Here is a 42,768-nt window from a genome sequence, read left to right as displayed (position 1 = left end):
CGGTTCTCAGGTCCGCCCGCCGACCCGCCCGCGGGTCCGCCCACCCGCGCCGGCCGGCGCGGCGCGACCGCGCGCCCGACGGCCAAGCCGACGATCGCGGCGAGAGCGGCCAGCAGCAGCCGCAGGACGGCACCCAGCTGCGCCAGCAGGCTTCCCACCCAGGCGCCGATGCGGGTCGCCAGCGCGTCGGCGGCCATCGTCGCGCCGGCGAAGGCGCCGCTGGTCCAGCCGACCCCGCCCACCACCGCGTAGGCGATCAGCAGGATCGACGCGAACGGCGAGAACAGCCCGCCGCCGTAGTCGATGTTGCCCCGCTCACCGTAGGCGTAGAAGGCGTACAGCACCCCACCGAAGCCGGCGATCGCCGCCGAGAGCGCGAAGGCGTAGATCTTCGCGCCGACGACGCTGATCCCGAGGGCGGCCGCCGCACGCTCGTTCGTCCGGACGGCTATCAGCCGCCGGCCCGCCCGCCCACGCCGCAGGTTCGCGACGAGGAGCGCCAGCACGGTGAAGGCCAGCAGCGACAGGGTGGCGAAACCACGCGGGTCGGTGACCTTGTCCAGGTGGACGCCGAGGAGGGTGACGTCGCCGACCTCGGTGCCCTCCAGTCTGGAGAGGTCACCGAACAGGTCACCGAGCGGGCTCGGTGGCGCCGGCGAGTGGTACCCGCGCTGGAACAGCAGGGCGTCCACCGCGGCGCCGAGGCCGAGGGTGACGACGGCGAGCTGCAGGCCCCGAGTCCGCAGCGCCGGCAGCGCGAACAGCACCCCGACGAGCGCCGTCCCGGCGACCCCGACGACGAGCGCCGCCTCCAGCGGCCACCCCTGCACCGCCACGAGTCTCCCGGCGATCAGGGCCGCCGTCCCGGAGAAGGCGAGCTGGGCGAGGGAGAGCTGGCCGGTGAAGCCGACCAGCACCACCACCGAAAGGATGATCATGGCCCAGATGGCGTTCGCGTTCAGCGCGTTCACCCAGGGCACCGGCAGCAGCCACCAGATGCAGCCGAGCGCGCCGGCCACCGCGACACCCAGCGCCCGCCAGTACACCCGGCCGCTGCCCAGCGACGGATGACGCTCGGCGACATGCCCGCGGTCGGGAATCCCGCGCCCGCGCACCGCCAGATAGAACACGATCACCGCCAGCGGAACGGCCCGGTCCACACCCCGCCAGACGGGATGGTCCGCCACCAGGTGAACCTGCAGCTCCAGCTCCACCGCGGCGAGCGCCACCGCGCCGACGAGCACCGCCGGCAGCGATCTGAACCGGGCGACCAGCGCGACGGCCAGGCCCGGCACGATCAGCAGCATCAGCCCACCGGCCGACAGCGGGTTCTGCAGCGGCGCCAGCAGCACACCGCCGAGCCCGGCCAGCGCGGACCCGGCGAGCCAGGCCCAGCTCGCCACGGCGTCCGGCGACCAGCCCAGGGTCGCCGCGGCCCGCGCGTTCTCCGTCACCGCGGTCGCCGCGAGCCCGAGCGTGGTGAACCGGAACACCGCCCACAGCCCCGCCACCACCACGACCACCACCGCGAGGCGGGTGAAGACGTCCACACCCACCGCGGTGTCGAACAACGTCACCTTGGACGTCGGCAGGACTGTCGGCGAGTTCCGCACGTCGCTGCCGTACATCAGCGTCAGCGACGACTGGATGACGATGAGCAGTCCGAGCGTGGCCATCAGGCGCAGCACGGCCGTCGCCTGACGCATCGGGCGGAGCACCAGCTGCTGGAAGGCGACCCCGATGGCCATCGTGGAGCCGACGGCGAGCAGCGCCGCCAGCGCCCGCGGCAGCCCCCAGACGCTGCTTGCGCCGTGGAACGCGTAGGCGGACCAGGCCAGCAGCGCACCCTGCGCCATGTTCAGGACACCGGCGCCCCGCTGCACCACCACGACGCCGGTGGCGACCAGCGCGTAAAGGGCACCGGTGCCCAGGCTCAACAGGACGTAGCCCATGACGTCGTTCACGGCCACCACCTCGCATCACACCGGTGGCCGGTGTCTGCCTGCGCTCAAGGAGGGCCACGAGCGCCTCCGGACATGGCCCACGAATCGCGACGTGGACCCACCTGATCGACGCGAACAACCCTGATCACGGATCACGGTGACAGCTGGGAACGTATGGTCACAAAGACCTGCTCGGCAAGCAAACCACCCACAATTTGCGATCTCCGGCCCCGCCCGGCCCGATTCGCGGGCCTGTGGTCAGGACCTTCGGCTCGACGCCGACACCGCGATCGGACCCACGCCACATCCGCCGGAGGCCCCGCGCACACCTGTCGGTGGCACCACGGCCGGGTACCTGATCACCTCCGCACCCGGAGGATCACCTGGGTGACCCGAAGACCTGCGTCCAGTAGACGCCGTACTCGCCGCCCTCGACCCGGCCGACGCCGAGCTGACGAACCTGCGGCCGCAGGATGTTCGCCCGGTGCCCCGGGCTGTCCATCCAGCCGGCGACGACCTCGCGTGCCGTCCGCTGACCGGCGGCGATGTTCTCGGCGACCACCGAGTAGTCGTAACCGGCGGCCCGGACGCGGTCGGCCACGCTGATCCCCTCCGGGGTGTCGTGGGCGAAGAAGCCGCGGGCGGCCATGTCCGCGCTGTGCCGGGCGGCCGCCGCGGCCAGCCGGGGCTCGGCGGTCAGCGCGGCCAGCCCCGCCCGGGCGCGTTCGGCGTTGGTGAGCGCCAGCACCTCGGCGAGGACGTCCCCCGGTGCCGCGGGCGGCGGAACCGGCGCCGACCGCCCGAAAGCGGGAACCGGCACCGACCGCCCGGAAGCGGGCACCGGGGGTGAGTCGTCCACGTCGACGCCGAAGTCGCGGGCGAGGCCGGCCAGCCCGTCCGCGTACCCGGCGCCAAGCGCCCGCAGCTTCCAGCCCGGCCCGCGCCGGTAGATCTCGGCGATCTGCAGGACCGTCTGGGTGCCGAGCGGCGGCGGGCGCAGGGTGGCGACGGTGCGGCCGGCGGCGCTGACAGTCGCCTGCGGCGTGGGCAGCCGGCCGAAGGGCGTGACACCGTCCGCCGGGCTGGCCACGAGCACGACCCGCTCTGCACCGGGACGCAGCCGGCCCAGATCGAGCTCGATGGCCGGCGAGCCCGGCGTGGCGCGCAGCATGACGCCTGGTGCCGACCGCTGGTTGTAGAAGACCATGTCCCGATCGCCGGACACCCGCCCGTCCGGCCCGAGCACGAGCGCCGAGAGATCGAAGGGGCCCGGCAGCTCCATGGAGATCACGGTGCCGGACAGCTCGGTGTTGGCTCCGGACACGAGCTCCGCCATCTGGCCTCCCGCTCCTCGGTGCCGCCGCACCGCCCGCACCGCCGCACCGCACCGCCCATCCGGGCCAGGGCCCGCACCGGTTACAACGAGTGGCCGGGCCCGAGGTTCCCCAGGCGCAACCCGGCCAGGTCAGACCACCGTCAGACCACCCGACCGCGCAGGACGACCAGCTCGGGAGCGCGCAGCACGCGGACGTCGGCGGTGGGGTCGGCCGGGTACACCACGAGATCGGCCGAGGCGCCCTCGTCCAGGCCCGGTCGGCCCAGCCAGCGGCGGGCGTCCCAGCAGGCCGCACCGAGCGCCGCGCGGGGCGGGAGCCCGGCGGCGACGAGCTCCGCGACCTCGTCGGCGACCAGGCCGTGGGGCAGCGAGCCGCCCGCGTCCGTGCCGACGTAGATCGGGATGCCCGCCTCGAACGCCCCGGCGACCGTGTCGTACCGGCGGGCGTGCAGGTCACGCATGTGCCGGGCGTAGGCGGGGAACTTCGCCGCGGCACCGGCGGCGATCTGGGGGAAGGTCGCGATGTTCACCAGGGTCGGCACGATCGCGATGCCGCGCTGGGCGAACAGCCCGATGGTCTCGTCGGTCAGCCCGGTCGCGTGTTCGACGCAGTCGATGCCGGCGAGGGCGAGATCGACCAGCGAGCTCTCGGCGAAACAGTGCGCGGTGACCCGGGCTCCGGCCGCGTGGGCGGTGTCGATGGCCGCACGGGCCGATTCCGCCGGCCAGCAGGGCGCCAGGTCACCCTGGGCCCGGTCGATCCAGTCGCCGACCAGCTTGACCCAGCCGTCCCCGCGGCGGACCTGCTCGGCGACCTCGGCCGCGAGATCGTCCGGCTCCACCTCGGCGGCGTAGCCGCGCAGGTAACGCTTCGGGCGGGCGATGTGCCGGCCGGCGCGGATCAGCCTCGGCAGCTCCGGTCGCTCGTCGATCCACCGGGTATCCGACGGTGATCCCGCGTCGCGCAGCAGCAGGGCGCCGCTGGCCCGGTCGGCGAGGATCTGCTCCTCGGCGGTCCGGGCGTCGGTGGCACCGGTGGAGACGAGCCCGACATGGCAGTGGGCGTCGACCAGGCCGGGAACGGCCCAGCCCGAAAGGGTCCGGACGTCCCGCGCGGCGGCGCCGACCGGCGCGGTGAAGGTCACCCGCCCGTCGACGACCCAGACGTCGTCCCGCACGTCCTCAGGCCCGACGAGAACCCGCCCGGTGATCCGCAGTGTCGGAGTGGTGGTCACGCCACCATCCTCCGCCAGGCCGTGGGACGTCTGGCCGCCGTGCCGACGCCGACGCCGACGCGGGCGACAGCGGCGGCCCGGGCACCCACCGATCAGATGTCGAGCGACGACTCGATGGTGCGCAGCCGGTGCCGGGCCATCGCGAGGTTGGCGCGTGGCTTGTCGAGGACCAGGTAGAGGAACAGCCCCCGCCCGGTGTGGCTCTGCAGCAGGCGGATCAGGTGGTACTGCCGCCCGAGGGTGATCAGGATGTCCTCGACGGTGTCGGCGAGCCCAAGGCTCTCCATCGTCCGTATCTTCGCCCGGATCAGATCGGTGTTGCCGGCGGCGGCCACCTCCAGGTCGAAGGTGTGGCTGCTGCCGAGCGTGCCGAGAGTCATCCCGCTGGTGAAGTCCACCAGCGCGACCCCGATGGCGCCCTCGGTGGCCATCGCCTCCTTGAGAGCTACGTCGACGCTGTTCACAGTTCCTCCCGCACGAGTCTCCCGAGCGTTCGGAGCGTCACGCTCCGAGAGCTCCCACGAGCTTTCCGTGTGCGCCGGCGCGGCCACCGCCACCGTCGACCGCCCGGCCCTGGTGTTCTCGGCCCGTCTGCGCATCCCGGCCCACAGGCCGATGCGCTCGGCCCGATCGCCGAGCACGGTCACGGCCACACACCTACCTTCGGGTGCACGAACCCGTCACTCACCGACAAAAGCTCCGATCCCGGCAACGCTAGCCAGCTCGGGATCAGCCGCGCGCGACAATGATCACAACGAAGCGAAAAATCTCACTGTATGGCGCAGATCCGCGACGGTCCGACCGTCGCCCGGTCAGCCCGGCAGCAGATCGGTTCCAGGCGGGAGGGTTCCGGCCGCGGCCGTGCTCTTCAGGTAGGCGCGCAGACTGCGCCGCAGCTCACGGGCCGCCTGCGGCGGCTCGACATCGCGCCGGTGCGCGAGCCCGATCGTCCGGTGCAGGCCCGGCGGGGCGAACGAGGTGCTGCGCAGCCGCTGCCGCCGGGCGACCATGCTCGGGATGACGGCCGCGCCCAGACCGGCCTCGACGAAGCCGACGACCGCGTCCATCTCCCCGCCCTCGATGGAGAACGTCGGCTCGAACCCGCCCAGCCGGCAGGCCCCGACGGTGAACTCCCGCAGGTCGTAGCCGCGGCGGAACATCACCAGTGGCCGCCCGCGCAGGTCGCCCACCCGCAGCTGGCCGTCCCGTGCGGGTGGCGGCGAGTTCTCCGAGGTGACCAGGACGAGGTCCTCACGCAGCAGCGGAGTCGTCGACAGCGCCGGGTCCGAGCTGTGCAGCGGCAGGATGATCAGGGCGAGGTCCAGATGCCCTTGTGCGAGGTTGCGGACGAGGTCGCGGGAGCCGCCCTCCTCGACGATCAGCCGGATACCGGGGTACTCCCGGTGGAAGGCGTACAGCACCTCGGGCAGGAAACCGGTGCACAGACTGGGAGTCGCGCCCAGCCGGACGGTGCCGGTACGCAGGTCCAGCAGCTCCTGCACCTGGCGGCGGGCCGTCTCGGTGTCGGCGAGGATCCGACGTGCCAGCGGCAGCAGGGTCTCACCCGCCACCGTCAGTGTGATGTTCCCCCTCATTCGGTTGAAGAGTGGACTTCCCAGCTCCTGTTCCAGGGCACGGATCTGTTGCGAGAGGGAGGGCTGCGCCACGTGCTCGCGCTCTGCCGCATGAGTGAAATGCCTGGTCTCGGCGACGGCGACGAAATACGCAAGCTGATGAAGCTGCACACCTAAGAGTAGCCGAGGATAGGCAGAAGCTATCGAGCTCAGGTCCATCATGTCTTGGACCACTCGGGAACTTATCCCTAGGGTTCGCAGCGTGGCTGTAACGAACGACGCGCGGCCTACGTCCCCCGTAGGCATCTTCTGGCGGTCGACCATCGGCAAGAAGGCCGTGATGGCCGTCACCGGGGCAGTGATGCTGCTCTATCTACTCGTCCACATGCTCGGGAACCTGAAGATCTTCTACGGTCGTGAGAGCTTCGACGAGTACGCGCACTGGCTGCGCTCGATCGGCGTCCCCGCGCTCCACGGAGCCTGGTTCCTGTGGCTCATGCGGGCCGTCCTGACGGTGGCAGTCGTGCTGCACGCGACGTCGGCCTACCAGCTCAGCCGGCGCGACCTCAAGGCCCGGCCGCAGAAGTACTCGCACCGGCAGCGCCTCGAGGCCAGCTACGCCGTGAACACGATGCGGTATGGCGGCATCATCATCGCCCTGTTCATCATTTACCACCTCCTCGACTTCACGGCTCTGACGCTGAACCGCAACGGAGTCGAAGGCGCCGCATACGACAACGTGGTGTCCAGCTTCTCTGTGTGGTGGGTCACACTTTTCTACATCATCGCCATGCTAGCGCTCGGACTTCACATCCATCACGGATTCTGGAGCGCTGCTCGTACCCTCGGCGTGCACAGCGCGGCCCGGGAGAAGAACCTGAAGATCGGCGCGACCGTCCTGGCGGTTCTCATCGCGGCGGGCTTCATGGTCGTTCCCATCGCCGTGCTGGCCGGATTGGTGGACTGAGATGCCTGAGACGACGTCTCTCGGCTCCGGTGGCAGCGCCTACTGGACGGTTGGCGACGACATCGCCGACACCGCGGCACCCGACGGCCCGATCGAGACCCGCTGGGACCGCCGCAAGTTCTCCGCCAAGCTGGTCAACCCCGCCAACCGCCGCAAGCACACCGTGATCGTGGTGGGCACCGGCCTCGCCGGCGGCGCGGCCGGCGCGACGCTGGCCGAGCAGGGTTACAACGTCATCCAGTTCTGCTTCCAGGACTCGCCCCGGCGCGCGCACTCGATCGCCGCGCAGGGCGGCATCAACGCGGCGAAGAACTACCGCAACGACGGCGACTCCGTCTACCGGCTGTTCTACGACACGGTCAAGGGTGGCGACTTCCGCGCCCGCGAGTCGAACGTCTACCGCCTCGCCCAGATCTCGACGCAGATCATCGACCAGTGCGTCGCCCAGGGCGTGCCGTTCGCCCGCGAGTACTCCGGCCTGCTCGACACCCGCTCCTTCGGTGGTGTGCAGGTCCAGCGCACCTTCTACGCGCGGGGCCAGACAGGCCAGCAGCTGCTGATCGGTGCCTACCAGGCGCTGTCGCGCCAGATCGACGCCGGCGCCGTGGAGATGCATCCGCGCACCGAGATGCTCGACCTGATCGTGATCGACGGCAGGGCCCGCGGCATCGTCGCCCGCGACCTGGTCACCGGCAAGATCACTCCGTACCTGGCGGACGCGGTCGTGCTCGCCACCGGCGGCTACGGCAACGTCTTCTTCCTCTCCACGAACGCCAAGGGCTCCAACACGACGGCGACGTGGCGGGCGCACCGGCGCGGCGCGCTGTTCGCCAACCCGTGCTACACGCAGATCCACCCGACCTGCATCCCCCGTTCCGGGGAGTACCAGGGCAAGCTCACGCTGATGAGCGAGTCGCTGCGTAACGACGGCCGCATCTGGGTGCCCAAGCAGAAGGGCGACACCCGCTCGCCCGACCAGATCCCCGAGGCCGAGCGCGACTACTACCTGGAGCGGATCTACCCGGCCTTCGGCAACCTGGTCCCGCGTGACATCGCGTCGCGTGCGGCGAAGTACCAGTGCGACGACGGCCGCGGTGTCGGCCCGGGTGGCCTCGGCGTGTATCTCGACTTCGCCGACGCCATCAAGCGCATGGGCGAGGACAAGGTCCGCGAGAAGTACGGCAACCTGTTCGAGATGTACGAGCGGATCACCGGCGAGGACCCGTACAAGGTCCCGATGCGGATCTACCCGGCCGTCCACTACACGATGGGCGGGCTGTGGGTCGACTACGACCTGCAGAGCTCCATCCCCGGCCTGTTCGTCGTCGGCGAGGCCAACTTCTCCGACCACGGCGCGAACCGCCTCGGCGCCAGCGCCCTCATGCAGGGCCTGGCCGACGGCTACTTCGTGCTGCCGCCCATGCTCGGCAACTACATCGCCAGCACCAAGCTCGGCTCGGTCAGCCTGGACGACCCCGCGGTGACGTCCGTCATCGGCGAGGTCACCGGCCGGCTCGGCCGCCTGCTGGAGATCAACGGCGACCGCACCCCCGACTCGTTCCACCGCGAGCTCGGCGAGCTCATCTGGGACGAGTGCGGCATGGGCCGCACCGAGGCGGGCCTGCGCAAGGCACTCGCCCGCATCCCGGAGCTGCGCGAGGAGTTCTGGCGGCGGGTGAAGGTGCCGGGCGACTCCGGCGAGCTGAACCAGTCCCTGGAGAAGGCGAACCGGATCGCGGACTTCCTCGAGTTCGGCGAGCTGCTGTGCATCGACGCCCTGCACCGCGCCGAGTCCTGCGGTGGGCACTTCCGTGAGGAGAGCCAGACCCCGGACGGCGAGGCACTGCGCGACGACGAGCACTTCGCGTACGCGGCGGCGTGGGAGTACACGGGCGGGGCCCCGGTGCTGCACCGGGAACCGCTCCAGTTCGACTACGTCCACCTGGCCCAGCGCAACTACTCGTGATCCTCACTGCCGGCCGTCGCCCGGCCGCCCCCGTCGGGGCGGTGCGGTGGCGGCCGGCTCCGGGGGCACCCACTCCGGGGGCCACTCCGGGGGCACCAGCCGCCTGTGCATCCGCCCCTGCCCCTGTTTCCTGCCATCCGCTTTCCACAGCGCCGCAGGCGGCGCGATCACGGACGTCCGCACGCCGCGCGACGAGCCACACAGCACTCGAAGGAGCCCCGACCGTGAACCTCACCCTTCGGATCTGGCGGCAGCGCGGCCCGGAGGACCGCGGTGCCATGGTCACCTACGAGCTGGCAGACGTCAGCCCGGACATGTCGTTCCTTGAGATGCTCGACGTGCTCAACGAGCGGCTCATCCTCGAGGGCGAAGACCCGGTGGCCTTCGACCACGACTGCCGCGAGGGCATCTGCGGCATGTGCGGCATGGTCATCAACGGCCAGGCGCACGGCCCGCGGGACCGGACGACCACCTGTCAGCTCCACATGCGCGAGTTCGCCGACGGCGACGTCATCGACGTCGAGCCGTGGCGCGCGGCCGCCTTCCCGGTGATGCGCGACCTGGTCGTCGACCGTTCCGGTTTCGACCGGATCATCGGATCGGGCGGTTACATCTCGGTCGTCACCGGCAGCGCCCCCGAGGCGCACTCGACGCCGGTGCCGAAGCCGATCGCCGACGCCGCGTTCGACAACGCGACCTGCATCGGCTGCGGTGCCTGCGTGGCGGCCTGCCCGAACGGCTCGGCGATGCTGTTCACCTCGGCCAAGGTCACCCACCTCAACCTCCTGCCGCAGGGCGCGCCGGAGCGCGAGAGCCGGGTGCGCGACATGGTCGCGCAGATGGACGAAGAGGGCTTCGGCGGGTGCACGAACACCGGCGAGTGCACCGTCGCCTGCCCGAAGGGCATTCCGCTGACCAGCATCGGCAACCTCAACCGCGAGTACCTGCGGGCCCTGACCAAGCGGTAGCCAGCCGCACCCGCGGTCGCACCCGCACAACCCCGCCCACGGGCGGCGGCCGGCACGCTCCATGCCCGTCGCCACCTGTGGGCGGGCCCTTTTGGGCCAGCTCACCCGGCCCGGACGGCTGAACCGCCCGCGCGGGGGAACATCTGGGGCGTGGACCCTCGTCCCGCGTCTGGTTTGTCTGTTGATCCGCGCCCGGATCAGGTGGCGGTCGTCGGTGCCGGCATAGTCGGCCTCTGCACGGCCTGGTACCTGCAGGAACGCGGTGTGGGCGTCACGGTCCTCGAACGTGACCGGGTGACACCCGGTCCGGTGCAGGGCGGCGCCGGTGCGTCCTGGGGCAGTGCCGGATGGCTCACTCCGGGCCTGGCCACCCCGCTGCCCGAACCGGCGGTGCTGAGATACGGACTGCGGACGTTCCTGCGCCCGGACTCCCCCGTGTTCCTGCCGCCCGCCGCCGACCCCGTCCTCGCCCGCTTCCTCACCGGGTTCGTCCGGCACAGCACCCAGGCCCGCTGGCGCCGGGCGATGCGCGCCCTCTCGCCGCTCACCCGGCGCAGCCTGGAAGCCTTCGACGAGCTCGCCGCCGGCGGGGTCGCGGCACCGACCAGGGCAGCAGCCCCGTTCCTGGCCTGTTTTCAGGACCGGGTCGGCGCCGAGGCGTTCCTCACCGAGCTCGACGAGGTGCGCCACTGCGGCCAGCCCGTCGACGCCGAGGAGCTCGACCCGCTGACGGCCCGGGACCTGGCACCGCTGCTGTCCGACCAGATCACCGACGTGGTCCAGATCCACGGCCAGCGTTACTGCGATCCCGGCCGGTTCGTGGCCGCGCTCGCCGACGCCGTGCGCGAGCGCGGTGCGGTCATCCGGGAAGGCATCGCCGTCGACAAGGTCATCGACCTGGGCTCCCGGGTGGTGCTCACCATGGCCGACCACGCCAGCCCTCCGGTGCGGTTCGACGCCGTGGTGCTGGCGGGCGGCGCCTGGCTGTCGCCACTGGCGACCCGGTTCGGCGTGCGGACAGTCGTGCAGGCCGGGCGCGGCTACAGCTTCAGTGTGGCGGTGAAGGAGCCGCCCACCGGGCCGCTCTACTTCCCCGGCTCCCGGGTGGCGTGCACACCGATCGGCGCCGAGCTGCGAGTCGCCGGAATGATGGAGTTCCGCCGACCGGACGCACCGCCCGACCCACGCCGGATCGACGCGATCGTCACGGCCGCGCGCAGGTTGCTACGCGGTGTCGATCTCGATACCCGCGCCCTGGAGTGGGTGGGGCCGCGGCCATGCACACCGGACGGGCTCCCGCTCATCGGGCCGACGCTCTCGCCGCGGGTACATGTGGCCGGGGGGCACGGCATGTGGGGCCTCACCCTGGGACCGATCACCGGCCGGCTGGTGGCGGAGGCGCTCGTCGACGGGCGTCTACCCGCCGAGCTGGCTCCGTTCGATCCGCTGCGCCGCGGTTCCCGCTGATGGTCACTGACCGGCGACGGCCGGCATGGCGACGGGCCGCCCGCGCTCTACGCGGGCGGCCCGTGCCTTTCATGGGTGGCACCGGATGCACCGTGATCAACCAACGGTTCCGGTTCTCCTGACCACGGCCCGTGGCTGCGTGTCTGCGCCACGGCTGCGGACGATCGTCCTCAGTCGCCGGGTTGGATCATTCCACCCTGGGGATGTGGTCTCAGTCCCCCAGCTGGTTGTCCGTCCAGGTCAGCCCTGCACCCGGCCGGCCAGCCGACGACGCCGGGCGGCAACCCGGAGCAGGACACCGCCGCCGAGCAGCGCGATCGCGATCGACATCATCGCGCCGGTCTCGACACCGGTGAAGGGCAGCGCACCCGCACCCGTGCCCACGCCGGCCCCGCCGACACCAGCGCCACCGACGCCCACGCCGACGACTCCACCAGCGATGATGCAGTCACCGTCCCGGCGCCGGTCCTTGTCGTTGAACCGGTCGTCCTTGTCGTTGAACCGGTCGTCCTTGTCGTTGAACCGGTCGTCCTTGTCGTTGAACCGGTCGTGCTTGTCGTTGAACCGGTCGTCCTTGTCACCGTCGGCCAGCGGAGTGACCACCGGGGCGGCAAGGCCGTTACGGTGCACGCGGTCCCTGTCGTTGAAGTCCTTGTCGTTGCGGATGTTCTTGTCGTCGAAGTCCTTGCCGCGGTCCTTGTCGCGGTCCTTGTCGAAGTCCCTGTTGCGGTCCTTGTCGAACCCGTCACCGAAGCAGGAACCGTTCCCGTCCCGGAACCGGTCCTTGTCGTTCCGGTCCAGGCCCCAGCGGACCCAGTCGCTGATCAGGTCAGCCGCCACGATCGGGTCGATACCACCCTGACCGAAACCGATGACGGTGATCTTGGCGGTGACGACCCGGGTCTTCCACCCCGGATGAACGACGGCCGCGAGCCCGTCCGGCGACTCGGTCGCGCTGTCCACGGCGGCCGGTGGCTGGACGTCGTCGGTGGCCGGTGGAACGTCCACCGCCGGGCCGCCCACGGCCGGGCCGCCGAACGGGGCACTGTCGAAGGGCAGATCGTCCTCCGGCGCCGTGGCCGCGTCGTCGAACCCCTCGTCGAACCCGTCGTCGCCCGGGTCAGCGAACGTGTCGCCGCCGGCCGCGTCGAAGGACTCGTCGTCGGCACCCGGGCCGACCGTCGGAGGCCCGCCAGCCAGCCCCACACCGGAGAGGATGTGGGTGCCCGCGGTGGTGGGCGTGACCACCTGGCTGAAGCGCCCGGATCCGTTCACGGGGGCCGTGATCGTGGTGACCCCGTCGATCTGAATGTTGACAGATGTGTTCGGCCGGAATCCACATCCACTGAAGGTCGTGTTCTCACCCAACAGGAGAAGGGATTTGGTGACATGACCTTCCCCGCTGTCCCCAGAACAGGAGACAGGTGGGTAGGGCTTGTCCTTGTCATCGAATGCCGTCGCCGGAGAAGCCGGCAGCGCGGCGAGCGCCAGCCCGCCGCCCGCTACCAGCGCGACGCCGAGAGTTCGGAACTTCATTCAGATACTCTCCCTGCGGGTGATCAGTGCAAGCAGTCGGATGATTGACTACGGGGAGAGTACAGAGAGTCACTCTCAGTGTCTACGACCTGGAGCCATCATCCAGTAACTGTGCGTGACCATGCCCGCTCGACCGGGAGTCCCTCTACCACGAGGAGTTCAGGAACCGTCAGAGGCTGACTACGGAGAGTCAGAACAGGTCCGGCGGAAGGTTCCAGCACCCGGACCCGCAGCGTCCGGGTCTGCTCGCGGTCAACCGTCAGATAGCTCGACAGAACTGGGCGTCCCTTCTCCTCCCCCACCGCCAGCGAGATCGGCTTCCCATCCAGGCTGGCATCGACGAGCGCGCTCCCGCGCCCGGTATAGAGGGAGATCCAGATGTTGTTCTGCGCCCCTTCATTACGCCAGCCGGGGATGTCGACGTCTCCGCGGTTGCGGACGTAATCGCTGAGACCCTCCGGGGCGGCGTTCGTCAGCGAAACAGTGATCGTCGCAAGTCCGGCTCCGTCCGGCCGGCGGTCGATGCGGTATTCGGTACTACGCCGTAGCCAGAAGTCGAGCTTGCTCGCCGACGCGTTCTGGGTCACCACTCCCAGGAAAGGGCCGGGAACATCCAGCAGCGCCCCGCCGAGTGCGGTCGCCGAAAGCGTCGCCTCTTCCTCGGCGTGGTTACTTGACACCAGCAGGCGCCCTTCGTCCGCAGCGCGCGCCAACGCCCGGAGGAGTTTCGCGGTGTCGCCCGCCGAACCCCCACCGGTAATCACGGCCTGATAGACGGCTTCCCCGACCGAGGCGAAGAACTCGTCGCGCCGGTCGAGATCGTCGATCTGCGCATAGACCCGGGACTCGACCAGTTCGACCAGCTGATCCGCCCGCACCGTTCGGCCGTCCGGCAGGACCGCCGGGCCGGTCACAGCCAGCAGGTAGGCCAGGGTCGTCGGGTCGAGGCTGATCGTCCCGTCCACCGTCTCACCGGTGCCGGCGCGGTAGAGCGCGGAGTAGAGCTGCCCCGCCGTCGGATAGTCCGGCGTCAGGTTCGCGTTCGCCCACACCCGGGCCGGCCAGAACTGGCCGTAGCGGGTCGCGAACTCCGCGGGCAGGTCCATGGCCGGTAGCCGCTGTGTCGGACCGCCCGGCAGGTTCCCGTTACCCGAGATGTCGTCGAGCTCCAGCCGGCCACGGGTTGCCGTCAGTACGCCGAACCCGCCGATGATGCCGCCGTTCGCACGTGACTCCGCCGGGTTCTGCACAATCAGCAGGTAGCGGCGCTGCCCGCTTGCGCCGAGCAGGTCCGGGCCCAGCCGGGTGGCGAGCACCAGGGTGTCCAGGACGCCGTGCAGCTTCTCACCGGTCGCGACCGCTTCGCTCCGGGCCGCGTTGATGCCCAGCTGACCACCGAGGCTGTCGCAGGGCGACACCCGCCGCACCGCGGTCTCGAACGAGGTGACCGCCACGCGCGCCCGCTCGGCGGGAACCCGGGCCGAGGCCAGCGCGGTCACGTTGATCGCGGTACCCGACCGCAGGGTGCTGGGGTCCAACCGGTCCCCCAGCTCGACGACCGGCCCCAGCGCGTTCGTCGCCACCCCGTCCAGCGCGGCGGCGAGCGCCGCGCTGGAACGCAGCGGGCAACCCGCGAACGGGAGATGCCCGGCCAGCGACCACAGCGGGTCGGACGTCAGCGACCGGGCCGAGCTCGTCCGCGCGACGATCTCGTCCATTGTTCGGCGCAGGTCCGCCGCCCCGGGGACAGCGCCGCCCGAAAGCGCGGCCTGCAGCCCGGTGATCTGGGCCCGGGCGGCCTCCAGCTGCGACCGGGCGAGCAGCCCGCGCACACCGACCCAGACACCGGCCGACACCACGACGGCAAGCAGGGCAGCGGCCACGATGAACCGTCGCCGCGGGTGCTGCAGTCGGCCCCGGCCGCCTCTCGGGCGTCCGGGGCCGTCCCCTCCCACCGGTTCGCCCGCTGGCCGTGCCGTCTCCCACACCGGTAGCGCCGTCCGCACCGTCGGCGGTGCCGACGGTGCGGACGGCTGTTCTGCTCCCCCCGTCGGCCGCTCCGTCACCGGCCCGCCGGGTGGTCCGGATTGTCAGCCGTGCCGTAGGCCAGCGGTGCCGTGGGTTCATCCGGTTGCCGTTGCGCGGCGATCTCGACCGCCGAGGAATCCTCGGCGCTCACCTGATCCGTCCCCTCCGCCGACGACGACGTCGCTGACTGTGTGGACGGCTCCGGGGCCGAACGCGGCATTGATCGGGAGCCTCGACGGCCGCCGAGCCGGCTGTCAGCCTCGACCGCGGCCCTGGTCGCCGCCTTGCGCGCGGCCGCCGTCGGCTTGGCGGCGCGGCCGTCGGCCACCCGGCCGTCAGCCACCCGGCCGTCAGCCACCCGGGTGCCGGACGGCCTGCCGTCGGACGGCCTGCCGTCGGACGACGACGCGCCCGCCGCGGAGGTGGCCTGGGCCCGGCCCTGGGCCGGGATGGCGGGCGACGACTCGTTCGGGAAGCCTGCCTCCCCGCGGGAACGCAGGTGCCGAGGATGCGGGGCATAGGTTTCGTAGCTGCCGTAGTAGTGAGAGTTCGCGCCCTTCGTCGGCATCATCGTGAGCACGGTGCCGAGCAGGTTCGCGTCCACTGCCCGCAGCGCCCCGACCGCCCGGCGGAGCTGCTCGCGGCGCGTCCGGCCCGTACGGGCGACGAGCAGCGCACCGTCCACACGGGTGGCCAGCACGGCGGCGTCCGTCACCGGCAGCAGGGGCGGCGTGTCGATCAGGACGATGTCGAAGCGGCTGTCGAGAACCTCGAGCAGCTCTGCCATGTTGCGCGAGCCGAGCAGCTCACTCGGGTTCGGCGGGACGGGGCCGCTGGGCAGAATCTCGACCCGTCCGTCACCGACCCGGCCCTCGCCCCAGGGCTGGAGCACGTCGTCCAGCTCCGCGGCGCCGATCAGCACCGACGTCAGCCCCGCCGCGGACTCGATTCCCAGGTACTCACCGAAGGACGGTCGCCTCAGGTCTCCTTCGACCAGGCACACGCGCGCCCCGCCCTGGGCGAGGGCGATCGCGAGGTTGCAGACGGTCGTGCTCTTGCCCTCCTGCGCGACCGAGCTGGTCACCAGGATCGACCGCGGGCCGGTGTCGATGTTGACGAACTGCAGGTTGGTGCGGAGCTGGCGGAAAGCCTCCGCGCGCCGCGAGTGAGGACTGAGGTGAACGATCAACGGGTGGCGGCCGGCATCCGAGTCGTAGCCGATCATGCCGAGGGTCGCGGCGCCCGTGATCACGCTCGCGTCGGAGTCCCCGCCGATGCTGGTGTCGAGACGGTGCCGGCCGATGCCGGCGGCAATCCCGACGATCATGCCCAGGAAGAGGCCGATGACCACGTTGCGGACGGGCTGCGGAGAGATCGGTGCGGTCGGCGCCTTGGCTCGTTCCCACACCCGCACATGCACCGACGGCGGCTCGTCCTCGGCCGGCCGTTCGATCCGCTCGACCGCGGCGGAGAAGGCCTCGCCGACACTGTCCGCGATCGACTTCGCCCGCTGGGGGTCGGCGTCGCGCACGACCGCCCGCAGCAGGACGGTGTCCGGAACGGCCTGTGCCTCGATCCGCGCACGCAGGTCGGCGGGGCTTTCCGCCAGGTGGAGCCGGGCGATCACATCACTCGCGACCCGCTCACTGGCGACGAGGTTGGCGTACGACTTCACCCGTTGCTGCGAGAGTAGCCCGCCCTGGTACGCGCTGGCTGCGTTCACGGCCTCGTCGGACGACGAGACCACCATCGTCACCGAGGCCGCGTACATCTTCGTCTGACGCCAGCTGGCCGCTGCCGCGAGCAGACCGCCCAGCAGCACACACGCCAGCACAAGCAACCAACTTCGACGCAGGACGTGCACATATTCGCGCAGTTCCACTCGTCGACCGCCTTCCCGGGAAGCTCATCCGAACACTCACCGTGACACTCAGCAAACGCAACTTACCAATTGGTAGCCGGTCATTTACCCACAGCGACAGTTACTCTGTGGACTCATGTGGAGACGTACAGTAGACGGGCCGCGTCACGGTCTGTGGACGACAGGCCTGGCACAGCGCGTGTCGCGGCTCAATCTCCGTCAACGTGTCGGCCTGCAGATCGCCCTGGACGTCTGCTCGCTGGCATTCGGCCTCATCGCGGCACAGGTCGGACGGCTCGACCTGGATCCGGCCGCACTCGCGGACCCCGACTTCTGGGTCATTCTCTTTCTCGCGGTGTGTCTGCTGCACTTCCTGGGCACCGCGCTGCACCTTTACCTCGGCCGGTACCGGTTCGGCGGATTCGACGAGATTCTGGGCATTGTGATCGCGGTTGCACTCACCGTGGCCGGAGTACTGGTCGTGGTTCTCGCATTCGGTTCACCACGCCCGATTCCACTGAGCGTCCCGCCGCTGGGTGGCGCGGTGACCCTGGTGCTGATGTTCGGTATCCGCTATCTGTGGCGGCGGATCGAGGAGCGGCTGCGCCGACCGTCACCGGAGGCCGCCGAGCCGGTGATCGTCTTCGGCGTCGGCGACGGAGGTCAGCTGGTGATCGCCGCGATGCTGCGCACACCCGACAGCCCCTACCTGCCGGTGGCGCTGCTCGACGACGACCCCAGCACCTGGAACCTGCGGCTCTCCGGGGTCCGGGTCCGCGGCGGGAGGGAGGCCATCCCCGCCGTCGCCGCGGCGACGGCGGCCCGCACGCTGCTCGTGGCGATCCCGAGCGCCGACGCCGCCCTGCTGCGGGAGATCAGCACGCTCGCCGAGTCGGCCGGGCTCGCCGTGAAGGTGCTCCCCCGGGTCGTCGACCTGATCGACGGCACCGTCGGTGTCGGTGACATCCGTGACCTGGACCTCGCCGACCTGCTCGGGCGCCGCCAGGTCCAGACCGATATGACGGCCGCCAGGGCGTACCTGGCCGGCCGGCGAGTGCTCGTGACCGGCGCGGGCGGATCGATCGGTTCCGAGCTGTGCCGACAGATCCATGCGTTCGACCCGGCAGAGCTGATCATGTTGGACCGCGACGAGTCCGCGCTGCGCGCGGTCCAGCTCTCCCTGCACGGCCGGGCGATGCTCGACGACGACTCCACTGTTCTCGCCGACATCCGGGACGCCGATCTGATCACCAGCCTGTTCGAGCGGCGTCGACCGGAGGTCGTCTTCCACGCGGCGGCCCTCAAGCATCTGCCCTTGCTGGAGCGCTTTCCCGGAGAATCCGTCAAGACGAACCTCTGGGGAACGCTGAACGTTCTCGAGGCCGCGGCGGCCAGCGGGGTGCTGCGGCTCGTCAACATCTCGACCGACAAGGCCGCGAACCCGGGAAGCGTGCTCGGCTACTCGAAACGGGTCACCGAGCGGCTGACCGCGCACATCGCCGCACGGGCCACCGGCGTGCTGGTCAGCGTCCGCTTCGGCAACGTGCTCGGCAGCAACGGATCGGTTCTGACGGTGTTCGCGGGCCAGCTCGCCGCCGGCGGGCCGCTGACCGTCACCGACCCGGAGGTCACCCGGTACTTCATGACCATCCAGGAAGCCGTCCAGCTCGTCCTGCAGGCCGCGGCGCTGGGCTCGCCCGGCGAGGCACTCGTCCTCGACATGGGGGAACCGGTCCGCATCGCGGACGTCGCCCGCCGCCTCGCGCTGCGGGCACCCAAGCCGGTCGGCATCGTGTACACCGGCCTCGGCGCGGGCGAGAAGCTACACGAGGATCTGCTCGGCGCCGGCGAGCTCGACACCCGACCGCGTCACCCGCTGATCTCGCAGGTCCCGGTGCCACCGCTGGACCCGGCGGACGCCTGGTCCGTCGACCCGTACGCCGAACCGGACGTGCTGCGCGCCACCCTCGCCCGGCTCGCCGCCAGCCACCACACCACCGACCAGCTCACCGCGGAACAGCCCGCCGCCGACCAGCCCGCCGCCGACCAGCACCGTTCCGAACCGCACGTCGCGGAGCACGGGCTCGGCATCCCGTCGCCACGGCGGCCGGTCACTCCCGAGCGGTCGGCCGCACCCGAGCCGGCGGGAGCGGGAGACGGGAGCCCGGCGCGGTAGATCGATCAGCGGCGCGGGCCGCCGACGGCACGAGTCGTGCCGGCCGCGCTCTCGTGCAGGCGGGCCCGGTGCCAGTGGGCCGTCGCGGCAAGGCTCGCACGCAGGTCCTGGCCTTCGACGGCGCCGAAAAGGGACCGCATGACGTCCGTGTTGGCGCGCGAGTGGCGGATGTCCCCGGTGCGGGGAGCACTGTGGGCGACCTCCAGCCGGCGCCCGAGGACCACCTCCAGGTGGCCGACCAGCGACAGCAGGTCCGTCCTGCTCCCGAAGGCGAGGTTGACCGGCCCGGGGTGGGTCATCCGGCGCCAGGCCGCCTCCGCGAGCAGCTCGGCGACCGCGCCCACATAGGTGAAGTCCCTGGTCTGACGTCCGTCGCCATGCACGTTCAGCGGACGGCCGCGCAGTGCCGCGTCGATGAACGACGGAATCACGGCGGCATGCGCCGCCCGGGCCGACTGGTACGGGCCGTAGACGTTGAACAGCCGCACGACCAGCACGGGGAGCCCGAAACTCGCCTGGTGGCCGAGCGCGTAGGCCTCGGCGGCCAGCTTGCTGGCCGCGTACGGGCTGCACGGCCAGGGCGGATCGGACTCTGCGCAGGGGCGGCCGTCACGGTCGCCGTAGACCGCCGACGAGGACACGATCACGGCGTGCGTCTCGCTGCGCTGCGCGACGTCGAGCACGGTGAGCGTGCCCGTCGCGTTGACATGGTGGGTGGCCAGCGGGTCGAGCAGCGATCTCTCGACGGACGGCCGCTCCGCCAGGTGCACGATGCTGGCGGCGCCGGTGCAGGCCTCCTCCATGAGCTCCCGGTCGGTGACGCTGCCCAGGACGAGCTTCACCGACAGCCCGGCCAGGTTCGACCGGGCACCGGTGCTCAGGTCGTCGACGACGACCACCTCGCAGCCGCGGGCGAGCAGCGCCCTGGTCAGGTGGGCGCCGATGAAGCCGGCACCGCCGGTCACCACAACCCTCACCGAGCCCGCCCCACCGGTTTCGCGAGTCCCACCTGCATCGTCCGGATCACTCCCTGCGAAGCGCATGGGCCCTGAGGTCAACCAGCCCCGCGCACAACTGGACACCATAAGAAGTCGACCGAACACTCATAGTAGTAGCACGACGGCATCATTCCCGAGAAGCGCATCCCGACCGGCCCGACACGTCCACCCGATGCGCACGAAGGGCATCTTCACTCGCACTCCGACTACTCAGAGTGTCTGATTGAATGAGAGCGGTCATCGCTCTACGGTCGCCCCGTGTCCGACGACCGACGCCAGCTCGTCATCGTGGGAGCCGGCGGTCACGGCCGCGAGCTCCTGGACCTCGTCGAGGCGATCAATGCCGCCGCCGCCGAGGATGTCTACCGCTTCCTGGGGTTTCTCGACGACGGCGAGGTCGACCCCGACCCACTCGCGCGGCGCGGAACCGCGGTGCTCGGCGGGCTCGACCTGCTGACCGGGCTGGAGGCCGACTACCTGATCGGTGTCGCCGCCGGTGCGTCGCGCGCACGCATCGACCGCTACGCGAGCGCCTGTGGCCGCCGCCCGGCGACCCTCGTCCACCCCCGCGCCTACCTCGGCGGCGACGTCAAACTCGGGCCCGGAACCATCGTCTGCGCGCTCGCCAGCCTCACGACCAACATCGAGACCGGCCGGCACGTGGTCGTCGACATCGGCGCCGGGGTAGCCCACGACTGCCGCCTCGGCGACTACACGACCGTCGCCTCGGGCGCCCGTCTCGGTGGCGCGGTCGAGGTGGCCCCCGAAGCCTGGGTCGGCATGCAGGCGAGCGTCGTGCGCGGCACCCGGATCGGAGCCGGTGCCGTCGTCGGCGCGGGCGCCGTCGTCACCGAGGACGTACGGCCGGGGCTCGTCGTGGCCGGCGTCCCGGCGCGCCCCATCGACGCGTCGGACGGCCGCGTCTCCGAAGCGCGCCCCCCGATCGTCTCGCCGCGAAAGCCCGAACCCGAGCCGGGCACCCCACGGGCCGATCTATGATCAACGGGTGCATCGGTGGTTCGATCTCGCAGGCGCCGACAACACCCGTGACCTCGGCGGGATGCCGACATCCAGTGGCAGGCTGACCCGCCGCGGTGTGCTCCTGCGCAGCGACACGCTGCAGGAGCTCACCCCGGCGGATGTGGTGCGGCTGCGCCAGGCCTTCGGTCTGCGCACCGTTCTCGACCTGCGGGCCGAGGAGGAGGTGGCGCACGAGGGGCGCGGGCCGTTGGAGTTCGAGAGCGTCGCCTACCACCACCTGTCGTTCCTGCCGGGCCAGTGGGTGATGCCGGGCGACCCGCGGCACGCGGCCATCGTCGTGGATCTCGACTCGGCCGCTCGGGTCGAGCGCTACCTGAGCTACCTGCGGCTGGCCGGGGACGCCGCGGCACGCGCCGTCCGCCTGCTCGCCCAGCCGACGACCGGGCCGGCGCTGTTCCACTGCGCGGCGGGCAAGGACCGCACGGGCGTGCTGGCCGCGCTCGTGCTCGACATCGTCGGGGTCGACCGGGAATCGATCATCGGCGACTACACGCTGACCAACGAACGGATCGCACTGGTCGACGCGCGGCTGGCGCGGCGCCCCTCCTACCGCCGGCCCGACAACGCGATCACGGTGGACAGTCTGAGCTGCCGCCCGGAGGTGATGCGCGGCTTCCTCGACGCCGTCGACCGGATCTGGGGCGGGCCGACGGCATGGGCGCTGCACGCCGGGGTCACCGAGGCCGACCTGCACTCGCTGCGGACCCGCCTTGTCGAGTGAGGGTGTCGTACCGCCGCGTCGACGCCGACCGGGGCGACAGGTGCCGGCGCGATGCGCACCGGTCAGACGTGCGCCGGGCAGACGTGTGTCGGGCCGCCGGCCGCCGTGCCACGGTTGTAACCCGAAAGTTCCCGACCACGCGGACACATCGCCGAGGCGGAACCGACAATGAGGGGCATGATCCGGCGCGCACCTGTCCCCGCGGTTCTGGTCACCGTCATCGTGATCTCCCTGCTCTCGGGCTGCAGCCACATCTTCGACCGGTCCTTCGAGGACGTGCCCGCCGACCTCGTTCCGGTTTTCCAGGCCGCCGCCGCCACCTACGGAGTGCTGACGGCGGCCCAGCTCGCCGCCCAGGCCAGGGTGGAGAGCAGCTTCGACCCGCGCGCCGTGTCACACGCCGGGGCCCGCGGAATGATGCAGTTCCTGCCCACGACCTGGGCGCAGTTCGGCGTCGACGGCAGCGGTGACGGGCTGGCCGATCCGCTGGAACCACGGGACGCGATCCCGTCCGCCGCGAACTACGAGGCCCACCTCGCCAAGTCCCTGGCAGATCTTCCCGGCGACCGCATCTCGCTGATCCTCGCCGCCTACAACGCCGGCCCGGTCGCCGTCCGCACCGCGGGGGGCATCCCGGACTTCGACGAGACCCGGGCCTACGTCGCGCGGGTGCATGACTGGGCAGCCACTTACTCCGACCAGCTCTGAGGGCATGTCATCCTGGATGTCGTGGCGGTCGACAAGGCAGGCGAGGTAGGCGAGGCGTCCCCGGGCGGCAGGCTCGACCTGGACCCGGCCGGCGCGCTCGACCTCGACCCGGCCGCCGACCTCGACCCCGCCGCCGGCGGGCGGGCCGACGAACCGCCGGCGGAGCCGCCGCTGCTGCCGCCGTCGCTCTCCCCCGCGACCTCGGCATCCTTCTCCTCGTCCACGCCGGTGTCGTCCACCGCGGGCCCTGGTCACGTGACCACACCGGCCTGGCATCCCGACGGCGACGGCGGTGACGGCAGCAGCGCGGCGGGCGGCGCGCGGCGCGCGGCGGCCGCCACCGCCGGTGGGCCGGCGCACGCCCGCGGGACGACCGACGAGGTGATCCGACGGGTCGAGCGGGCCAGCGGCCATCTCGCGGCCCGGGCCGCGGCCCGGATGACCGAGGTGCTCCCCTGGTATCCGGGAATGTCTGCGCGTCACCGCGCTGACATCCAGCTGGTCGTGCAGGCCGGGATCTCCTCCTTCGTGGCCTGGTGCCGGCGCCCCGAGCATGCCCGGGAGCTGTCCGGCGACGTCTTCCGGGTGGCGCCCCGCGAGCTGGTCCGCGCGGTCACCTTCCGCCGCCTCGTGGACCTGGTGCGGGTCGCCGTCGAGGCGATCGAGGTGGAGGTGCCCGCCCTCGCCGGGCCGGAGCACGAGCAGTACCTGCTCGCGGACGTCCTGCGTTACTCCAGGGACATCGCCTTCGCCGGCGCGGTGGTCTACGCGCGGGCCGCCGAGGAACGCGGGGCCTGGGACGCACGGCTCGAGGCCCTGGTCGTCGACCAGGTCGTGCGCGGCGATGTCGACCGCAGCCTTCCGTCCCGGGCCGCGGCGGTCGGCTGGCGCAACCCACCGGCGGTCACCGTCGTGGTCGGTCCGGCACCGCCGACGTCCCCGGAGGCCGCGGTGGACGAGGTCCACCGGCGAGCGCGGGCCGCCGGGCTCGAAGTGCTCGCCGGTGTGCACCACAACCGGCTCGTGATGGTGGTCGGCGGGGCCTTCGGCCCGGCCGGCGGAGAATCCCACGCCGCCTCCGCCGCGGCGGGCGGTTCGGGAGCCGGCCCGGCGGACGGCGCAGCCGGCGGCTCGGGCACCTCGGGCGCCTCGGGTGGTGGCGCCGGCCACGGCGGCGCCGAGACCGCACTCGACGCCGGCCGGGCCCTGCTGCCGTCGTGCGGCCCCGGCCCGGTGGTGGTCGGACCGATCGCCGCGGATCTCACCGGAGCCCCGGACTGCGCCCGCGCGGCGCTCGCCGCCGCGGATGTCGTCGGCGCCTGGCCCGCCGCGCCGCGCCCGGTCTCGGCGAGCGCGTTGCTGCCCGAGCTGGCCCTGGCCGGCGATCCGGAGGCGCGCCAGAGCCTCATCAGAAAGGTGTATCTGCCGCTACAAAACGCCGGCAGCCCGCTGTTGGAGACCGCTGGCGCATACCTCGACTACGGCGCGTCGCTGGAGGCGACCGCCCGCGCCCTCTACCTTCACCCCAACACGGTGCGTTACCGACTACGCAAGGCCGCGGATCTCTGCGGGCTCGACCCGGCCGATCACCGGGAGCGATTCGTCCTGCACATCGCCCTTGTTCTCGGCCGCCTCGACGGTGCGCAACCTACAGATCGCCCCGGACCACGACCCCGTCCGTGACCGACCTACCCGGCTGGCGCCGGCGGTGCGACAACGGTCACAGCAAGCAGATTTACTGCCGGGTCACCGCATTACAACCAGGTGACCCGCGACAGGACTAACGTACCGTCAGTGCCGGCCCTTTGTAGGGCATCCACAATGAGCTGACGAGACATCGGTGACTCGTCACCAGCGACAACGACCGGCCACACGGGGTTAGGTGGATACGTGCTCGCGATCCTCGCACCGGGACAGGGTGCTCAGACGCCTGGACAGCTACGTCCATGGCTGGAGCTCGACGGCGTCGAGTCCCGGCTCCGCTGGTACTCCACCGCGGTCGGGCTGGACCTCATCGACCTCGGCTGTGAAGCAGACGCGGACACCATCAGGGACACCGCCGTCGCCCAGCCACTGATCGTCGCGAACGGCCTGCTGGCCGCCGAGCAGCTCGGCCTGCTGCCGGCATCGCCGGCCGTCGCCGCCGGCGGGCAGGCGCTGGTCGCCGGGCACAGCGTCGGCGAGATCACCGCCGCCGCGATCGCCGGGTCCCTCACCCCGGAGGCTGCCCTGCTCTTCGTCGGGCTGCGTGGCCGCGCGATGGCCGAGGCCTCGGCGCGGACGCCGACCGGCATGACCGCGCTACTCGGCGGTGACCCCGAGGAGATCGCCACCGCGGTGGAGGCGCTGGGCCTGACCGCCGCGAACCGCAACGGCGCCGGGCAGATCGTCGCCGCCGGCACCCTGGCGGATCTCACCCGGCTGGCCGACGCGCCGCCGCCCGGGGCGAAGCTGCGTCCGCTGTCGGTCGCCGGCGCGTTCCACACCCAGCACATGGCGCCCGCCCGCGACGCCCTGCGCGCCGTCGCCCCGGGAATCCAGCCCGGTACGCCGGCGCTCGGCCAGCTCTCCAACGCCGACGGCGCACTCGTCCACGACGGAGCCGACCTGGTCGCCCGGCTGGTCACCCAGGTCGCCGCGCCGGTGCGGTGGGACCTGTGCCTCGCCGCCATGCGGGAAGCCGGCGTCACCGCGGTGATCGAGCTTCCGCCCGCCGGCACGCTGGCCGGCATCGCCCGCCGTGAGCTGCGCGGAACGAAAATCGTCGCGGTGAAGACGCCGGCCGATCTCGACGCGGCCCGCGAGCTCGTCGCCGAGCACCTGCCCGCCGCCGCGGCGGTGCCCGCCCAGGCGGCCCCGCTGGTCGGGGCGAGCTCATGACCGGCGCGGGAATGCTGGGGCTCGGTACCTACCGGCCGGCCCGGCTGGTCACCAACGACGACCTCACCCGCCAGGTCGACACCTCCGACGCGTGGATCCAGACCCGGACCGGCATCGCGACGCGGCGCATCGCCGACAGCGAGGAGTCGACGGTCGTGATGGGCGCCAACGCCGCGGAGAAGGCGCTGGCCGCCGCGGGGTTGGCGGCCGCGGACATCGACGCCGTCATCGGCGCGACCTGCACCGCGCCGTCACAGATCCCGGGAACCGCGCCGCAGATCGCCGCTCGTCTCGGTGCGTCCAGCGCCGGCACCTTCGACATCAACGGCGGCTGCGCCGGTTTCTGCTACGCGGTCTCCACCGCCGCCGACATGGTGCGGGCCGGCAGTGTGCGGCACGTCCTGGTCGTCGCGACGGAAAGGCTCTCCGACTACACGGACTGGAGCGACCGCTCCACCTGCATCCTGCTGGCGGACGGCGCCGGATCGGTCGTGATCGGCCCGGCCGACGCCGACCGGATCGGCCCGGCCGTCTGGGGGCACGACGGCTCGCGGCCGGAGGCGATCCAGGTTCCCGGGCGCGGTGACAACGCCTTCCGGATGGAGGGCCCGGCGGTGTTCCGCTGGGCTATCTCGCTGGTCCCCACCCTTCGCACGGTCTGCGAACGGGCCGGAATCGCGCCCGAGGAGCTCGCCGCGATCGTGCCGCACCAGGCAAACCTGCGTATTGTCGAGGCGCTCGCCGGCGGCCTCGGCGTGCCCGACGTGCCGATCGCCCGCGATGTGGTGGACTCCGGCAACACGTCCGCAGCCAGCATCCCCCTCGCACTTGACCGGATGATGGAAGCCGGCGAGGTGGTCTCGGGAGACCCGGTACTGCTGTTCGGCTTCGGCGCCGGCCTGACCTACTGCGGGCAGGTGGTTCGATGCCCCTGAACACCATGTCCCCGGGTGCGTCGACTGCCCCCGAGCACCCGTTCCCCTGTGTCATCGCCCCCGTGACGAGGCACCGCACGCACCATCGCTGACCGGGCCGGCCCACCGCGGGCCGACCGCCAGCCACCGGCTCGACCGGTTCGCGCAAACAGCATCCCGCAACCAGGAGGAAAGCAATGTCGCAAGCGGATATCCTCGACGGCCTCGCCGCGATCCTCGAGGAAGTCGCCGGTGTCGAGCCGGCGGACGTCACCGCTGACAAGACCTTCATCGACGACCTGGACGTGGACTCGCTGTCCATGGTCGAGGTCGTGGTGGCGGCCGAGGAGAAGTTCGGCGTGAAGATTCCGGACGAGGACGTCAAGACCCTCAAGACCGTCGGTGACGCCGTCTCCTACATCCAGCGGGCGGGTGTCGCCGCGTGACACCCACCCCCAGGCAGGTCGTCGTCACCGGCCTCGGGGCAACCACTCCCCTCGGCGGCGACGTGCCGTCCACGTGGGAGGGGCTGCTCTCCGGCCGCTCCGGCGCGCGTCGCCTGACCGAGGACTGGGTCGAACAGCTCCCCGTCCAGATCGCCGCCCCGTTGGCCGTGGAGCCTCCGCTGGGGCGCGTCGAGGCGAGAACCCTCGACCGCAGCCAGCAGATGGCACTGGTGGCCGCGCGGGAGGCGTGGGCTGACGCGGGCTCGCCGGAGGTCGACTCCGAGCGGCTGGCGGTGTGCGTCGCGTCGGGGATCGGCGGCGTGCTCACTCTCCTTCACCAGCACGACGTGCTGCGGGAAAAGGGGCCGCGGCGGGTCTCCCCGCACGTCGTCCCGATGCTGATGCCGAACGGCCCGGCGAGCACGGTTGGCCTCGCGTTCGGCGCCAAGGCCGGTGTGCACGCTCCGGTCAGCGCCTGTGCCTCCGGCTCGGAGGCGATCGCGCTGGCGCTGGACATCATCCGCGCCGGGCGGGCGGACATCGTGATCGCCGGTGGCACGGAAGCGGCGATCGCCGCGCTGCCGATCGCCGGCTTCGCCCAGATGCAGGCGCTCTCCAAGCGCAACGACGCACCGGAGACCGCGTCGCGGCCGTTCGACAAGGGCCGGGACGGCTTCGTGCTCGGTGAGGGCGCGGCCGTTCTCGTGCTGGAGTCCGCGGAGCACGCCGCCGCCCGGGGAGCGCGGGTGCTCGGCACCCTCGCCGGCGCGGGTATCAGCTCGGACGCCTACCACGTGGCCGCGACGGATCCGACCGGTGCGGGTGCCGCCCGGGCGGTACGGGCAGCGCTGCGCTCGGCCTCGCTGGAGCCCACGGATGTGATCCACATCAACGCGCACGCCACGTCGACGCCGATCGGCGACGTGGCCGAGGGAGTGGGCCTGCGGCTGGCGCTGGGCGACGCCCTCGACTCGATCGCGGTGACCTCGACCAAGTCGATGACAGGTCACCTGCTCGGGGCGGCTGGCGCGCTGGAGGCCGTGGTCACGCTCCTCTCGCTGCGCGAGCGGGTCGTTCCGGCGACGCGCAACCTCGACGCGCTCGACGACGAGATCGCTCTCGACGTCGTGAGCATCGACAACCGTGAGCTCGGAACAGGCGCCGGGCTGTCGAACTCGTTCGGGTTCGGCGGGCACGACGTCTGCCTCGCCTTCACGGTGTAACAGATTCACGACGCAAGACGGATTCACGGTGTGACAGAGTTCGGCGTTTTCCCAGGCATCATGCCGGCGTACCAGCGACGGCATGATGCCTGGGAAACCCGGACACACATCTGTCACCGCGCGGTTTCACATGACAACACAGCTTTTCCGCTTACCGAGCCTTTTCCATCGTCGACTCTGAACCTGCCACGACAGCATCCGACAAACGTGAGACGGAAAAGGCTCACAGCACAGCCTCTCCGGCTCAGGCTGTAGCCGCCCTCCACAGCCCGCGGCAGCCAGGTCCATCGCTGCCATCTGCGCAGGAGCAGACTGATACCGCTCAACCTAGGAGACCTACGGTGAGTCTGTCCACCATCGATCGCACCGACCCGAGAACACCTGTCGCGCGGCTGAGCCGTTTTTTTGACCCGGATTCCCTTTCTCTGTTCGCCGCCGCCGACAGCTCGGGAGTTGTCGCCGGCCAGGGCCTTGTCGACGGAAACGAGGTCGTCGCCTTCGCGACGGACCCCACCGTCCAGGGCGGTGCGATGGGGCGGGACGGCTGCGCCCGCATCGTGCACGCGATCGAGTCGGCCGTCCGGATGCGTTGCCCCGTCATCGGGATCTGGCACTCCGGCGGCGCACGCCTCCAGGAAGGTGTGGCCTCGCTCGACGGGGTCGGCCGGGTGTTCGCGGCGACGGTCCGGGCCTCCGGTCTGGTGCCGCAGCTCTCGCTGGTGCTGGGCGCCGCGGCCGGCGGCGCGGCCTACGGCCCGGCCCTGACCGACCTGGTCATCACCGGGCCCGACGCGAAGGTGTTCGTCACCGGCCCGGACGTGGTCCGCTCGGTGACCGGCGAGCAGTGCACGGCGGACAGCCTCGGCGGGCCCGAGGTGCACTCGACCCGCAGCGGTGTGGTCCACCTAGCCTGTGACTCCGACGACGCCGCCTTCGAGAAGACCCGGGCGATCACCTCGCTGCTGGCCGACCAGGGTGCCATCGGCCACGTCCCGGAGCGCGAGCTCGGTGCGCTGCTGCCGGAGAACCCGCGCCGGGCCTACGACGTCCGCCCACTGGTGGCCGGGCTGCTCGACGACGAGGTCATCGAGCTGCACCCGAAGTGGGCCCGCAACATCGTGACGGCCCTCGGCCGCATCGGCGGGCGCACCGTCGGCGTCGTCGCGAACAACCCGCTGCGCCGCGGTGGCTGCCTCGACGCGCTGTCGGCGGAGAAGGCGTCCCGCTTCGTGCGGATGTGTGACTCCTTCGGGGTCCCGCTGGTGGTGCTCGTCGACGTTCCCGGCTACCTGCCCGGAGTGGGCCAGGAGTGGGAGGGCGTGGTCCGCCGCGGCGCGAAGCTGCTGTACGCCTTCTCCGAGTGCACCGTTCCCCGGGTCACCGTCGTGACGCGCAAGGCCTACGGCGGCGCCTACATCGCGATGAACGCCCGGTGCCTGGGCGCGACCGCCGTCTACGCCTGGCCCACCGCGCAGCTCGCGGTCATGGGAGCTGAGGCGGCCGTTGGCATCCTGCACCGCCGGCAGCTGGCCGAGGTTCCCGCGCAGCGCCGCCCGGACGTGGTGGCCGAGCTGGCCGAGGAGCACGTCCGCACGGTCGGTGGCGTCGACCGCGCCGTCGAGCTGGGTGTGGTGGACGCCGTCGTCACCCCGGGCGAGACCCGCGGCGCGGTCGCGACCGTGCTCGCCGAGGCGCTGGCCGCCGCCCGCACGGACAAGAACGTTCACGGCAACATCCCGCTGTAGCTCTGCGCTCGTCTCCGCCTCGCTGTCAGTCGCACCCGGTGTGCGGCCGACAGCGGGGCGGACGCACACCGGGTGCCGCCCCGCCCCGGCCGGTACTCCCGACTCTCGGCCGCGCCGGTAGTTGGCCGCCCAGGCTCTCGGCCGCCCCCGCCGTCGCGGGGCCGACGCAGGTCGCCTTCAGGGACCGCGGGGCGCCCCCTCCGGCGGCTCCAGGCGCTCCGCGGACGCCGAGTTCTCCGCGGACGCTGCGGGCTCCGGATGCTCGGTCTCGGTGAGACGAATCCACGTCCGCACGACGTTCCCCATCTGACGCGGGTTCATCCACAGCGCCGCGCGCGCGAAGATCGGATCCGCGTTGCGCACCAGGTCGACCCGGCCGCCCTCCGCCGCCGGCGCGATCGCCCTGACGTGCTCGAAGCTGATCGAGCCCACCCGGAACGCCTCCGCCGTCACCGGCAGGACCCGCAGCACACTCGCCACGAGCAGCGCGGCCGTCGTCGACGGGTGCACAAGCCTGCACTCCCGGCGCAGCCAGGCCGCGGCCGACCTGGTGCCGTCGCGCCGCCACAGCCCACGGCGGTCGAACTCGGCGAGCAGCCGGATCCAGCAGGCATCCGTCGCGTCGACGAGCCGCCGCATGTCGGTCACGAGCATCGCCAGCTCGCCGTCCGGCAGATTGGCTGGATCCACCGCGGCCAGGTGAGCCACCTGCTCGTCGACGTCCTTCATCGCGACCTCCTGACTCCCGCACGCCGCACGCCCGCACGCCACCGACAACGTCGTCTTCGAACGTACGTTCGATATTACCCGCCGGCGCACCCCAACACCACCCGCCTCGCCACGCACACCCGGCGCGAGACCACCACACCGGCAGCCCACCCACCCCCGCACCCCCGTCCCACCCGGCTCCGGCACCAGAAGGGGCGAGAATTTCTGTCACCGGGGACCAGGCAGCAAGATCCCGAGCTTCGGGCCGCCGCCGCCAAGCAAGATCCGAGGATCCTGGTCGCTGGGACGACCAAAATCCTCCATTCTTCGCGCGTGCGACTTCGGGTCGCCGCCGCTGCCGAGCAAGGCCTGAGGGTCGCGGTCGCCAGAACGACCGAAATCCTCAGATCTTCGAATCGCAGCGTCGGGTCGTCGATGTGAGGCCGCCAGGCCGTCGACCGTCGACCGTCGACCGTTGGCCGTCGGGTCGCCAGGTGACCGAGGGCGCCCATCCGGGCCAGAGCCGTCCGCAAAATTACTTAGCATCGCGAAATAATTTGGCGGGACGGAGGCGTTGACCGGAACGGAGGTGCACTGTATGAGACGCACGGTCACGTCGAGGGTGGTCCAGCGCGACACGGTCGGCGCACACGACACCACACGGTCACGGACCGGCACGTTCGCCGCGCTCCAGGTACCCAACTTCCGCCTCTTCCTCGGCGGTCAGGTGGTCTCACTGTGCGGCACCTGGATGCAGATGATCGCTCTCGGGTGGCTGGTCCTCTCGCTGGGCGCGTCGGGCACCGAGCTCGGCCTCGTCACCGCGGCGCAGTTCCTGCCCGTCCTGCTCTTCGGTGCCTACGGCGGCCTGATCGCCGACCGTTCGGACTCCCGCCGGCTGCTGGTCTGCACCCAGGTCTCGCTGGCCGCGCTCGCGGCCCTGCTGGGGATCCTGGATCTGACCGGCGTGGCGCGGCTGTGGATGGTCGCGGCCCTCGCGGCGGCGATCGGACTGATCACCGCGGTGGACAACCCGACCCGGCAGAGCTTCGTCCAGGAGATGGTCGGGGCTGAGCATCTACCCAACGCGGTCACGCTGAACTCGGTGACCGTGAACGCGGCCCGGGTCGTCGGTCCGGGCATCGCCGGAGTGGTGATCAGCCTGGTCGGGACCAGCGGCTGCTTCCTGCTCAACGCGGCGTCGTTCGCCGCGGTCGTCCTGGCGCTGCGCCGGATGGACGCCAGTGCGCTGGTACCCAGCAAGCCGGTGCCGCGGGCCCCCGGCCAGGTACGTTCCGGCCTCACCTATGCGATGCGGACGACCGGGCTGCGGGTCCCCCTGATCATGATGGCGGTGGTCGGCGCGCTCGCGTACGAGTTCCAGGTGGTCCTGCCGCTGGTCGCGCGCGAGACCTTCGACGGGTCGGCGGCGACCTACAGCCTGTTCACCGGCGCGATGGGCGCCGGTGCCGTGGTCGGCGGCCTGTTCGTGGCCCGGCGCCGCAGCGTCGGCATCGCCGCCCTCGCCCTTGCCTCCGGGATGTTCGGCGTGGTGCTCCTTCTCGCTGCGGCGGCTCCGACGCTGGCTCTGGAGGTCGTCGCGCTGGTCCTGGTCGGTGCGGCCAGCGTCGCCTTCATCGCGACCGGCAACGCGACCGTGCAGCTGTCGTCCGCGCCCGAGATGCGCGGCCGGGTGATGGCGCTGTGGTCCGTCGCGTTCCTGGGCTCGACGCCGGTCGGTGGACCGATCGCGGGCTGGGTGGCCCAGACCTTCGGTGCCCGTGCCGGGCTGGTGTTGGCCGGCGCCGCCGCCGTCGCCGGAGCGTTCTATGCCCTGGCCTCGCTGCGCAAGGCCGCCGACCGCACGAGGCCGGCGTTCACGGTGACGCCGGAGCGGGCCCAGACATGCCAGGTTGTGCCTGCCGGCTCCGCCACGAAGGACCCGGACGTCCCGGATGAGTCGGATGAGTCGGATGAGTCGGCGGTGAGGCTGTCCCTGGGTGTGGGGAGCGCCGGGCGTCCCGGTCCGGCCGGGCATGTCTCGGGAGCGGGCCGCTCCGTCACCGCCCTGCGGGACGTCTGACGACCGGCAGAGCTGACGACCGGCAGGGCTCACAGCGCTGACGGCTCACAGCGCTGATGGCTCACGGCGCTGACGGCCGACCTGTGGGCCGGTACCCGGGTCAGCCGTCCCGCGCCGTCAGCTCAGTTCTCGGAGGGCGACGGCATCTCCGGCAGCACCTGCGGCGCGGGCTGCCGCGCCTCACGGGCCGCCGCCTTGCCGAGCCCGGGCAGCTCCCGCGGAAGGTCCCGCTGCTGCGGGCCGCGGTGTGCCAGCGCGGCCGTGCGGTGGTAGTCCTCCACCAGGACCAGGAAGCCGGGGTCGAGGTAGCTGCTGCCGTCGATGGTCGGCCCGACCACCCCTTCCATGATCGCCTCGATGTCCTCCCCGCTGACCGTCTTGTACTTCTCCAGGGCATGGGTCATGGCCAGCACCTCACGCCGGTTCGCGGCGAGCACGGCCTCGGTGCGTTCGTAGAGCTCGCGCAGCTTGGTCTCGACCTGCTCGCCGAAGGGCCGGTCGACATCGATGGACGCCTGCCCCAGCTGACTCTCGATCATGACTGACCGGGAGGCCAGCGTCTCGCCCATCGCCGACGCGGAGATGTGGCCGGAGACGAGCAGCGTGGCGGTACGCAGGTCACCACCCACGCCGACGGTGTTGTCGCCGTCGAAGAACATGCGCTCGCCCACGAGGGAGGCCAGCGAGACCATCACCTGGGTCTCCATCTCCGACTTCCACATGAACATGCGGTCCTCGACCGCGACGTGCGCGACGAAGCCGCCGACGCCGCCGCGCCGCTCGATGGTCGCCAGGTCGATCACCCGGCCACGCTGGGTCCGGTAGGCGACCACCGCGTGGCAGGCCTCGTGCAGGGCGATGCTGTGCCGCTCACGCGCGATGTGCTCGTGGTCGTCGGCGAGGCCGTACTCCTTGATCACCCGGGCGCGGAGCATGTCCTGCCAGGTGATGACCTCCCGACCATCCTTGATGGCCTGCACGAGGGCCTCGTTGACCGTGTCCTTGATGGTGGCCCCGGTCGCCTCCGGGCTCATGATCGCCAGACGCTCGATCTGCTCGGGCGTCAGCTCGTGGCTCACCTTGGCCAGGTACCCCTCGAAGGTCCGGATGCGGCCTTCCTTGCTGGGGTAGCCGACCTTGTAGATGCGGTCGATACGACCGGGACGCAGCAGCGCCTCGTCCAGCGACTGGGGCATGTTCGTCGCCATCATGACCAGGATGCGGTATTTCGGCGGTGGCTTCGGGCGCATTCCGAGCGTGCGCCGGACGACCCGGTTGAGGAATCCGCGGGGCTTCTTCAGCCCGGACATCTCGGTCAGCAGTGCCTGCAGGGTTCCGTCGAAGTTCCCGCCGCCGCCACCCATTCCACCCATCACGAAGTTGTGCCGCTCGGTGTGGTCACGGGCGATTCGGGCCTGCGCCGAGGGGTCCAGATAGGAGAATCCGTTGCAGGCGTCGGGCGAGTGCGGGCCCACGGGCACCCCGAACGCGCTGTGCGCGGCGGAAAACGTGCCCGGCCCACCGGAGAAGACCCCGTTCCCGCGGGCGGAGGCCCCGGCGGCACCGCCGAGCTTTCCGCCGAACCCGGTGGCGAGCTGGCCTCGGTTACCAAGGGTGTCGGCCTCGTCGAAGAAGACGATCACTCCGCCGTAACGCAGCGAAAGCTTGCGGAGCCGCCGAAACAGCGACTTCACCTTCAGAATGCCGACGCCGACGAACATCGCGGAGAAGGCGCCCGGATCGACGAAGACGTAGGGTTTGCCGGTCTCGCCGGCGACCGCCTCGGCGATCAGCGTCTTCCCCGTCCCGGGCGGGCCCCACAGGAGAATGCCGCCCGGGACGTAGCCGCCCCGGTCCTCGATCTCCTCGGGGCGCTCCAGGTAGAAGACGTTCTCCCGGACCCGGCTGACCACGTGGTCCTGGCCCCAGACGTCCGAGAAGCGGGTCTTGATGTCCTCCGGGAAGTAGACCTCGACGCCGCCCTTGGACAGGAACCAGAAGATCGCGACGAACTGGCCGACCACGACGAGCATCAGCAGCACGAGCTGCAGCACGTAGGGGATCGCGTCCCACGCGGCGCCGGGCAGGCCGACCATGGCCTCGAACACGGACTGGTCGACGACCCGCGCGTAGACGAAGAGGAAGAGCGCGAAGGTCGCCACGATCTTCAGTGCACGGCTGACCCGGTACCTGTTCCAGTCGTTCAGGCGCATCAGCCGGCGCTCGGCACGACCGAAGACCTTGTCCGTCCAGAACAGGTAGTAGGCGGACGATCTTTCACCGAGGAAGATGTGGACCTGGTGGACGATCTCCAGACCGAGCAGCGCCAGGATCCACCAGCTGGACTCCGCCTGGATGCGGAACGCGTCGCCCCAGGTCATCAGCGGGTTGCCGGAGACATCCGCCGCCACCACGAACATGAACAGCGCTCCGAGCAGGAGCAGGAACTTCGCCCTGTCCCAGAACGCCGCCGGGCGGCGACGCAGCCCGGTACCGGCCGGCGAGCCTCCATCGGGCTCCGACTGATCCGGCCTGTTCGGCTGCACCGGCAGCTTCGGCTGCTTCGGCTCGGTCGCACTGCCGGTGGCGGAGGATTCTGTGCCTCGCGCCCGGTCGCCTGTGCTCATGCCTTCTGCCCTCGGTCCGTCGGCTTGATCGTGAACGAGCCCGTCACCTCGCTGATCTGCACGCCGTGCTGGGCGTAGCACAACGCCGAACAGGCCAGGACGAGCTGGTAGAGCACGGTCTGGTTCTGGTCCAGCAGGCTCGTCTGGTCGATGGTCACCAGACCGGCCGCGGTCGCGACCTGGTAGATCAGATGCACGCCGTGGACGCCGGAGTCCCGCGAGACCGACTCGTCCCGCAGCAGAAGGAAACTCGGCGCGAGCCGCGCGCCGTAGGGGTCGCGGCGCACCGCCTCCTCCTGCGCCGCGACGGCGTCGTCAACGGTCACGACGAAGTTGCGCAGGTCATTGGTGGAGACCGAACGGGCCTCCTCCGGGAGGAGATGACGAACCTGGACGAAACCCTTCGGCAACGCGGCATCCGGAACGAACAGACTCGTCTCGTCGAACTTCTCCGACGCGTCGAGCCCGACCACCCACTCCCTCGACATGAGGGTTCGCAGCATCTCCGGGCTCACATTGCGGGCATCGATTCCGAACAGCGCGGGGCCAGGCATCTCCTGATGCGTCCAGCCAGCCGGCACTTTCAGGAACGCGCCGTCTTTTTTGTTCGTCACATACTGGTAACTAGGCGAACCACATCCGGCCGCTCCGGCCAGCAGCGCCACCACCGCGGCGATGACCAGGACGGGGCCTGACCTCAGGCGCGGCCGCGGCCCGCGTCTCGGCCGGGCTGGTGGCAGTGGCCGCGGCAGGTGGCCACGACTTTTAACCTCCACGGCGATCCTCCAGCCTCGCGAGGTCGATCCCATGGTGCGGCACCGGGCCATGGATCCACATTTCCCATGACAAGTGTGACTCGTTCCGGCACAACATCACCTGGATTTCGCCGGAAAGGGTCATTGCGGATACCCTCCGCTGTCGCGGCCGACTCCTCCGTTCGCGGGCCCCGCCGGGTTCCACCCTGCGGTCCCCTCCCCGGGGGCGCCACTCGGTAACTACCCACAGTGACCACCACGGTCGACCCATCGCCGACAGGCCCACGGCAGCACTGGCACAGGCCCATGGCAGCACTGCCAACAGCGCCGCCGACAGCACTGCCGACGGCCCCGCCGACAGTCACCGACAGCTACCGGCGCCCGGCGGGGCATACCGCCATGCGACGAACAGCCACCCATGTTCCGGACAGTTGCGGCCCAGGGGGCACACTGTTGGGTATGGCCCATTACCGGCGTGGCCGCAAAGTGCCCGCGTTGCCCCCGGTGCGCAGGCACATCGTCGGCGGGCTGACCGTCGTCACCGTCTTCGTCATGGTCGGCCTGGCGGCGTGGCAGCCGATCGCGGCGCTCCCCGCGCTCGGGGTGATCGCGGTCCTGGGCATCGTCGATTTCGTGCTGGTCACGACCTCACCGGCGGCGCAGAGCCTGCCGTCGGGGCCGCTGAGCGGCAAGGAGCTCGACTGGGAGTCCGGGCTGATCGAAGCCGCCCCCGGGCTCGTCGACGCGCCTACCCAGATGCTGCCGCGGCTGGCGTTCCGCTACGCCCCGGGGCCCGACGACGCCCCCGAACCCGCGGCCGAGGACGTCCACACCATGGCCATCGACATGCGGGGCTACCTGGACGAGACCGGCGCGATACGCATGCGCTGACCGCGGCACGGCCGACGGTCACGGCACGCCGGCCGCCCAGAGCCCGACACGCGCGCCGTCACGGCTCGCCGTCTCCAGCACCATCGCCGGACGGCAGCAGCGCCAGCACCGTGTCGACGGCGGCCCGGACAGCGGACGAGTCGCCGCCGGCCCGCCCGGCCGCCAGCCCCACCAGGAACGCGGTCAGCGGAGCCGCCGGCCGGGCGACACCGTGCGCCACATCGCGGGTGAGGTCGAGAACGAGCGCGGCGTCGACGCTGTCGGGCGCGAGCCCGAGCACGGAGACCACCCGGGCCGTCCACTCGTCCAGAACGGCCTCGATCCCGCCGTCGTCCGGCCGGTTCGTGTTCGTGCTCGCCATCAGCCACCTCACCTGTCCGACACCGCGGTCGCCCGCCGCCCACCGCCCACCGCCTGCCTCCTACCGCTCGCCCGCGGCCGGCGCCTGCTCGGGGAACGGTCCCGGTCCCGGCTCCGAGACCGGGACCGGGACGGGGCTGACGGCCCAGGCCCTGGCGACGGCGAGGGCAGCCGGATCATCGCAGTCCAGGCAGACGCGCTCGGTCGCGGCGACGGTGCGCACCGACTGGCCCGCGAGCAACGACCGCACCGATCGGCCGGCCGGGTCGATCGGCAGCGCGGCTCGTAGCGTGACGGTGCGCCAGGCGGCGGCGAGGTACTGCGGCCGCTGGGCCGGGTCACTCAGCAGCGCCACCTGCGGGCCGCCGGGGCCGGTCGCCACCGCGTCCAGCAGGCCGTGAACCTCCGGGGCGCCGAGGAACGGCAGGTCCACGGCCAGCACGACGACCCGGGTGGCCGCCACGAGCCGCAGGCCGGCGGCGATCGCGGCGACCGGACCGCCACCCGGCGGGTCCTCACGGGCCCACCGGACCGGACGCGCGCCCGGTACCGGGGAGCGCTGCGGCCCGACGACCACAACCGTGCGGGCCGCCGCCACGGCGTCGAGCACCCGGTCCAGCAGACGGGCTCCGCCGACGCGCAGCACCGCCTTGTCGTCACCCATCCGCCGGGCCGCTCCGCCCGCCAGCACGAGCGCGTCCCATGGCTCGGCGTCGCCCTGAGCGCCCTGGAATCCCTGAACTCCGAGGGCTTCCTGGAATCCGGGGTCTCCGAGGGCTCCCGGGGCGAGCACGGTCATCCGCCGATCGCCGACATCGGCCGCTCCGGCTGGCGGAAGCCGGGGGCGTCGATGCCGTGGCCGGCATGCTTGCCCCAGACCGCGCGCCGCCACCGCTCCGCCAGGTCCTCGTCGTCGGCGCCCGCGCGCATCGGCCCGCGCAGATCGGACTCCTCCCGCGCGAACAGGCAGTTGCGCACCTGACCGTCGGCGGTGAGCCGAACCCGGTCGCAGGCGGCGCAGAACGGCGCCGACACCGAGCCGATCACGCCGACGGTGCCAGGGCCACCATCGACGCTGAACCGCTCGGCCGGCGCACTGCCCCGCCCGGGGACCGGCTCCAGGGAGAACTCCGCCCGCAGCAGCTCCATGATCTCGCCGGCCGTGACCATCTCCGTGCGGCGCCAGCCGTGCTGTGCGTCGAGCGGCATCTGCTCGATGAACCTCAGCTCGTATCCCAGCCGCAGGCTCCAGCGCAGCAGGTCGGCGGCCTCGTCGTCGTTCAGGCCACGGACCAGCACCGCGTTGACCTTGACGGGAGTCAGACCGGCCTCGGCCGCCGCGGCCAGGCCAGCCAGGACGTCGTCCAACCGGTCACGGCGGGTCATCCGGGCGAAGCGGTCTGAATGCAGGGTGTCCAGGGAGACGTTGACCCGGTCGAGGCCGGCGGCGGCGAGGTCGGCAGCCAGGCCACCGAGCCGCAGGCCGTTCGTCGTGAGCGAGATCTCGGGCCGGGGCGACAACGCCGACATCCGCTCGACCAGGCGCACCAGGCCGGGGCGCAGCGTGGGTTCGCCGCCGGTCAGCCGGATCTCCGTGACGCCCAGGCGGGTGACCGCGATCCCGACCAGCCGCAGCACCTCGTCGTCGGTCAGCACCTCGGCGCTCGGCAGCCAGTCGAGGCCTTCGGCGGGCATGCAGTAGGCGCAACGGAGATTGCACCTGTCGGTCAGCGACACCCGCAGGTCAGTCGCGACTCGCCCGTAGGAATCGGTTAGCCGCATTTGGCCAGAGTAGGTCGGCCTTGGACCCGGCACACGCGTTGGCCCGCCACCAGCCGCGGACCGCCCGCCGAACAGCCCGCCGAACCGCCCGCGGGGCGCGACGACGCAGCGCAAGGTACCAGGCGCGGCGCAGGGTACCGACCGGCGCGAGCTGACCGCGCCACATATGAACGACCGTCACCGCCGAAAGCGCCCGTCGCCGCCACGACGCCCCGCCGGCCTGCGAAACTACAACAGGTGCCAGCAGGCCGGCCCGCTACAGGACCGGCCCGGTACCGGGCGGCCTCCGCGCCCGAGGCCCGGCCGGATCAGCGCCGACCTCCAGCGGAGGACACACAGAGCGACAGGCCGGACGCACGACGACACAACGACATCGCGAGACACGGTACGTCGACCTGACATACCGCGACGGGACGTACGTACGACGGACCACGAACGGCCTGCGGCGCCCCGGCGCACCGCGGGGCGCGCTGAAGCGGAACACTGCGGAACACTGCGGAGCACGACGGAGAGGACGGGGTAGATGCGGGTCTTCGGGGTCGACATCGGCGGAACCGGCATCAAGGGCGCCCCGGTTGACATCGAGGACGGAACGCTCGCCGCGCCCCGTTTCCGGATTCCCACGCCCCGTCCGGCGGACCCGGAGTCGGTGGCCCGGACCGTCGCCCAGGTGGTCGAGCACTTCGACTGGTCGGGCCCGGTCGGCGCGACCTTCCCCGCCGTGATCAAGTCCGGGGTCGCGCGCACCGCGGCGAACGTCGATCCAAGCTGGGTGGACACCGATGTGTCCGCGACGTTGTCCACCGCGCTCGGCTCGGCTCTGGGCGGTACCGAGGTCTCCGTCGTCAACGACGCCGATGCCGCCGGAGTCGCCGAGATGGCCTTCGGCGCCGGGCGCGACACGTCCGGTCTCGTCGTCATGACGACCTTCGGCACCGGCATCGGCACGGCGCTGTTCCTCCACGGGCAGCTGGTCCCCAACACCGAGCTGGGGCATCTGGAGATCCACGGCCACGACGCGGAGACGAAGGCCTCCGAGGCGGCCCGGGAGCGCGAGGACCTCTCCTGGGACAAGTGGGCCAAGCGCGTGAACCGGTATCTGGCCACGGTCGAGGCCCTGCTCTGGCCCGATCTGATCATCATCGGCGGCGGTGCGAGCAAGAAGGCCGACAAGTTCTTCGATCATCTCCAGCTGCGGACGAAGGTCGTCCCCGCGCAGCTCCAGAACGATGCGGGGATCATCGGCGCCGCCCTCGTCGCCGTCGGTGACCAGACCCGCCCGCGGCCGGTGCCACGACCGGCCCGCCGCCGCGGCCCGGCGACCAGACCCCCCGGGGGCCGGCGCCCCTGAGGCGGGCGACGCCCCTGGCGAACAACGAATCCGGCACCGAAGCCGGCGTCGATGCCGACACCACCCGAACGGGCCATCCGGAACGGGTGGCACCCCGGGCGGTGATTCGTCACACCGGCCTCGCCGGCAAGCCCCCGACGTGTCCAGAACCTTCGGCGAGAGTCAGACTGTGCGTGTCGTCCGCCGCAATGCGACTGTCTGGCGCCATCAATGGCAGGCTGTCACCTACCGGGACGCATGGCGGCGAGGCGGTTGCGCGCGCACTCCGTGCTCCGGTGCGCCCTCAGGGTGTCCAGCGGGGCACACCGGTGTTCGGCCCCGTGCGGGCGCCGCGGCACGGTGTGTGCGCCGCGGCGGCCCCACGGCAGGAGATCGACGGGAGGAGAAAGCGCCATGCGCGAGCTGCGGGCTGTCGCACTCAGCGAGGACGGCGGCTACCTCGTACTCGCCGACGCTGCCGGGCGCGGCGGCGCGGAACAGTTCCGGGTCGCCGTCGATGATCGGCTACGGGCCGCCCTGCGCGGGGCCCGACGTAGTGAAGTACGCGCGGAAAGCGCGCTGACCCCCCGCGAGATCCAGGCGCGGCTGCGAGCCGGTGAGACCGCGGCGGACGTCGCGCGCGCCGCCGGCATCCCGGTCGAGCGGGTCGAGCGGTACGAGGGTCCCGTGCTCGCCGAGCGCGCCCGAGTGGTCCAGGAGGCCCGGGCGGCGTTGTTGCCCAAGGATCCCGGCGGGATCCCCGGGCGCCCGCTCGGTGAGGTCGTCGACTCACGCCTGCTCAGCGTCCAGGACGACCCGGAGACCGCCCAGTGGGACGCCTGGCGCCGCGTGGACGGGATCTGGCTGGTTCAGCTCACCTCCGACAGTCGCTGCGCCCGCTGGACATGGGACCCGGTGGTCCGTCGCGTGCGCCCGCACGACGACGCCGCCCGCGCGCTGGTCGCCCCCGAGTCCGCCGAGCTCCCGCCGGCGCAGCCGCCCACACAGCCACCGGCACGCGCCGGCGGACCCGCGCTCACACTCGTGCATGACCAGGGGGCCGCAGCGGCCCACCCGGGCGCGATGGGCGCTGCCGCGGGCTACAGCCAGCCGTCGTCGCATCCCGCCACGCCGGCGGCCTTCCCGTCCGCGGCGGTGGCGAACGCGACTGGCTATCCGCCGGGCGGCTCCTCCGCCGGGTACGGATCCACCACGGACGAGGCCGGCTACCAGCCCGCCGACCACTACTCACCGCAGCCTGACGGCGACGGATTCACCCCTGCCGGGCACGGGCCGGCCACGGCCAGCGCATCCGTCCCGGCCGCCACCGCCGGCCGGCAGGCCAACGGCTACGAGCGGGCCGGCCACGCCCCGGCCGCGCCCGGTCGGCCGGGGCCCGAGGCCGGGTACGGCAAGGACGCCAACGGCTACGAGGCCAACGGCTACGGCACCGGCCGGTACGACACCGCCGGCAACGAGGCCCGTGGGTACGGCACCAGCCATGATGCCGACGGCGACGCGGACGGATACCGGCCCACCGGCTATGCGCCCGACCGCGGCGGCAACTCCGGCCACGGCGCCCCCCATTCCAGGTCGCCCGAGCACACCGGGCCGACCCGGATCGGCGCTGGCCGCAACGGCGGGCCGCGCCCCACCGCGGAAACCGGCGCGGTGCCGGAACGGCGCGTCCCCTCCGATGGGTCCAGGAGGGAACGCGCCGCCGGCAGATACCTCGCCGGCACCGGCCCCGCTGCCAACGCCTCCGACGACTTCTCGGCCCCAGCCGGAACCCCCACCGCACCTCCCGCGCCGAGCCGCCCAGCGCCCACCGCGCGCCGTGCGGCCGCCACCCCGTGGCCCGGAGGCCCCGGCGGGCTGCCCGGTGTTCCCGGCCGGCAGGCAGCAGGCCGGCGCGCGGTGCCACCGACGAGCAGATTCGGATCCCGCGACCGCGCGGTTGCGCCGCCTGACGAGGTGTCGCCGGTCGAACACCACGCTCCTGCCGACCACCACAGTGATGCCGACCACAGCGTGCCCACCGGCCACGATGCTCCGGTCAGCGACCGGGCCGGCACCGCCGATCCCGCCCGGATCACGCCGCACCGGCCCGCGCAGGTCCGTGAGCCGGCGGAGGCGGTCGGCGACGAGGATGCGCAGAGCTGGGCCGAGCCGGACGACAGCCAGGGATTCGGCAACGACGTCGCCGCCGACGAACAGTTCGAGAACGAACGGCTCGGATTCGAGGACGAGCGGCTCGACCGCGACGGTTTCGAGGGCGGCGGCTTCGACGGCACAGCGGCGGCATTCGACGCCGACCTCGCGGCCGAGGCCGTCTCGGACGGCGAGGCCGTCCCGGCCCGGGAGCCGGCCAGCGAGCCGCCGCACGCGGGCCTGCCAGGCCAACCGGCGGCCGCTTCCGCAGCCGCAGCCGCAGCCGCAGCCGCAGCCGCAGCCGCAAGCATGGCTGCCGCGGCGGACGAGCCGGCAGCGCCGCGACGC

33 protein-coding genes are annotated in these 42,768 nt (G+C 71.8%); 18 read left to right on the top strand and 15 right to left on the bottom strand.

All coding sequences use genetic code 11. From position 1 onward, the window contains the following. From FREUN1FDRAFT_RS21465 to FREUN1FDRAFT_RS21445, 5 genes are all read right to left on the bottom strand, one after another. Positions 1-1,964: ABC transporter permease (locus FREUN1FDRAFT_RS21465; RefSeq protein WP_006542284.1), on the bottom strand; the 1,964-nt coding region annotated here is incomplete at its 3' end. A gap of 358 nt (positions 1,965-2,322) precedes the next feature. Further along, positions 2,323-3,279 (bottom strand): CAP domain-containing protein, encoded by a 957-nt coding sequence (locus FREUN1FDRAFT_RS21460; protein ID WP_006542283.1) that lies wholly within the window; start codon positions 3,277-3,279, stop codon positions 2,323-2,325. Between the two features lie 140 nt (positions 3,280-3,419). Next, positions 3,420-4,514 carry an amidohydrolase family protein gene (locus FREUN1FDRAFT_RS21455; protein ID WP_006542282.1) on the bottom strand — a complete coding sequence of 365 codons (1,095 nt, stop codon included), beginning with the start codon at positions 4,512-4,514 and terminating at the stop codon, positions 3,420-3,422. A gap of 92 nt (positions 4,515-4,606) precedes the next feature. Then, entirely contained in the window at positions 4,607-4,978 is a 372-nt protein-coding gene (locus FREUN1FDRAFT_RS21450; protein WP_035952855.1) for a hypothetical protein, read from the bottom strand. 348 nt (positions 4,979-5,326) lie between these two features. Beyond that, positions 5,327-6,259, bottom strand: coding sequence for a LysR substrate-binding domain-containing protein (locus FREUN1FDRAFT_RS21445; protein ID WP_035952834.1), 933 nt, complete (start codon positions 6,257-6,259; stop codon positions 5,327-5,329). Positions 6,260-6,350: 91 nt separating this feature from the next. On the opposite strand from FREUN1FDRAFT_RS21445, the gene FREUN1FDRAFT_RS21440 reads away from it, so the two are divergent. From FREUN1FDRAFT_RS21440 to FREUN1FDRAFT_RS21425, 4 genes are all read left to right on the top strand, one after another. Next, a complete protein-coding gene (locus FREUN1FDRAFT_RS21440) occupies positions 6,351-7,055 on the top strand; it encodes a succinate dehydrogenase cytochrome b subunit (RefSeq protein WP_083828767.1) in 705 nt (234 codons plus the stop codon). 1 nt (position 7,056) lies between these two features. Then, entirely contained in the window at positions 7,057-9,021 is a 1,965-nt protein-coding gene (locus FREUN1FDRAFT_RS21435; protein WP_006542278.1) for a fumarate reductase/succinate dehydrogenase flavoprotein subunit, read from the top strand. Between the two features lie 224 nt (positions 9,022-9,245). Continuing rightward, positions 9,246-9,989: a succinate dehydrogenase/fumarate reductase iron-sulfur subunit gene (locus FREUN1FDRAFT_RS21430; RefSeq protein ID WP_006542277.1), complete on the top strand. Its 744-nt coding sequence runs from the start codon at positions 9,246-9,248 to the stop codon at positions 9,987-9,989. A 201-nt stretch (positions 9,990-10,190) separates the two neighbouring features. After that, positions 10,191-11,456 carry an FAD-binding oxidoreductase gene (locus FREUN1FDRAFT_RS21425; RefSeq protein ID WP_006542276.1) on the top strand — a complete coding sequence of 422 codons (1,266 nt, stop codon included), beginning with the start codon at positions 10,191-10,193 and terminating at the stop codon, positions 11,454-11,456. A gap of 240 nt (positions 11,457-11,696) precedes the next feature. Here the strand turns inward: FREUN1FDRAFT_RS21425 and FREUN1FDRAFT_RS44085 are convergent, their stop codons facing one another. The 3 genes from FREUN1FDRAFT_RS44085 to FREUN1FDRAFT_RS21410 form a co-directional block, all read right to left on the bottom strand. Further along, entirely contained in the window at positions 11,697-12,992 is a 1,296-nt protein-coding gene (locus FREUN1FDRAFT_RS44085) for a hypothetical protein (protein ID WP_006542275.1), read from the bottom strand. A gap of 98 nt (positions 12,993-13,090) precedes the next feature. After that, positions 13,091-14,875: a DUF4012 domain-containing protein gene (locus FREUN1FDRAFT_RS21415; RefSeq protein ID WP_006542274.1), complete on the bottom strand. Its 1,785-nt coding sequence runs from the start codon at positions 14,873-14,875 to the stop codon at positions 13,091-13,093. Between the two features lie 179 nt (positions 14,876-15,054). Beyond that, positions 15,055-16,902, bottom strand: coding sequence for a polysaccharide biosynthesis tyrosine autokinase (locus FREUN1FDRAFT_RS21410; protein WP_006542273.1), 1,848 nt, complete (start codon positions 16,900-16,902; stop codon positions 15,055-15,057). 115 nt (positions 16,903-17,017) lie between these two features. Here FREUN1FDRAFT_RS21410 and FREUN1FDRAFT_RS21405 point away from each other — a divergent pair, with 115 nt between their 5' ends. Beyond that, complete coding sequence (locus tag FREUN1FDRAFT_RS21405) at positions 17,018-19,057, top strand: nucleoside-diphosphate sugar epimerase/dehydratase (protein ID WP_035952830.1); 2,040 nt, start codon at positions 17,018-17,020, stop codon at positions 19,055-19,057. A 5-nt stretch (positions 19,058-19,062) separates the two neighbouring features. Here the strand turns inward: FREUN1FDRAFT_RS21405 and FREUN1FDRAFT_RS21400 are convergent, their stop codons facing one another. Then, on the bottom strand, positions 19,063-20,034 hold the full coding sequence (locus FREUN1FDRAFT_RS21400; protein ID WP_050795964.1) for an NAD-dependent epimerase/dehydratase family protein: 972 nt from the start codon (positions 20,032-20,034) through the stop codon (positions 19,063-19,065). Positions 20,035-20,313: 279 nt separating this feature from the next. Here FREUN1FDRAFT_RS21400 and FREUN1FDRAFT_RS21395 point away from each other — a divergent pair, with 279 nt between their 5' ends. From FREUN1FDRAFT_RS21395 to FREUN1FDRAFT_RS21355, 9 genes are all read left to right on the top strand, one after another. Then, positions 20,314-21,054 (top strand): NeuD/PglB/VioB family sugar acetyltransferase, encoded by a 741-nt coding sequence (locus tag FREUN1FDRAFT_RS21395; protein ID WP_006542270.1) that lies wholly within the window; start codon positions 20,314-20,316, stop codon positions 21,052-21,054. Between the two features lie 7 nt (positions 21,055-21,061). After that, entirely contained in the window at positions 21,062-21,817 is a 756-nt protein-coding gene (locus FREUN1FDRAFT_RS21390) for a tyrosine-protein phosphatase (RefSeq protein WP_006542268.1), read from the top strand. 177 nt (positions 21,818-21,994) lie between these two features. After that, positions 21,995-22,525, top strand: coding sequence for a lytic transglycosylase domain-containing protein (locus tag FREUN1FDRAFT_RS21385; RefSeq protein WP_035952827.1), 531 nt, complete (start codon positions 21,995-21,997; stop codon positions 22,523-22,525). Between the two features lie 21 nt (positions 22,526-22,546). Then, positions 22,547-24,208 carry a CdaR family transcriptional regulator gene (locus tag FREUN1FDRAFT_RS21380; protein ID WP_006542266.1) on the top strand — a complete coding sequence of 554 codons (1,662 nt, stop codon included), beginning with the start codon at positions 22,547-22,549 and terminating at the stop codon, positions 24,206-24,208. 207 nt (positions 24,209-24,415) lie between these two features. Next, a complete protein-coding gene (locus FREUN1FDRAFT_RS21375) occupies positions 24,416-25,405 on the top strand; it encodes an ACP S-malonyltransferase (RefSeq protein ID WP_006542265.1) in 990 nt (329 codons plus the stop codon). Beyond that, positions 25,402-26,340, top strand: a complete 939-nt coding sequence (locus tag FREUN1FDRAFT_RS21370) for a beta-ketoacyl-ACP synthase III (RefSeq protein WP_006542264.1) — start codon at positions 25,402-25,404, stop codon at positions 26,338-26,340. Before FREUN1FDRAFT_RS21375 ends, FREUN1FDRAFT_RS21370 begins: the two co-directional genes overlap by 4 nt. Positions 26,341-26,516: 176 nt before the next feature. Further along, a complete protein-coding gene (locus tag FREUN1FDRAFT_RS21365; RefSeq protein ID WP_006542261.1) occupies positions 26,517-26,765 on the top strand; it encodes an acyl carrier protein in 249 nt (82 codons plus the stop codon). Continuing rightward, complete coding sequence (gene fabF, locus FREUN1FDRAFT_RS21360; RefSeq protein WP_006542260.1) at positions 26,762-27,988, top strand: beta-ketoacyl-ACP synthase II; 1,227 nt, start codon at positions 26,762-26,764, stop codon at positions 27,986-27,988. Before FREUN1FDRAFT_RS21365 ends, fabF begins: the two co-directional genes overlap by 4 nt. 341 nt (positions 27,989-28,329) lie before the next feature. Continuing rightward, entirely contained in the window at positions 28,330-29,733 is a 1,404-nt protein-coding gene (locus FREUN1FDRAFT_RS21355) for an acyl-CoA carboxylase subunit beta (protein WP_006542259.1), read from the top strand. A gap of 177 nt (positions 29,734-29,910) precedes the next feature. Here the strand turns inward: FREUN1FDRAFT_RS21355 and FREUN1FDRAFT_RS21350 are convergent, their stop codons facing one another. Then, the gene (locus tag FREUN1FDRAFT_RS21350; protein ID WP_006542258.1) at positions 29,911-30,462 is read right to left on the bottom strand and encodes a DUF222 domain-containing protein; all 552 of its coding nucleotides are present in this window, start codon (positions 30,460-30,462) and stop codon (positions 29,911-29,913) included. Positions 30,463-31,039: 577 nt separating this feature from the next. Here FREUN1FDRAFT_RS21350 and FREUN1FDRAFT_RS21345 point away from each other — a divergent pair. Then, positions 31,040-32,524 carry an MFS transporter gene (locus tag FREUN1FDRAFT_RS21345; RefSeq protein ID WP_006542257.1) on the top strand — a complete coding sequence of 495 codons (1,485 nt, stop codon included), beginning with the start codon at positions 31,040-31,042 and terminating at the stop codon, positions 32,522-32,524. Positions 32,525-32,646: 122 nt separating this feature from the next. Here FREUN1FDRAFT_RS21345 and FREUN1FDRAFT_RS21340 read toward each other — a convergent pair whose 3' ends face one another. Further along, a complete protein-coding gene (locus tag FREUN1FDRAFT_RS21340; RefSeq protein WP_006542256.1) occupies positions 32,647-35,151 on the bottom strand; it encodes an AAA family ATPase in 2,505 nt (834 codons plus the stop codon). Beyond that, positions 35,148-35,816 carry a hypothetical protein gene (locus FREUN1FDRAFT_RS21335; RefSeq protein WP_035952840.1) on the bottom strand — a complete coding sequence of 223 codons (669 nt, stop codon included), beginning with the start codon at positions 35,814-35,816 and terminating at the stop codon, positions 35,148-35,150. The genes FREUN1FDRAFT_RS21340 and FREUN1FDRAFT_RS21335 overlap by 4 nt, the downstream gene beginning before the upstream one ends. Positions 35,817-36,365: 549 nt before the next feature. On the opposite strand from FREUN1FDRAFT_RS21335, the gene FREUN1FDRAFT_RS21330 reads away from it, so the two are divergent. After that, positions 36,366-36,797, top strand: coding sequence for a hypothetical protein (locus tag FREUN1FDRAFT_RS21330; protein ID WP_035952822.1), 432 nt, complete (start codon positions 36,366-36,368; stop codon positions 36,795-36,797). 58 nt (positions 36,798-36,855) lie between these two features. On the opposite strand, the gene FREUN1FDRAFT_RS21325 is transcribed toward FREUN1FDRAFT_RS21330, so the two are convergent. The 3 genes from FREUN1FDRAFT_RS21325 to moaA are packed head-to-tail and all read right to left on the bottom strand — an operon-like array spanning position 36,856 to position 38,939. Beyond that, positions 36,856-37,158 carry a DUF6457 domain-containing protein gene (locus tag FREUN1FDRAFT_RS21325; RefSeq protein WP_006542251.1) on the bottom strand — a complete coding sequence of 101 codons (303 nt, stop codon included), beginning with the start codon at positions 37,156-37,158 and terminating at the stop codon, positions 36,856-36,858. A 60-nt stretch (positions 37,159-37,218) separates the two neighbouring features. Beyond that, positions 37,219-37,956: a molybdenum cofactor guanylyltransferase gene (locus tag FREUN1FDRAFT_RS21320; protein WP_006542249.1), complete on the bottom strand. Its 738-nt coding sequence runs from the start codon at positions 37,954-37,956 to the stop codon at positions 37,219-37,221. Next, the gene (moaA, locus tag FREUN1FDRAFT_RS21315; protein WP_006542248.1) at positions 37,953-38,939 is read right to left on the bottom strand and encodes a GTP 3',8-cyclase MoaA; all 987 of its coding nucleotides are present in this window, start codon (positions 38,937-38,939) and stop codon (positions 37,953-37,955) included. The genes FREUN1FDRAFT_RS21320 and moaA overlap by 4 nt, the downstream gene beginning before the upstream one ends. Positions 38,940-39,462: 523 nt before the next feature. Between moaA and ppgK the strand changes: the two genes are divergently transcribed. Both ppgK and sepH read left to right on the top strand, forming a co-directional pair. Then, positions 39,463-40,290: a polyphosphate--glucose phosphotransferase gene (ppgK, locus tag FREUN1FDRAFT_RS21310; protein WP_006542247.1), complete on the top strand. Its 828-nt coding sequence runs from the start codon at positions 39,463-39,465 to the stop codon at positions 40,288-40,290. Between the two features lie 393 nt (positions 40,291-40,683). Beyond that, the coding region (sepH, locus tag FREUN1FDRAFT_RS39990; protein WP_006542246.1) for a septation protein SepH at positions 40,684-42,768 on the top strand (2,085 nt) is incomplete at its 3' end.

This window comes from Parafrankia sp. EUN1f (assembly GCF_000177675.1).
In the GTDB taxonomy this organism is placed as follows: domain Bacteria; phylum Actinomycetota; class Actinomycetes; order Frankiales; family Frankiaceae; genus Parafrankia.
The sequence above is the reverse complement of the archived record's forward strand: the minus strand, read 5'-3'. Positions and strand labels throughout refer to the sequence as shown.

What these genes read in the sequence shown, in the direction of transcription:
- moaA (WP_006542248.1), bottom strand. Translation starts at nt 38,939, where the DNA reads ATGCGGCTAACCGATTCCTACGGGCGAGTCGCGACTGACCTGCGGGTG.
- FREUN1FDRAFT_RS21345 (WP_006542257.1), top strand. Translation starts at nt 31,040, where the DNA reads ATGAGACGCACGGTCACGTCGAGGGTGGTCCAGCGCGACACGGTCGGC.
- FREUN1FDRAFT_RS21370 (WP_006542264.1), top strand. Translation starts at nt 25,402, where the DNA reads ATGACCGGCGCGGGAATGCTGGGGCTCGGTACCTACCGGCCGGCCCGG.
- FREUN1FDRAFT_RS21350 (WP_006542258.1), bottom strand. Translation starts at nt 30,462, where the DNA reads ATGAAGGACGTCGACGAGCAGGTGGCTCACCTGGCCGCGGTGGATCCA.
- FREUN1FDRAFT_RS21460 (WP_006542283.1), bottom strand. Translation starts at nt 3,279, where the DNA reads ATGGCGGAGCTCGTGTCCGGAGCCAACACCGAGCTGTCCGGCACCGTG.
- FREUN1FDRAFT_RS21330 (WP_035952822.1), top strand. Translation starts at nt 36,366, where the DNA reads ATGGCCCATTACCGGCGTGGCCGCAAAGTGCCCGCGTTGCCCCCGGTG.
- FREUN1FDRAFT_RS21405 (WP_035952830.1), top strand. Translation starts at nt 17,018, where the DNA reads ATGTGGAGACGTACAGTAGACGGGCCGCGTCACGGTCTGTGGACGACA.
- FREUN1FDRAFT_RS44085 (WP_006542275.1), bottom strand. Translation starts at nt 12,992, where the DNA reads ATGAAGTTCCGAACTCTCGGCGTCGCGCTGGTAGCGGGCGGCGGGCTG.
- ppgK (WP_006542247.1), top strand. Translation starts at nt 39,463, where the DNA reads ATGCGGGTCTTCGGGGTCGACATCGGCGGAACCGGCATCAAGGGCGCC.
- FREUN1FDRAFT_RS21320 (WP_006542249.1), bottom strand. Translation starts at nt 37,956, where the DNA reads ATGACCGTGCTCGCCCCGGGAGCCCTCGGAGACCCCGGATTCCAGGAA.
- FREUN1FDRAFT_RS21325 (WP_006542251.1), bottom strand. Translation starts at nt 37,158, where the DNA reads ATGGCGAGCACGAACACGAACCGGCCGGACGACGGCGGGATCGAGGCC.
- FREUN1FDRAFT_RS21385 (WP_035952827.1), top strand. Translation starts at nt 21,995, where the DNA reads ATGATCCGGCGCGCACCTGTCCCCGCGGTTCTGGTCACCGTCATCGTG.
- FREUN1FDRAFT_RS21365 (WP_006542261.1), top strand. Translation starts at nt 26,517, where the DNA reads ATGTCGCAAGCGGATATCCTCGACGGCCTCGCCGCGATCCTCGAGGAA.
- FREUN1FDRAFT_RS21435 (WP_006542278.1), top strand. Translation starts at nt 7,057, where the DNA reads ATGCCTGAGACGACGTCTCTCGGCTCCGGTGGCAGCGCCTACTGGACG.
- FREUN1FDRAFT_RS21340 (WP_006542256.1), bottom strand. Translation starts at nt 35,151, where the DNA reads ATGAGCACAGGCGACCGGGCGCGAGGCACAGAATCCTCCGCCACCGGC.